The sequence below is a fragment of the Hymenobacter sp. B1770 genome (assembly GCF_049896385.1).
GTDB lineage: Bacteria > Bacteroidota > Bacteroidia > Cytophagales > Hymenobacteraceae > Hymenobacter.
Window position 1 is genome coordinate 227,154 of record NZ_JAFCUF010000007.1, and the last position, 57,522, is coordinate 284,675.

The 57,522-nt window shown below is 58.8% G+C and carries 50 protein-coding genes (2 of these 50 running past the window's edge); 32 read left to right on the forward strand and 18 right to left on the reverse strand.

Going from position 1 to position 57,522, the window contains the following annotated elements:
* On the forward strand, nt 1-168 hold the 3' end of the coding sequence (locus ACP7AJ_RS15560; protein ID WP_426061132.1) for a M15 family metallopeptidase. 501 nt of this gene lie to the left of the window's left edge; only the last 168 of its 669 coding nucleotides appear in the window; the start codon falls outside the window, past its left edge; the stop codon is at nt 166-168.
* A 187-nt stretch (nt 169-355) separates the two neighbouring features.
* Here ACP7AJ_RS15560 and ACP7AJ_RS15565 read toward each other — a convergent pair whose 3' ends face one another.
* From ACP7AJ_RS15565 to purH, 6 genes are all read right to left on the reverse strand, one after another.
* Nucleotides 356-1,072, reverse strand: a complete 717-nt coding sequence (locus tag ACP7AJ_RS15565) for a 3-ketoacyl-ACP reductase (protein WP_426061133.1) — start codon at nt 1,070-1,072, stop codon at nt 356-358.
* A gap of 113 nt (nt 1,073-1,185) precedes the next feature.
* On the reverse strand, nt 1,186-3,021 hold the full coding sequence (mrdA, locus tag ACP7AJ_RS15570) for a penicillin-binding protein 2 (RefSeq protein WP_426061134.1): 1,836 nt from the start codon (nt 3,019-3,021) through the stop codon (nt 1,186-1,188).
* Nucleotides 3,022-3,197: 176 nt separating this feature from the next.
* Nucleotides 3,198-3,725 carry a hypothetical protein gene (locus ACP7AJ_RS15575; RefSeq protein WP_426061135.1) on the reverse strand — a complete coding sequence of 176 codons (528 nt, stop codon included), beginning with the start codon at nt 3,723-3,725 and terminating at the stop codon, nt 3,198-3,200.
* A complete protein-coding gene (gene mreC, locus ACP7AJ_RS15580; protein ID WP_426061136.1) occupies nt 3,722-4,660 on the reverse strand; it encodes a rod shape-determining protein MreC in 939 nt (312 codons plus the stop codon). Before mreC ends, ACP7AJ_RS15575 begins: the two co-directional genes overlap by 4 nt.
* Nucleotides 4,661-4,827: 167 nt before the next feature.
* Entirely contained in the window at nt 4,828-5,853 is a 1,026-nt protein-coding gene (locus ACP7AJ_RS15585; protein WP_046244199.1) for a rod shape-determining protein, read from the reverse strand.
* A 283-nt stretch (nt 5,854-6,136) separates the two neighbouring features.
* Entirely contained in the window at nt 6,137-7,672 is a 1,536-nt protein-coding gene (purH, locus tag ACP7AJ_RS15590; protein WP_426061137.1) for a bifunctional phosphoribosylaminoimidazolecarboxamide formyltransferase/IMP cyclohydrolase, read from the reverse strand.
* A 242-nt stretch (nt 7,673-7,914) separates the two neighbouring features.
* On the opposite strand from purH, the gene ACP7AJ_RS15595 reads away from it, so the two are divergent.
* Nucleotides 7,915-10,368 (forward strand): prolyl oligopeptidase family serine peptidase, encoded by a 2,454-nt coding sequence (locus ACP7AJ_RS15595; protein WP_426061138.1) that lies wholly within the window; start codon nt 7,915-7,917, stop codon nt 10,366-10,368.
* Between the two features lie 197 nt (nt 10,369-10,565).
* Here the strand turns inward: ACP7AJ_RS15595 and ACP7AJ_RS15600 are convergent, their stop codons facing one another.
* The 3 genes from ACP7AJ_RS15600 to ACP7AJ_RS15610 form a co-directional block, all read right to left on the reverse strand.
* A complete protein-coding gene (locus tag ACP7AJ_RS15600; protein ID WP_426061139.1) occupies nt 10,566-11,804 on the reverse strand; it encodes a BamA/TamA family outer membrane protein in 1,239 nt (412 codons plus the stop codon).
* A gap of 116 nt (nt 11,805-11,920) precedes the next feature.
* Complete coding sequence (locus ACP7AJ_RS15605) at nt 11,921-12,298, reverse strand: (2Fe-2S) ferredoxin domain-containing protein (RefSeq protein ID WP_426061140.1); 378 nt, start codon at nt 12,296-12,298, stop codon at nt 11,921-11,923.
* A 33-nt stretch (nt 12,299-12,331) separates the two neighbouring features.
* Complete coding sequence (locus ACP7AJ_RS15610) at nt 12,332-12,721, reverse strand: ArsR/SmtB family transcription factor (protein WP_426061141.1); 390 nt, start codon at nt 12,719-12,721, stop codon at nt 12,332-12,334.
* Between the two features lie 103 nt (nt 12,722-12,824).
* On the opposite strand from ACP7AJ_RS15610, the gene ACP7AJ_RS15615 reads away from it, so the two are divergent.
* Both ACP7AJ_RS15615 and ACP7AJ_RS15620 read left to right on the forward strand, forming a co-directional pair.
* The gene (locus ACP7AJ_RS15615) at nt 12,825-13,511 is read left to right on the forward strand and encodes a carboxypeptidase-like regulatory domain-containing protein (RefSeq protein ID WP_426061142.1); all 687 of its coding nucleotides are present in this window, start codon (nt 12,825-12,827) and stop codon (nt 13,509-13,511) included.
* A gap of 107 nt (nt 13,512-13,618) precedes the next feature.
* A complete protein-coding gene (locus tag ACP7AJ_RS15620) occupies nt 13,619-14,992 on the forward strand; it encodes an NAD(P)/FAD-dependent oxidoreductase (protein WP_426061143.1) in 1,374 nt (457 codons plus the stop codon).
* Nucleotides 14,993-15,167: 175 nt separating this feature from the next.
* Here the strand turns inward: ACP7AJ_RS15620 and ACP7AJ_RS15625 are convergent, their stop codons facing one another.
* The 5 genes from ACP7AJ_RS15625 to ACP7AJ_RS15645 form a co-directional block, all read right to left on the reverse strand.
* Nucleotides 15,168-16,475 (reverse strand): M16 family metallopeptidase, encoded by a 1,308-nt coding sequence (locus ACP7AJ_RS15625; protein WP_426061144.1) that lies wholly within the window; start codon nt 16,473-16,475, stop codon nt 15,168-15,170.
* A gap of 155 nt (nt 16,476-16,630) precedes the next feature.
* Complete coding sequence (gene porV, locus ACP7AJ_RS15630) at nt 16,631-17,866, reverse strand: type IX secretion system outer membrane channel protein PorV (protein WP_426061145.1); 1,236 nt, start codon at nt 17,864-17,866, stop codon at nt 16,631-16,633.
* 49 nt (nt 17,867-17,915) lie between these two features.
* The gene (gene porU, locus ACP7AJ_RS15635) at nt 17,916-21,956 is read right to left on the reverse strand and encodes a type IX secretion system sortase PorU (RefSeq protein ID WP_426061146.1); all 4,041 of its coding nucleotides are present in this window, start codon (nt 21,954-21,956) and stop codon (nt 17,916-17,918) included.
* A 162-nt stretch (nt 21,957-22,118) separates the two neighbouring features.
* Nucleotides 22,119-22,820, reverse strand: a complete 702-nt coding sequence (locus tag ACP7AJ_RS15640; RefSeq protein ID WP_092675050.1) for a CDP-alcohol phosphatidyltransferase family protein — start codon at nt 22,818-22,820, stop codon at nt 22,119-22,121.
* A gap of 47 nt (nt 22,821-22,867) precedes the next feature.
* Nucleotides 22,868-23,509, reverse strand: coding sequence for an MBL fold metallo-hydrolase (locus tag ACP7AJ_RS15645; protein ID WP_426061147.1), 642 nt, complete (start codon nt 23,507-23,509; stop codon nt 22,868-22,870).
* 149 nt (nt 23,510-23,658) lie between these two features.
* On the opposite strand from ACP7AJ_RS15645, the gene ACP7AJ_RS15650 reads away from it, so the two are divergent.
* The 8 genes from ACP7AJ_RS15650 to ccsA all read left to right on the forward strand — a co-directional run bounded on the left by ACP7AJ_RS15650 (nt 23,659) and on the right by ccsA (nt 34,451).
* The gene (locus ACP7AJ_RS15650; protein WP_426061148.1) at nt 23,659-24,735 is read left to right on the forward strand and encodes an NAD(P)/FAD-dependent oxidoreductase; all 1,077 of its coding nucleotides are present in this window, start codon (nt 23,659-23,661) and stop codon (nt 24,733-24,735) included.
* 195 nt (nt 24,736-24,930) lie between these two features.
* Nucleotides 24,931-28,233, forward strand: a complete 3,303-nt coding sequence (locus ACP7AJ_RS15655; protein ID WP_426061149.1) for a hypothetical protein — start codon at nt 24,931-24,933, stop codon at nt 28,231-28,233.
* 221 nt (nt 28,234-28,454) lie between these two features.
* On the forward strand, nt 28,455-29,123 hold the full coding sequence (locus ACP7AJ_RS15660; RefSeq protein ID WP_426061196.1) for a heme exporter protein CcmB: 669 nt from the start codon (nt 28,455-28,457) through the stop codon (nt 29,121-29,123).
* 27 nt (nt 29,124-29,150) lie between these two features.
* Complete coding sequence (locus tag ACP7AJ_RS15665) at nt 29,151-29,906, forward strand: cytochrome c biogenesis protein (protein WP_426061150.1); 756 nt, start codon at nt 29,151-29,153, stop codon at nt 29,904-29,906.
* Nucleotides 29,896-30,138: a CcmD family protein gene (locus ACP7AJ_RS15670; protein ID WP_426061151.1), complete on the forward strand. Its 243-nt coding sequence runs from the start codon at nt 29,896-29,898 to the stop codon at nt 30,136-30,138. The genes ACP7AJ_RS15665 and ACP7AJ_RS15670 overlap by 11 nt, the downstream gene beginning before the upstream one ends.
* Before the next feature lie 91 nt (nt 30,139-30,229).
* Nucleotides 30,230-30,658 carry a cytochrome c maturation protein CcmE gene (locus ACP7AJ_RS15675; protein WP_426061152.1) on the forward strand — a complete coding sequence of 143 codons (429 nt, stop codon included), beginning with the start codon at nt 30,230-30,232 and terminating at the stop codon, nt 30,656-30,658.
* A gap of 18 nt (nt 30,659-30,676) precedes the next feature.
* On the forward strand, nt 30,677-31,828 hold the full coding sequence (locus tag ACP7AJ_RS15680) for a hypothetical protein (protein WP_426061153.1): 1,152 nt from the start codon (nt 30,677-30,679) through the stop codon (nt 31,826-31,828).
* Between the two features lie 22 nt (nt 31,829-31,850).
* Nucleotides 31,851-34,451 carry a cytochrome c biogenesis protein CcsA gene (ccsA, locus tag ACP7AJ_RS15685; protein ID WP_426061154.1) on the forward strand — a complete coding sequence of 867 codons (2,601 nt, stop codon included), beginning with the start codon at nt 31,851-31,853 and terminating at the stop codon, nt 34,449-34,451.
* Between the two features lie 162 nt (nt 34,452-34,613).
* On the opposite strand, the gene ACP7AJ_RS15690 is transcribed toward ccsA, so the two are convergent.
* Nucleotides 34,614-38,267 carry a T9SS type A sorting domain-containing protein gene (locus ACP7AJ_RS15690; RefSeq protein ID WP_426061155.1) on the reverse strand — a complete coding sequence of 1,218 codons (3,654 nt, stop codon included), beginning with the start codon at nt 38,265-38,267 and terminating at the stop codon, nt 34,614-34,616.
* A gap of 221 nt (nt 38,268-38,488) precedes the next feature.
* Between ACP7AJ_RS15690 and ACP7AJ_RS15695 the strand changes: the two genes are divergently transcribed.
* The 7 genes from ACP7AJ_RS15695 (at nt 38,489) to ACP7AJ_RS15725 (ending at nt 42,955) form a co-directional block, all read left to right on the forward strand.
* A complete protein-coding gene (locus ACP7AJ_RS15695) occupies nt 38,489-39,283 on the forward strand; it encodes a Rossmann-like and DUF2520 domain-containing protein (RefSeq protein WP_426061156.1) in 795 nt (264 codons plus the stop codon).
* Between the two features lie 71 nt (nt 39,284-39,354).
* Nucleotides 39,355-39,690: a 2Fe-2S iron-sulfur cluster-binding protein gene (locus ACP7AJ_RS15700; RefSeq protein WP_234795107.1), complete on the forward strand. Its 336-nt coding sequence runs from the start codon at nt 39,355-39,357 to the stop codon at nt 39,688-39,690.
* Nucleotides 39,691-39,792: 102 nt separating this feature from the next.
* Complete coding sequence (gene iscX / locus ACP7AJ_RS15705) at nt 39,793-40,029, forward strand: Fe-S cluster assembly protein IscX (RefSeq protein ID WP_426061157.1); 237 nt, start codon at nt 39,793-39,795, stop codon at nt 40,027-40,029.
* Nucleotides 40,030-40,171: 142 nt separating this feature from the next.
* Nucleotides 40,172-40,366, forward strand: coding sequence for a cold-shock protein (locus ACP7AJ_RS15710; protein WP_068188929.1), 195 nt, complete (start codon nt 40,172-40,174; stop codon nt 40,364-40,366).
* A gap of 135 nt (nt 40,367-40,501) precedes the next feature.
* Nucleotides 40,502-41,440 carry a geranylgeranylglycerol-phosphate geranylgeranyltransferase gene (locus ACP7AJ_RS15715; protein ID WP_426061158.1) on the forward strand — a complete coding sequence of 313 codons (939 nt, stop codon included), beginning with the start codon at nt 40,502-40,504 and terminating at the stop codon, nt 41,438-41,440.
* 143 nt (nt 41,441-41,583) lie between these two features.
* Nucleotides 41,584-42,276: a YjjG family noncanonical pyrimidine nucleotidase gene (locus ACP7AJ_RS15720; protein WP_426061159.1), complete on the forward strand. Its 693-nt coding sequence runs from the start codon at nt 41,584-41,586 to the stop codon at nt 42,274-42,276.
* A 130-nt stretch (nt 42,277-42,406) separates the two neighbouring features.
* Complete coding sequence (locus tag ACP7AJ_RS15725) at nt 42,407-42,955, forward strand: hypothetical protein (protein ID WP_426061160.1); 549 nt, start codon at nt 42,407-42,409, stop codon at nt 42,953-42,955.
* Nucleotides 42,956-43,026: 71 nt separating this feature from the next.
* On the opposite strand, the gene ACP7AJ_RS15730 is transcribed toward ACP7AJ_RS15725, so the two are convergent.
* A complete protein-coding gene (locus ACP7AJ_RS15730; protein WP_426061161.1) occupies nt 43,027-43,182 on the reverse strand; it encodes a hypothetical protein in 156 nt (51 codons plus the stop codon).
* A gap of 375 nt (nt 43,183-43,557) precedes the next feature.
* Between ACP7AJ_RS15730 and pruA the strand changes: the two genes are divergently transcribed.
* Nucleotides 43,558-45,225, forward strand: coding sequence for an L-glutamate gamma-semialdehyde dehydrogenase (gene pruA / locus ACP7AJ_RS15735; RefSeq protein ID WP_426061162.1), 1,668 nt, complete (start codon nt 43,558-43,560; stop codon nt 45,223-45,225).
* A gap of 74 nt (nt 45,226-45,299) precedes the next feature.
* Here the strand turns inward: pruA and ACP7AJ_RS15740 are convergent, their stop codons facing one another.
* The gene (locus tag ACP7AJ_RS15740; protein WP_426061163.1) at nt 45,300-46,067 is read right to left on the reverse strand and encodes an IS5 family transposase; all 768 of its coding nucleotides are present in this window, start codon (nt 46,065-46,067) and stop codon (nt 45,300-45,302) included.
* Nucleotides 46,068-46,378: 311 nt separating this feature from the next.
* Here ACP7AJ_RS15740 and ACP7AJ_RS15745 point away from each other — a divergent pair, with 311 nt between their 5' ends.
* The 11 genes from ACP7AJ_RS15745 to ACP7AJ_RS15795 all read left to right on the forward strand — a co-directional run bounded on the left by ACP7AJ_RS15745 (nt 46,379) and on the right by ACP7AJ_RS15795 (nt 55,495).
* Nucleotides 46,379-46,771 (forward strand): NADH-quinone oxidoreductase subunit A, encoded by a 393-nt coding sequence (locus tag ACP7AJ_RS15745; protein WP_426061164.1) that lies wholly within the window; start codon nt 46,379-46,381, stop codon nt 46,769-46,771.
* A gap of 75 nt (nt 46,772-46,846) precedes the next feature.
* Nucleotides 46,847-47,401, forward strand: a complete 555-nt coding sequence (locus tag ACP7AJ_RS15750; RefSeq protein ID WP_426061165.1) for an NADH-quinone oxidoreductase subunit B — start codon at nt 46,847-46,849, stop codon at nt 47,399-47,401.
* Nucleotides 47,402-47,515: 114 nt separating this feature from the next.
* A complete protein-coding gene (locus ACP7AJ_RS15755) occupies nt 47,516-48,076 on the forward strand; it encodes an NADH-quinone oxidoreductase subunit C (RefSeq protein ID WP_426061166.1) in 561 nt (186 codons plus the stop codon).
* 93 nt (nt 48,077-48,169) lie between these two features.
* Nucleotides 48,170-49,357 carry an NADH-quinone oxidoreductase subunit D gene (locus tag ACP7AJ_RS15760; protein WP_426061197.1) on the forward strand — a complete coding sequence of 396 codons (1,188 nt, stop codon included), beginning with the start codon at nt 48,170-48,172 and terminating at the stop codon, nt 49,355-49,357.
* Between the two features lie 21 nt (nt 49,358-49,378).
* Entirely contained in the window at nt 49,379-49,951 is a 573-nt protein-coding gene (gene nuoE / locus ACP7AJ_RS15765; protein WP_426061167.1) for an NADH-quinone oxidoreductase subunit NuoE, read from the forward strand.
* Between the two features lie 31 nt (nt 49,952-49,982).
* On the forward strand, nt 49,983-51,323 hold the full coding sequence (gene nuoF / locus ACP7AJ_RS15770; protein WP_426061168.1) for an NADH-quinone oxidoreductase subunit NuoF: 1,341 nt from the start codon (nt 49,983-49,985) through the stop codon (nt 51,321-51,323).
* A 27-nt stretch (nt 51,324-51,350) separates the two neighbouring features.
* Nucleotides 51,351-52,367, forward strand: a complete 1,017-nt coding sequence (locus tag ACP7AJ_RS15775) for a 2Fe-2S iron-sulfur cluster-binding protein (protein WP_426061169.1) — start codon at nt 51,351-51,353, stop codon at nt 52,365-52,367.
* Between the two features lie 125 nt (nt 52,368-52,492).
* Nucleotides 52,493-53,587, forward strand: a complete 1,095-nt coding sequence (gene nuoH / locus ACP7AJ_RS15780) for an NADH-quinone oxidoreductase subunit NuoH (RefSeq protein ID WP_426061170.1) — start codon at nt 52,493-52,495, stop codon at nt 53,585-53,587.
* 121 nt (nt 53,588-53,708) lie between these two features.
* A complete protein-coding gene (locus tag ACP7AJ_RS15785) occupies nt 53,709-54,293 on the forward strand; it encodes a NuoI/complex I 23 kDa subunit family protein (RefSeq protein WP_426061171.1) in 585 nt (194 codons plus the stop codon).
* A gap of 129 nt (nt 54,294-54,422) precedes the next feature.
* Nucleotides 54,423-54,932, forward strand: coding sequence for an NADH-quinone oxidoreductase subunit J family protein (locus ACP7AJ_RS15790; protein WP_426061172.1), 510 nt, complete (start codon nt 54,423-54,425; stop codon nt 54,930-54,932).
* A 188-nt stretch (nt 54,933-55,120) separates the two neighbouring features.
* A complete protein-coding gene (locus ACP7AJ_RS15795) occupies nt 55,121-55,495 on the forward strand; it encodes a DUF2314 domain-containing protein (protein WP_426061198.1) in 375 nt (124 codons plus the stop codon).
* A 52-nt stretch (nt 55,496-55,547) separates the two neighbouring features.
* On the opposite strand, the gene aspS is transcribed toward ACP7AJ_RS15795, so the two are convergent.
* Complete coding sequence (gene aspS / locus ACP7AJ_RS15800; RefSeq protein ID WP_426061173.1) at nt 55,548-57,311, reverse strand: aspartate--tRNA ligase; 1,764 nt, start codon at nt 57,309-57,311, stop codon at nt 55,548-55,550.
* A gap of 152 nt (nt 57,312-57,463) precedes the next feature.
* On the opposite strand from aspS, the gene ACP7AJ_RS15805 reads away from it, so the two are divergent.
* Nucleotides 57,464-57,522, forward strand: partial view of a T9SS type A sorting domain-containing protein gene (locus ACP7AJ_RS15805; RefSeq protein WP_426061174.1) — the 5' portion only. It continues 382 nt past the right edge of the window; 59 of the gene's 441 nt are visible here — the first part of the coding sequence; the start codon lies at nt 57,464-57,466; the stop codon falls past the right edge of the window.

The following is a 57,522-nucleotide window of genomic DNA, read 5'->3' on the forward strand; positions in this document are numbered from 1 at the left end:
TACGTGGCCTACACCGGCGGCACGCCTGAGCAGCGCGCAATGCGGGATTTGCTGCGCAGCAAGATGGAAAAGCACGGCTTCAAGGTGCTTGCGGCCGAATGGTGGCACTTCGATTTCAACGATTGGAAATCTTACCGCATTCAGGATGTTCCATTTGACAAGCTGTAGTGGCTTCAGTCCCCAAGTCACTTGTCAAAGGAACGCCATGCCGAGTGCAGCAAAGCATCTCGCTCGCTTCGCTGCGCTCTGCATGACCGTTAGATGCCCACATTCAGCAATAAACCTGAGAACAAAAAGTACCCCGGCCACTTACGTAGCCGGGGTACTTTCACAAAAAATTAGTCAACAAGCCACCTTATGGATTAGTCGACCACATGCCTGCTTCTTTGATAAAGATGCGGCGGTTTAGCTTCAGCTGCGCCACCATGAACTCAGCCAAGTCTTCCGGCTGCATCACCTTCTCAGGGTTGCCGTCGGTCAGCTTGTTATCCAACGCCAACGGCGTGGCCACGGTGCTGGGTGTGAGAGCCGAAACGCGAATATTGTGCTTGCGCACCTCCTGCATGAGGGATTCAGTGAGGCCGAGCACAGCAAATTTCGACGCGCTGTAGGCACTGGTGCCCGCTGCCGCCCGTTGCCCCGACGTGGAGGAGATGTTTATAATGTCCCCGGTCTGGCGGGATATCATGCCCGGCAGCACGGCACGGGTGACGTAGTACGTACCCAGCAAATTCACCTGAATTATGTATTCCCATTGCTCAGGTTCCATTTCCAGGAACTTAGCGAAAGTGCCAATGCCTGCGTTGTTGATGAGAATGTCAATGTCGCCTAGTTCTTGCTGAATTTGGGCAATGGCAGCGTCAACGGCGGTGCGGTCGGCGATATCGGCTACGGCCGAGGCGGTTTTTACGCCGTGCGTAGCGATTTCGGCAGCCAGGGATTCGAGGTCGCTGGCGGTACGGGCCAGCAGGCCCACGTGCACGCCTTCCTGCGCGAGGGCGAGGGCCACGGCGCGGCCAATGCCTTTGCCAGCCCCGGTTACGAGAGCTATTTTACCTTGAAGAGATTCCATACGAAGGGTCGGGAGATAATAAATGAGAAGGCATACAACATGCCCCAAGCCTAAAGGTTGGCTCTCTTACGTTGCCCGCTCGTCCACGTTTCTGATGGTGCGCCGCCTCCCGGTCAATGCAGCTTCTTGGTGAAATTGCCGTACATCACCCAGTCTTCCCAGGTTTTGCGGTGGGGCGCCACCTTGCCACGCAGGTACTTTTCAATCATGAGGCCGGCGGCCGGCGCGGCGCTGCTGCCACCAAAACCGCTGTTCTCAATGAAGACGGCGATGGCAATCTTGGGGTCGTTGGCAGGGGCAAAGGCCGCGAAAGTGGCGTGGTCGAATCCGTGAGGGTTTTGCACGGTGCCGGTTTTGCCCGCCACTGAAATGCCAAACTGCGCCAACGAAGCCAGATTGCCGGTACCGCCGTTGCCGTCTACCACCTGCATCATGCCGGGGATGATGTGCTTGAACAGGGCGGTATCGATGGCCGTGTAGTGGCGCTCGCGAAACTGCGGCAGCGGCCCGCTATTGCCGATGCTGCGCACAAAATGCGGCGTGTAGTACCAGCCGCGGTTGGCAATGGTGGCCAGCACATTGGCCATTTGCAGGCCCGTGATGCCAATTTCGCCCTGCCCGATGCTGAGCGAATACACCGTTCTGTAGTTCCAACGGTGGTGGCCCAGGCGCTTGTCGTAGTAGTCAGGCGAAGGAATAAGACCGCGCTTCTCCTGCGCCATGTCAACCCCCAGTTTCTCGCCTAGACCAAAGGACTTCACCATTTTTTGCCACTGCCCCAGGCCCAGACGGGCGTCTTCGAAGCGGTTGAGCGACTGCCCGCGCACCACGGCGGCCCGCATTACCTGGTAGAAGTAAGGGTTGCAGCTTTGCTTAATGGCCACGCTCACGTTGTTGGGCGGCTCGTGCCGGTGGGTGCAGCGCACCAGTTTCTGGTTGCATTCGAAGGCGGTGTACGGCTTCACCACGCCTAGCTGCAGGGCCACCAATTCATTCACGAGCTTAAATACCGAGCCCGGCGGGTACGTAGCCATCAGCGGACGGTTGAAGAGGGGGCGCTCCTGGTTGTTCAGCAGGGCCATGTAGCGGTTGCCCGAGCCCTTGCCAGTGAGCAACTGCGGGTCGTAGTTCGGCACCGACACGAAAGCCAGAATTTCACCAGTCTTGGGGTCGATGGCTACAATGGAGCCCCGCCGGCCCGCCAGCAGCTTCTCGCCATACGCCTGCAGTTCGGCATCGATGCTCAGGTGCAAGTCCTGCCCTGCCACCGACAGCGTATCAAACTCGCCATCCCGAAACTTGCCTTTCTCAATGCCGCGCACGTTCACCATCTTGTATTGCACCCCGCGCCGGCCCATCAGGGTCTCTTCGTAATATGCCTCCAGGCCCGAAATACCTACGTTTTCGCCGGGGCGGTACTTGGCGTATTTCGGCTTCTCCAAAAATGCCGGCGTAATGGCGCCCACGTAGCCCAAGGCGTGGGCCAAGTTGGGCGTGCGGTAGGCGCGCGCCATGCGAGCCTGCACGCGAAAGCCCGGAAAGTCGGCCAACTGGTCCGAGATAATCGCCAAGTCGGGCGTGGTCAGGTTCTGAACCAGCGGGGATGCCTTGTTGCGCGAGTATTTCTTGGCCGCCAGCAAGCCCGTGCGGAGCTCTTCGATGGGGATTTGCAGCAGCTCGCAAAACCGGGCCGAGTCGAGGCCTTTCACCTCGCGGGGCACCACCATTAGGTCATACACCGGGGTGTTCTGCACCAGGAGCTGGTCCTTGCGGTCGTAAATAAGCCCACGGTAGGGGGTCTGAACGATGCGCTGAAGCGTATTCCTATCAGCTGCCAGCTTGTAGGTACCATCCAGCACCTGCATGAAAAACAGACGGGTAAGGAAGATAAGGGCAACCACCAAAAAGATGCCTTGCACAACGTACTTACGGCCTTCCAGGTATTGCATTTCTACTTATAATCTGATTATGACAATTTTAGCACAACTGTAATTCGTCTGTCATCCTTTATCTGGCGTCCGCTTGCGAAGGACCTTATCACTGCTGAACAATTTGCAGTGATTCTAATCCGACCAGGCGTGAAGGCCCTGAGCAAGCGGACGCCAGATAAAAGATGACAAAAGAGCTATTGGCGCCCCCGGCGCACCGGGAAGAATAACAGCTGCACTATCAACAGCACAAGACTGGTAAAGAGTGCGCTCACCAGGATTTTCCCCATGGTAATGCCGATGTGCCGGAAGCTTCCCAGCTCCAATAGAAAGAATGCCGCGTGGTGCAGCGTAACCAACAGCGTGAGGTACACGCTAAACCACTGCCAGCCCATTTGGTGCACGTTCACCGCGTCGGCGCTGTCGTAGCCGTCGCGCGGGGTGAGCAGGCGCAGCACCCAGGGCCGCGCAAATCCCAGCAGCACAGCAGCTGCCGCATGCAGCCCGCCGGTATCGTAGAAGATGTCCATGGCCAGTCCGATGGCGAAAGAAACCAGCAGCTGCACCACAATGGGCGTGGCAATGGGCAGAAACAGCAAAAAGCCCAGGTAAAAGAAGCACCACCCCAAGTCGAAAAGCACCAGCCGGCTAATCAACAACACATGCAAGCCTCCATAAATGATAAAGCGCAGGGCCTGCACCAGAATAAAGCGTAAGCCACTCATGGGCGGGCCCCTCCTTCCGGCTTAATGCCCGTGCGCGCTTCTATTGTATCGCGCTCTATTTTGGGCCGGCTGGTGACTACGTAGACGTAGGTCAGGTTGGCGAAATTGACGGCCAGCCGCACCCGAATGGTCCAGAAGTTCTTGTCTGGCTCCTTCACAAATGAGTCGATGGTGCCAATGAAAATTCCCTCTGGGAATACCGCATTGTAGCCCGACGTAACAATGGTGTCTCCCTTTACCAATTCCGTTTCCCGAAGCACGTTGTCGAGCGCCACGTGGGTGGGGTCGTCGCCCAGCCAGCGAATGGTGCCGAACGTACCGTCGCGCTTGATTTTGGAAGCCACACTGGTTTTAGAATGAAGCAAGCTGGTAACCGTAGCGTAGTGCTCGCTCACCACTTTCACGCGCCCCACTACGCCGTTGGCTGCCACTACGCCCATGCCCGGGTTCACGCCTTGGGCGCTGCCTACATTCAACGTAAGGTAGTTATCCACATTTCGAAGCATATTGTTGATAACTCGGGCAGGAATAAGTGGATAACTCCGGTCTCGGGCAGGCAGGGGTTGCAAACCGAGCAATAAAGTATCCGGCTTATTAGCCGGGCGCTGGTAGCGAATTCGACGCAGCGAATCGGTGCGGGCCGGGGGCAGCGCTACTGAATCAGCCTCGCGACGGCTGCTGTCTTCCGGAAACAATTGCTGGCGTAAGGCTGCGTTTTCAACGGCCAGTTGCTGGTTCATTTCGGCCAATTGAAAATAGTCGGCTATCTGGGTGCGCCGGTCCAGCACTATGCCGGCGTATTTGTTAGCCGAATTGAAAAACGCCGCTCGCTGGTAAGAATTATTGGTAACAAATAAATACAGGCTGACCACCTCTAACAAGCCAAATACCAACGCCCCGCGAAAGCGAAATAGAAATTGAAATAAATTCCGCACGGAGGTTTTTAATTAATAGCAGAGCGGCCTGTAACTATAATTAGCACGTCATGCTAAGCTTGCCGAGGCGTCTCTGTCACAATACTATTCCCATTGATTGGGAGTAGTTGCGCAGTAGAGATACTTCGGCTAGCTCAGCATGACGTGCTAAGGCTCTTATTCTGGAATTAGGTCAGGAGCACGCCTTTGAAAGCCTGTATGTCCTTGATGGCCTTGCCCGTGCCGCGCACCACGGCGCGCAGCGGGTCTTCGGCGATGTGAATGGGCAGCTTGGTTTTAGCCGCTAGGCGTTTGTCCAACCCGCGCAGCAGCGCGCCACCGCCGGTGAGGTGAATGCCGTTTTCGTAAATATCAGCCGACAACTCGGGAGGCGAAATTTCGAGGGCTTTAAGGACAGCCTCTTCAATTTTGGCCACCGATTTATCGAGGGCAATGGCAATTTCCGAGAACGTGACTTTGATAACTTTCGGAATACCCGTCATCAAGTCGCGGCCGCGTACTTCGTGGTCGGGCGGCGGCACGTCAAGTTCAGTAAGCGCGGCGCCTACTTCAATTTTGATGCGCTCGGCCGAGCGCTCGCCGATGAGCAGGTTGTGCTGCCGGCGCATGTAGTCGAGTATGTCCTGGTTGAAGACGTCGCCGGCCGTTTTGATGGACTGGTCGCACACGATGCCCGAGAGGGCGATAACGGCAATTTCGGTGGTGCCGCCTCCGATGTCGATTATCATCGAGCCTACGGGCTGCTCCACGTCGATGCCGATGCCGATGGCCGCGGCCATCGGCTCCTGAATCATCCAGACTTCCTTGGCGCCGGCGTGCTCAGCGGAGTCCCGCACGGCGCGTTTCTCTACTTCGGTGATGCCCGAAGGAATGCAGATGACCATGCGGTGTGAGGGCTGAAACAGCCGCGTACGCGTGTCAATCATCTTGATCATGCCCTTAATCATTTCCTCGGCGGCGTGGAAATCGGCAATTACCCCATCCTTCAGTGGGCGGATGGTGCGGATGTTGTCGTGAGTTTTTTCGTGCATCTGCTGGGCTTGGCGGCCCACGGCGATGACTTTATTGGTGGTTCGGTCTTTGGCGATGATGCTCGGCTCGTCCACCACGATTTTGTCGTTGTGAATGATGAGCGTGTTAGCGGTACCCAAGTCAATGGCAATATCGCTGGTAAGGAAATTAAAGAAACCCATTGAGTTAGCGGCAATAAGGCGAAACCCAGACCAAGGCCCGGGCAAAATAATGGGCAAAGGTACGGAAGGTTTCGGCGGAGGTTAATTATAACTTCCGGGCTGGCTGGCAGAATCAGGCAAGCAACCTTCCCGGGCTCTGCAACCAAGGGGCCGGGGAACGGAACGCATCGATTTTTATTATAAAAAAAGCCCTGACTCAACGGGAGTCAGAGCTTTTTATGCTCGTAGCTTGGCGGTTAAGTTCGGAACTGATTACCTCGCTCCTTTCGCCGCCACGGCCTGCTTAGTGCTTGAAGTGCCGCACGCCGGTGAGCACCATGGCCATGCCCAGTTCGTCGCAGGCCCGGATGCTGTCGGCGTCTTTGATGGAGCCGCCGGGCTGCACCACAGCCCGGATGCCGGCAGCCCCGGCAATCTCCACGCAGTCAGGGAAGGGGAAGAAGGCGTCGGAGGCCATCACCGCGCCCTGCAGGTTGAAGCCAAAGTTGCGGGCCTTCTCAATAGCTTGGCGCAGGGCGTCGACGCGCGAGGTCTGGCCGACGCCCGAGGCCAGCAGCTGACCGGCGCGGGCCAGCACGATGGTGTTGCTCTTGGTGTGCTTGCAGATTTTGCCAGCAAACTCGAGGGCCGCGGTTTCCTCGTCGGTCGGGGCCGACTGGGTTACCGTTCGGAAGTCGGCGGCGGTTTCGGTCTGCAAGTCGGCGTCTTGCTCGATGATGCCGTTGAGCAAGGTCTTCACCTGCTTGGCGGGGAACTGCACGGGCTTTTGCAGCAGCAGAATGCGGTTTTTCTTGCTTTGCAGCACGGGCAAGGCATCGGCAGCGAAGCTGGGCGCAATTAGCACTTCAAAGAACAGTTGGTTCAGCTCGGCCGCGGTAGCGGCGTCAACTTCCTTATTGACAATGATAACGCCCCCAAAAGCGGAAGTCGGGTCACAGCTCAGTGCATTCACGTAAGCGTCGCGGAGGGTAGCGGCCTGGGCCACGCCGCAGGCATTGGTGTGCTTGAGGATGGCGCAGGCGGGCTGGCCTTCGGCAAACTCGGCCATGAGGGCCACGGCGGCGTCGACATCAACCAAGTTGTTATAGCTCAGCTGTTTGCCGTGAAGCTGGTCGAACAGAGCCGAGAGGTCACCATAGAAAGTGCCAGCTTGGTGGGGGTTTTCGCCGTAGCGCAGGGGCGTGGCCTGCTGGGCGCTCAGGCGCAGCGTGGTGCCGACCACGGCTGTGTCTTGGCTGAGGTAGCCAAAGATTTCGGTGTCGTAGTGCGAGGTAGTGGCGAAAGCCATGGCGGCGTAGTGGCGGCGGTCTTCGAGGTCGGTGGTGCCGTTCTTGGCAGCGAGCAGTTCGGTTACGGCCGCGTACTGGTCGCGGCTGCTGACCACCAGCACGTCACGGTAGTTTTTGGCGGCGGCACGCAGCAGGGAAATCCCGCCAATGTCGATTTTCTCGATGACGTCGGCTTCTTCGGCACCACTGGCCACGGTTTCTTCGAAAGGGTACAGGTCGACTACGACCAAGTCAATGGGCGGAATGCCGTGCTGCTCGGCCTGGGCTAAGTCGCCCTCGTCGTGGCGGCGGTGCAGTATGCCGCCGAATACCTTGGGGTGCAGCGTTTTTACGCGGCCCCCGAATACCTCCGGGAAACCGGTCAGGTCTTCTACAGCGATTACTTCGGCACCTTCATCTTCCAGGAATTTCTGGGTGCCTCCAGTGGAGTACAGCGTAACGCCGTGTTGCCGCAGTACCTGCACGAGGGGGCCTAAACGGTCTTTGTGGTACACGGAAAGCAGAGCGGCGCGAATGGGGCGGGACGACATAAAGATGGGCGAATAAGCAGGGCACAATTGCCGCCGCGAAGGTACGGCCCCGATGCGGCGGGGGCCTAGCACTCACATTACCGAATTGTTACCGCGCCCCGGGTATTTGCCCTCGCCAGATTAGTCCCAGGAAATGCCCGGCATTACGGTATCGGTTAACTTTGGTGGCCTTTAAGCTGTGGTTCGGCCTTTGCCACAACTGCCGCACTCCCTGGGGCTCTTTCTTCGCTGACTCTTTTTCTATGCGTTTTCTTCTTCTTGCTGCCTTGCCACTGGTGGTGCCGGTGGCCGTGCAGGCCCAGCCCACTGCTGGCTCCTCTTCCTCAGCTTCGCTCACCGTTGAAAAAATTATGCGCGACCCGGCGCAGTGGGTTGGGGCCTCGCCCTCCAATGTTTATTGGGGCGAAGATGGCAAACGCATCTATTTCAGCTGGAACCCGGAAAAGGCGCGGCGCGACTCCCTCTACTCGATAGCGCCGAGCGGGGGCCAGGCCCGCAAAGTGAGCCTTCGCGAGCAGCGCCTGCTCCCGGCCAGCCGCGGACAGTATGACCGGCGCTACACGCGCAAGGTTTATGAGAAGGATGGCGACATTTACTTGCTGGACTTAAAAACCCAGAAAGCCCGCCGCGTAACCAACACAGCCGAGCGCGAAACCGACCCCGATTTCGCCCTGCTGGACCGCGTGGTGAGCTATATGCGTAGCGGCAATCTCTTTACCTGGGACCCGGCCACCGGCGAAACCACCCAACGCACCGACTTCCGCCGAGGCCCCCGCCCAGCGGGCAACGACCTAAGCCCAGCCGAGAAATACCTGAAAGCCGAGCAAATGGCTTTGTTTGAAGTACTGCGCCAGCGGGACCAGGACGTGAAAGCCCGCGAGAAGCAGCAGAAAGCCCTGGCTCAGCTGCGCCCCAAAGCCATTTACCTGGGTGCTAAAACCGTAGAAAACCTACAGCTCAGCCCCGATGGCCGTTTTGTGACTTACTCACTGGTGACGCCGGCCGACAAGCAGAAGGTTGCCATCGTGCCCAGCTTTGTTACGGCATCAGGCTTCACGGAAGACATTTCGACCCGCACCAAAGTGGGAGCCACGCAAACGGCTTACGAAATGGGGCTGTACGACATCAGCCGCGACACCACGTTTGTGCTGGGCTATAAAGAGCTCAAGGGCCTGGACGAGCTGCCGGCCTACCGCAAAGAATACCAGCTGCAAGCCAAAGCCCCGCAGCCGGTAGATACCACCAAGGCCAAGCAAAGCAAAAAGCCCACGGAAACCCGGCGGGTGATTCCCTTCCGGCCCGTGTGGTCGGACAATGGCCAGCGCGCCTTTCTGGTAATGCGCGCCGCCGACAACAAAGACCGTTGGATAGTCTCGCTGGACCCCGCCACCCAAAAAATCAGCCTGCTCGACCGGCAGCGCGATGAGGCCTGGATTAGCGGCCCCGGCATTGGCAACGGCGCCGGCAACGTGGGCTGGCTGGCCGACAACCGCCGGGTGTGGTTTCAGAGCGAAGAATCGGGCTACTCGCACCTGTATACTGTGGACGTGACCACAGGCCAGAAAAAGGCTCTCACCAGCGGCAAGTTTGAGGTGCAGCAGGCCCAGCTCAGCCAGGATAAGAAAACGTGGTACCTCATCACCAATAAGACCAACCCCGGCGAGCAGCAGTTCTTCCGGATGCCCGTAGAGGGCGGCGCCCTCACCCAAATCACCACCAAGCCCGGCGCCAGCGAGGTCACGCTTTCGCCCGACGAGAAAACCCTGGCGGTGCGGTACAGCTACGCCAACAAGCCCTGGGAGCTGTATGTGATGCCCAACAAGCCCGGCGCGGCCATGCGCCAGCTCACGCACTCTATTACCGCGGAGTTTGAGGCTTACCCCTGGCGCGACCCAGAGGTGATAACCATCAAAGCTCAGGACGGTGCCGACGTATATGCCCGGCTATACCGCCCGGCCACCCCGCAGGCGCAAGGGCCAGCCGTAATTTTCGTACACGGCGCGGGCTACCTGCAAAATGCCCACAAGTGGTGGAGCCAGTATTCTCGCGAGTACATGTTCCATAACCTGCTCGTCGACCGCGGCTACACGGTGCTTGACATCGACTACCGGGGCTCTTCGGGCTACGGGCGCGACGTGCGCACGGGCATCTACCGTTTCATGGGTGGCAAAGACCTTTCTGACCACGTAGACGGTGCCAAACTGCTCACCGAGAAATATGGGGTCAGCCCCCAGCGCATTGGCATCTATGGCGGCAGCTACGGTGGCTTTATCACCCTCATGGCCATGTTTACTCAGCCGGAAGTATTTAAAGCCGGGGCCGCACTCCGCTCGGTAACCGACTGGGCCCACTACAACCACGGCTACACCGATAATATCCTCAACGAGCCCTACCAGGACAGCATTGCCTATGCCCGCTCCTCCCCCATCAACTATGCTGCCGGACTTAAGGGCGCCCTGCTCATGTGCCACGGCATGGTTGATACCAACGTGCACTTTCAGGACATTGTGCGCCTAACGCAGCGCCTTATTGAACTTAAAAAGGAGAATTGGGAGCTGGCCGTGTACCCCGTCGAAGACCACGGCTTTGTGGAGCCTAGCTCCTGGACTGATGAGTACAAGCGCATTCTGAAGCTGTTTGAAACCAACCTGAACCCGGGGGCGTCGCCACCCGCAGGCTTGAAAAGCGAGAAATAAACAGTGTTGGCTCCCTTGCTTCAGCAGGCAGCGAGCGCAGCCATGTAGGCAGTGGCTATAGCCACGTACAACCAAAATGGGAAAACGCGTAGCTGCAGCGGCGTACGTACAGTTCTTAGCCGCTGCCCATTACACAAAAAATCCCCTCCTATAGACCAGGAGGGGATTTTTTGTGTAATGGGCAGCGGCCGGAGCAGCTAGAACGCCTCACCAATGGCAAACAGGAGGCCTGGGGCACTGCCCGTGCCCCAGGCGTAGTCGAAGCGCAGATTTACCCGGTCGCGCTGGAGGAAGTGAAATCGAATGCCCGCCCCCCCGGCATATTTGGTATCGCGCAGTTCAAACTTATCGATGTAGTTGTTCACGTTGCCAACACCGCCGAAAACCGCCCCGTCGAAGCGCCAGAACAGCTTCTGGCGAATTTCGGCCTGAAACATCACCATTTGCCGGTCGCGGAAGCGCTGCTCGTAGATGCCGCGCAGCAGGTTGGCGTTGTTGTAGAGCGTGCCGCCAAGGTTGGCTCCTATGCCGGCCAACTCACGAAACGGCACGTCGCCGGTGTGGAACTGGCCCAGAAACTGTGTCGCCAAAATGGTGCGGGTTGAGCCCAATGGCTGAAAATGACGGGCATCGAACTGGTAGCGCACAAAGCGGTAGTCAGACCCTAGCCCGGAGCCATTGAACGTAACGCCAAAGTCCAGCAGGTCGCCCCGGAACGCGGCCAAAGGCACATCGCGCGTGTCGTAGGTAATAACAGGGCCCAGGCCCGATACGCGAGTGTTCTGCCGCTCGCGGGCCGTGATGCGCGGGTCGCGCAGAAACACGTTAGGAGCACGCTCGTCGGTGGTAAGGGTGGGAAAGCTGATGTCCGTGACGTTGGTGAGGCGGTACTGGGCACCGAAAAACACCTTGGGCACAATCTGCTTCTGTAGCCGCTGGTTAATGATTAAGAGCTTGTACTCCGTCTGCGATTCGTTGGCACTCGTGGCTTGGGGACCGGTGCCATAGTAGTTCAGCAAAATATCGTAGGCACTGAGTTCGCCGTTGAGGTAAAATTTCTCGCCGGGCGTGTACACGGTGTGCACTAATTGTAACAGCGACTGGCCTTTCTGAGTGGTCCAATACTGTATTCGGGCGTTGGAAGGGCGGGTGAGGGTGTCTGCGGAAAAACGCCCGCTGAGCAATCCACCTAAGCCGTAGCCCAACCCGGTTTCGGCCTGATAAAACAACACCGGAATGGGTAGCAGCGTCAGGCGGCCGTCTTTGCCAATTTGTCCGAACGATTTTGGTGCGCGGACCGGGGCAGCCAGCGGCGCCAAACCAGCAGGGGGAGCCGGAGCAGTCACCACATAAACAGAATCGGACGGCCCGGCCGGCTGGGCAGCAGCAGTGAAAATCAGCCCGGAAAAAACCAGAGCTGCGAGTATAAAGCGCATGTGTAGAAGAGTAAAAATCTTTGGGTTGAGCTAACAACGGATTCTTCCCGCCCACGGTTGGAATACGCTCTGCAACTCACTCGCTAATGCAGTTTTTTTGGGTTAGCACCGACTGGCTAGTCAATGCGCAGGCGTTTCACCACGTGCCCGCGGCCCAGGTGCTCGGCCACAAGTTCGGCCGCGTCGGCGGGGCGCACGTTGCCGTACACGGTGCCTTCAGGGTAAACAATGAGGGCAGCGCCGGGACCCTTTTTGCACTGCTTGCAGATATCGAGGCAGTTGCACGTTTGCACCCGCACCCGCTGGCGTTCGCCGCCGGTCAGCAGCTTTTTTAGGCCCTGTACTTTTAGCTCCTTCTTCAGGGATTTGGCCACTGCCTCCCCTACTCCGGACTTTTGATTGATGCACACAAAAAGACGACGGTTGTGGTCCATAGGCGTAATATTGATGGTGAACGGCAGGCGCTGGGTTGCTGATGGGCTGTGACCAGCCAAGGTCCCCAGCTAGTAGAACCCAGCCGCTCGCCCTTATTTCATGCCGTACCAGTGCCGGTTTTGCAGCTTATACGCGGCCAACTCGCGGTTCGACCACAGGGTTTGGTACACTTGCTGGTCGTGAAGCAGCTGCGGGTCTTTTTCCATGAGCCCAAGCAACTCGTGCAGCAATTCGGCCGCCTCTTCTTTCAGGAAATAATACATCCAGTTGTCGAGGCGGCGCACGTTTACGAGGCCCGCATTTTTTAAGTACGATAATTGCCGACTGGTTTTGGTCTGCGTAAAATCAAGCACCTGTTCCAGGTCGGCCACCACCATTTCGCGGTTGCGCCATAGCAGATGCAGGATGCGCACCCGGCTTTCGTCGCCCAACGATTTAAAAAGTTGCTGCCCAAAAGCAACCGTGAAATGTTTCAAGCGCATCTGCTGTATAAGAAGGGAGCAAAGCCCTTCGGTTTTCCTTTCCGCCAAAGTTACAATCGGCCCCGAACCCGGCGTCGTATATTTGTACTACCACCTGTTGAACATGCCTGACCTCTTGCGCCTTCGTCGCTTCTCTTTGTTTTTTGCCGTGGCCCTGCTGGGCGTGCTGCTGCTGGCAGCCCCGTCGGCGTATGCCCAGGGCAAGCGCAAGGTGATACAGTTCACCGGCATTGTGGCCAGCGGCGACAGCCTGCTGGGCGTGCCCGGCGCTACCGTTTACGTGCCCAAGGCCGGCCGCGGCACGTCGTCCAACGCCTACGGCTACTTTTCGATGGCTGTGCTGGCCGGCGACAGCATCGTGATTCGCTCGCTGGGCTACGCCAATCAAACCATTGTTATTCCGCCCGATTTTCAGCGCCAGAGCTACTCCGTTATCATTCAGCTGCAGGAGGACGCCACCGTGCTGGGGGAGGTGCGGGTATTTCCGTACACCACCGAGCGCGACTTCAAGAAGGCTTTTCTGGCCCTGCACCTGCCCACCGAGCGTGGCACATCTGCAGCGGCCAACCTGAACGAGCAGCTCATGCGCCGCATCTTCAATACCCAGCCCATGGGCGCGACGGCAAATTTCCGGCAAACCATGCAGCAGCAGCAGCTTGAATACGACCGCCGGCAGGGCATGGGCCCCAGCCAATACTCCAACAACCCCTTGCTCAACCCCTTCAGTTGGCTACAGTTGATTCAGCAAGTGAAAAAAGGCGAGCTGAAGAAGAACAACGACGACTACTAGGCCCCAGCCCGCCGCCGATAGCACCGGCAGGCGAGAGCCAACGCGGGCTAGCGGCAACATATTGAAGGCTTTCCGGGTAAAGTGAGGGTTAACTCAAGCTTTATTCTATGGATACCAACCTCCCCGTTTCGGCTAACCCGCGCGTGGTCATAATTGGCTGCGGTTTTGGCGGCCTGCGCCTGGCCCAGTCCCTGCGCAATGCTCCCGTGCAGGTGGTCGTGGTCGACCGTAATAACTACCACAACTTCCAGCCCCTGCTCTACCAAGTGGCCACCGGTGCCCTCGAGGCCGGCAGCATCGCCTACCCCATTCGCAAAATTTTTGCGGGCCGCAAGAATTTTTATTACCGCATGGCTGACGTGCAGCGGGTGGACCCGGCCAGCAACACGGTGGTAACCAGCGTCGGCAACATCCGCTACGATTACCTGGTGCTGGCCACGGGCTCGCTCACCAATTTCTTCGGCCTGGAAAGCATCGAGCGCAACGCCATGCAGATTAAGAGCATCCCAAATGCCCTGAACCTGCGGAGCTTTATTTTCCAGAACTTCGAAAAGGCTCTCCTCATGGAGAACCCCAACGACCGGCAGGCCCTCATGAACATCGTGGTGGTGGGCGGCGGCCCCACGGGCGTCGAAATCAGCGGCTCACTGGCCGAGATGCGCAAGCACGTGCTGCCCAAAGACTACCCCGAGCTGGACCTGCGGTCCATGCAGATTTTTCTGGTTGAAGCCGGCCCGGCTCTGCTTGGACCCATGTCAGAAGCCTCGCAGTCCGACGCCAAGCGCTACCTCGACGAGCTGGGCGTGAAGGTGATGCTCAACACTTCCATTAAAAACTTCGAAAACTGCCGGGCCTATTACTCCGATACGGAATACATCCCCACCGAAAACCTGGTGTGGGCCGCCGGCGTGAACGGCGCCGAAGTGCCCGGCCTGCCCGCCGAAGTGGTGACCCGCAACAAGCGTGTGACGGTGAACCGCTGGAACCAGGTAGAAGGCCACGCCAACATCTTCGCCATCGGTGACTTGGCTAACATGGTGACTGAAGACATGCCCCGCGGCATGCCTATGCTGGCGCCCGTAGCCCAGCAGCAAGCCGACCAATTGGGCGACAACCTGCAGCGCCTGCTGCGTGGCGAAACCCCCAAAGACTTCGTGTACAAAAACAAAGGCTCGATGGCCATTGTGAGCCGCAACAAAGCCGTAGTCGACCTGCCCGGCAACGTGCATTTCAATGGCATTCTGGGCTGGGCAACCTGGCTATTCGTTCACTTGATGACGCTGGTAGGCTTCCGCAACAAAGTGGTGGCCTTCGTGGATTGGGCCTTTAGCTACTTCAGCTCCGACCAAGCACTGCGGCTCATCATCCGCCCCTTCAGCCGCCGTGACCTCAAGGACGACAAAGGCAAGAAAAGCGCAGAACATCGTACGTCTACGCCGGAGTATAACCCAACGCCACCAGCTATTCAGGCCGAGGCGTAAGATAGAAGCTTCGCCCCGTGCCTAGGCCTTCTCCCATGTAGAGAAGGAGTCTGATGAATTTGTTTAAACAGAAAGCCCCGTTGCTGCTTGGCAACGGGGCTTTCTGTTGATTGATTATGTGCTATAGTAATCTAGGCTGCAACAACGATGTGAGCGAGATGCTTGGCCAGCCACCTTAATCCATTGGCCCATCTACTGGCCCCGCAATTACCACTTTCATGGCATCAGGCGCCAGGTACTCCCGCGCCAGCTCCCGTAGCGTCTCGGCATCGGCAGCTTCGGTTTGTTGCACGAAGTCAGTGTAATAGTTATTTGGCAGGTTCATAAAAACCAGCGTCTTGTATTTATCACACTGTTCAAACACCGTTGAAAGCTCATTGGCGAATTTTCCCAATAGGTAATTTTTCACCGTTTCCAGTTCCTCAGCAGGAATCAACTCTTCCTGCAGGCGGCGCATCTCCATTTCTATTTCGCTCACGGTGAAGTCGGCGCTTTCGCCCTTCACGTCGGTGCCAATAATAAGATTAGCCCCCAACTCGCGAGGTGCCACGCTGGCGTAAATTCCGTAGGTCAGCCCTTTGTCTTCGCGAATGTTGCGCATCAGGCGAGAGCCAAAATACCCGCCGAATACGTTCACCAACAGCTTGAGGCGGTGGGTTTCGGGGTGGGTGGGCGCGGGCCAGCTGCGGCCCATTCGCACGGAGGCCTGCAGGCTGCTGGCCACCACTACACGGCTGGGAGGCAGCACAAAATCGTCGGCTGAAATATTGGCGACGCTGGAAGCCGGCGAAGCAATGGCATGCCGGGCGCCGGGGGGCACCACGCTAAAAGCGGCAGCGACCAATTCTCGTTCGGCTGCGACATCGCCACACAGAAACACTTCGGCGTTGCCGAAGGCATACGCGGCCTGGTGAAAAAGCTTCGCCTCTTCGGCCGTTAGGGCCTGGTAAGCGTCGCTGTCGAAGGGCCGGCCGTACGGGGTTTCGGAACCGAACAGCAATTCGTTGAACCGCTCAGAGGCCAAGAAGCTGGTTTTCTGCCGCTCCACGCGCACGTTCTGAATGGTGCGGGTTTTCAGCTGCTCCATCTCGGACTTGGGAAAGGCCGGGTGGGTGAGCACGTCAATCACCAGGGGCAGCAGGGCAGGGAGGTGGCGGGTAAGGCAATAGAGGGTGAGCGTAGAGCGGTCGTAGCCGGCATCGCACTCCAGCGAGGCACCGTAGAAGGCCACCTCATCGGCGATTTGACGGGCGCTACGGGTGGTGGTGCCCTCCAGCAGCATTCGAGCTGTGAGGGAAGCCAGCCCGGGCTGGTGTTCGGCGGTTTTGCCAGCCCGGAACACGACTTGCAGGCGCACCACAGGCTGGGCAGCATTGGCAAGTACGTGCAGGCGGGCACCGCTGAGCAGGGCAGACACGTCGGCCACGGGCAGCGTTACGCGGGCCAGCGGCTGAACGGGAGGAGCGACAGTACGGTCGAGCATATAGTTGATTGGGTGATTATCCAGGCCGTTGGTTAATTACGGACTGAAGCGGGTACTATAAAGAAATCATGCTGAACGCCTCGAAGCATGGTTGCCGCTTCGTGGCGTTCAGCATGACGTTGGCTGGGCAGCAGCAGAGCTAAGCCCTTGGCAGATTAATTAGTAGGCAGGTCGCCGCTGGTGCCACCGGCCCCGCCCTCATCGAAGGCTTCAGCAAGCTTGTTCACGTTGAAGTGCAGCGATATCCGAATGGTTTGGGCCAGGGGGTTATTCTGCGAGTTGTTGCCAGTAGGCACCAGGTAAGTGCCATCGATGCCGAATACCTGGTAGCGGACGCCCAAGCCCAGGCTCACGTACTGGCGGTCGCCTTTGCTGGGTGCTTCGTAGAAATAGCCGCCGCGTGCATACAGCAGGTCGTTGTAGTTGTACTCGAGGCCCGTGGAGAGATTGATTTCACGCAGTTCCTCTTTGAATCCACCGGGAGCATCGCCAAACGAACCGAGGATGCCGCTCACGATGGATTTGTTGGCAATTTCCCGATTTCTACGCACTACTTCCGGGTCGTTGCGCCGCAACACGCCGGTGACATCGTAATACGGCGTGGGCACCAGCAGCTTGGTGGCGTCGAATACCAGCGTGATTTTGTTATACTGGTCAATCTCGCGGGTCAGGGCCGTGCCTAGTTTCAGCGACGTTGGCAGGAAGCTGGGATTCTCGGCGTCGTTGTAGGTAATCTTGTTGCCAATGTTGGTGATGGAGGCGCCAAAAGCCAGGTTGTACAAGCCCGAACCAATGGTGGCATCCTTAGAGTAGTAGGCTCCCAAGTCGACGGCAGCCGCGTTGCCGGGGCGGGCGTCGTTGCCGTTCACCGTGCCCACAAGGTTGGAGCGGATGTACCGGGCCGAGATGCCGACGCCGAAGTTGTCGGTAAGCTGCTGGCCATAAGAAACCGTGAGCGCATATTCCTTCGGACTGAAGGAACCGGCGGGCAGGTTGCCACCGGTGCGGTAGTCAATAGTGCCCAAGTCAAAGTACATCAACGAAGCACCTAGGGCCGAGCGCTGACCAATTTTGCCGTAGCCCGAGAGATACGACAAACTCATGTCGTCGGTGATGTTGCGCAACCAAGGAGAGTACGAAGCCGAAGCCCCATATTTATAAGGCACAAACCCCAGCTTGCCCGCGTTGAAGAAGGCCGCATTGGCATCGGGCGAAGTAGCGACGCCCGCCTCGCCCAGGGCCGAAGCACGCGCATCGGGGCTGAGAGTGAGAATGGGAACAGCCGTGGTGATAACACCTTGGTTTTGTTCGGATTGGGCATGCGAGGTGACCGCAGCGGCCAACAGGCCACCCAACAACAACAGCCGCGAACTAGAAAAGAGTGAGTGCATAAAAGAGGGAAAGAAGACCCTACCGGGCCCGGGCACAAATAAAAGCGGATTAATTGAGGATGACGAGCTTTTCGTATTTCGAAGCGGTACTGCCGTTTTGCTGCGAGCGCACGCTCAATCGGTACACGTAAACGCCGCGAGCCAGTTGGTCATTGTATTCGTCGCGGCCATTCCATGAAATACTTCGCTGGTGTGACTCGGTGCTAGGCACGGTGGCCGTGAGCGTGCGCACCAAATGGCCGGCCACGGTAAAAATCTGCACTTGCACGTCCAGGTTGCCGGGTTCGCCGCCCGCCTGGTTGTGGTCAAAGAAGAACGTAGTAGAGGTGGCAAACGGATTGGGGTAGTTCAGCACGTGGGTGAGGGCCAGCTTTTCGTTGGTGGCCACAATAAATTCGATGTCCCGCTCCGCCGAGTTGTTGTGCGTGTCCCAGGCTTTCAGACGCAGCGTGTGCGGGCCGGTGGCCAAGTCCTTAAACAAGTTATCGACCTTGCCTACCCGAAAGTCCCCTACGTTGGTAACGTACTTATCGTTGAGCACGACCAGCTTGGTGGGGTCGTTGTCGAGCACGGCCGTGATGTCGTGGCCGATGCCCGCCCCCGTTGTGTTGATGCCGCTGTCGTCGCTGAGTTGGGCCAGCAGCGTGGTGGTTTGGCCCGTGAGGCCCCCGAACGCGAACGATTCGTGGTCCATAAACAGCTTAATGACCGGCGGAATCGTGTCCTTCTCCGCATTACGCGCCACCCCGCCCACTTGCTTGCGCTGGTAGCCGTTGGCATCAACGCGGTTGGTGCCGTCGAAGGCATAAAGGCTGATTTTGCCAAAGCCCGCGTTGTAGTTAATGTCCTTGGGCACCACGAAGGTCAGGTTGAACTCGCCATTCCTGACCTCGGCCTGCCCGCTATAAAGCACGTTTTCCTGAATCACCACGGGCCGGGGTGCATCTCTCGGACGACGGACGGGGTCAAACTCATTGCCCAGGGTCATCACGGTGGTAGGCTTATCGTAAATTGTGACCTGGGCACGCCCAGTAAAAGCTGTGTTCGTGGTGCTGTTGTTCAGCACGCGGCCCTTCATGCGCACCCGGGCCAGAGCCTGCAGGGTATCGGCTCGCACCCAGGCGCCGGCCACGCGGGTCTGAACACTGTCCAGGGTCACGGTTTGCTTGGGGTAGGCCAGCATCATGCTGGGGTCGCCCAGCAGCACGTAGTTGCGGTTGTTGATGATACCCGGCTGGCCCGCGCCGGGGTAGTCGTTTTTGCTCAGCATGATGGCCGTGCCAATGGTTGGCATGCGGCCATTGTAGGGCCGCAGCACGCGGTTGAAGTACGCCTGGTTCAGGCCCGCGTTGGCGCCAGCGTCGACCACTCGGGTCGTGGTAAAGAGGCCCACGGCGCCACCGGTTGGGTTATCGGTTAGGGCCTCTTCACCTGCGGAGTTGAAGTCGGGGTTGTCGTAGGTGCTGAAGTCGCAGGTACCCGTTGTGAAGAAGGTGAGGTTGTTGGGATTGCGCAAGGCTTTCACCGAAGCGTTTGTCACGATTTGCTCGTCGGACAAACCCTGTGGCCCACCGTGGCCCAGGTAGTTAACAATCAGGGAGCCCTGCTCTACCGACTCCTCAACGGCCCGCTTGGCGGCTGGTGAGCGCTGCCCCGCTGCCACCACCACCTGCGGATACAAGTCCATGTACACCTTGTGCACATTGTAAGCCGGGTGGTTGTTCTCGATGATGCTGGCAATGGGCTCCGAGCCTTCGCCCACAAACAAGTCATTGTCGCCATCGTCGGACACCAGCGTAATGCGGTTGCGCCACTTTCCAAAGGCCGTAGTTGCGTCATAGCTGATAACTTTGTCAACCATCTGCTTGGCCTGCTGTGTGTTGCTGCGCGCGGCCTTGCCTTTGGGGGTGCGCACCGGCAAGCGGCCCACCCCTATGTCGAGCAGCTCGGTCCCGGTCTGCAGTTCGTTCCACTCGCCTTCGTCGTCGTCGAGCAGGCCGTAGTAGTCGTCGGAAGAATAGCTGGCCCGGCCAAAAGCCCCATCGGGATAAAAAGGCGCCAGCGACTCCCGCGACTCGTAGGTGGGCACGTAGTTTTGGTTGAAGGCGTCGAAGTCGGGGTCGGATTTGAAAGGCGTCCTTTCCTTCCACCAAGCCGGCTGGAAGGCCTTATTGTTGAAAGGGTCAGACTTGTAGTCGAATGACGCATCGCCGAACAGCAACAGTTGCATCGGCCGGCCGGCCGGAGCCCGGTCGTAGAGCTGCTTCATCAGGTCGCGAATGGCCGTCACGTCCTGCCCGCCCGAGCTGTACTCGTTGTACACCTCGGAGGTCGTGACCACGGCCACGCGCATGTTGTCGTTTTGGGCGCGGTGGTTGGCCAGCCGTTGCGCTTCGGCCCTGAAGGTCGGATAGGTTACAATGACTAGGTCGACCAGCGCGTTGGGGTTGCTGTTCAACGCGTGCAGGTTCTGGTTGGCCACTTTACCAAAGGCACGGGGGCGGTTACTGAGCGGCCCCGTAGGCAGAAAGGCCACGTACTCGCGCAGGGTATCGGCCGGCGCTACAAAGCTTGCCGTGCTGCCCGCCATCAGCAGGGGCCGGGCCAGGGGCCGGCGGGGGTTGGTAACGTCCCACACCACCGCGCCGCTGGCATTGGTTAGCTCAAAACGGTGCTGGGCCTGGGGGCTAGGGCTGGCCAGGGAGCGAAACTCGAGCTGCGCACCGCTAAGCCGCAGCTGCCGCTGAGCATTAATTTCCAAGTAATCGAGGTAGCCACTACCTGTCGGGTCGCCGCTGCTAAACGTCATGCCTACCTTCAGCTCATTCCCAGGATTGGCCAGCGCTAATTGCCGGGTGCTGGTGTTAACCGTGGCAATGGCGCCGTATTCGTAAGTGGGCCGGGCATTGAGCGACTGAGCGCCCATTGATGTACCGTTCAGTGTGAACTGAAACGTACTGGCTGTTGTGGCCCGAGCCACCAGCGAGGCAGTAACCCGAATCGGGGCATTGGGGACCAGGTCGGGGACGTCGCCAAATATAAATTCCTTGGGCGCGCCACCGATGGCGAAGCTTTCGCCTACCCAGTTGCGGCCCGAGTGCAGCAGGTTGGCCAAGTCGTGCTCGTAAAAAGCCCGGTAGTTAAAGGTGGTGATGGTGGGCGTGCTGTTGCCCGCAGCCAGCGCGGCGGCAGTGGGCACCCGGCGGCCGGGCGTCTTTTTCACCGTCACGAAATAATAAGTAGTGTCGGTGTAAACGTTGTTGCGGTGCCGGAACAAGCCGCCCTGTGCTTCCCAAGTGTGTGCCCCGGGCGAGTAAAAAAGGAAATATTCGTTGTCTTCGAACACGTTATTGGCATTGCCCACAAACAGCACGTTGTTTTCGGCGAGGTCGTCGGGGCGAGGGGCTGCGTTGGCCTGGGGCAAAATGCCCATGGCGTTGCCGTACACGTGCAGGTTATTGGGGTTGATGCCGTCCAGGCTTTTCACGCCCATAATGTTCAGCAGCGCTGTTTTGTCGAGCTTATAGATGCCGCTTTCCGCTACCCCCATCTTGTACCAGTCGCCCGCGGCCAGCACCGAAGTGCTGGCATGCGCGCGGGCCGCGGCCGTGCGACGAGCCGCCACCGCGCCCGAGGCGGGGGCATAGCGGTAATCAAACGAAACCAAGCGTTCGGGTTGGCCGGTCTGGGGGTTGCGACGCACGGGGCGCAGGCTCAGGTGAGTTATCACCTGCTTCATTTCGGTGCCTGACTTCAGAACTGGCTCGGGGCCGGCAGGCAGTTTGCTGGCATCAAAAAGCTTTGCATCGGCCGCCGAAAAGGGCTCGTACACGAGATTAGCCAGCTCGCCTTGGGTAGCCGGGCTACTAAGGCGCAGGCTAAACCAGCCCACTTGGTCGTCCATCGCCTGGATGGCTTCATTGAAAGTGGGCACTCGCTGCTTGCGCGAGGCTGTGGTGGGCACTTCGGCGTAGCCGCCCCACTTAATAGTGCCGTGGGCTACGGTGGCCCCTCCAGTTTGTGCCTGCGCCGGTGTGGTCCTTCCTGTTATCAGTCCCGCAATGAAAACGAAGAGGAAAAAAGGACGCATACACACCATGTTTTATTACACCAGCCTCTTGATACCTGACTCTTGCGCTACCGCCCAGCACTGCATTGGCCCCGCAACAGCACAGCCCAACAGCAGGTTCATCTGGCAGTGGCTTCTTAACAGCCAAACAATTTATTTATTGTAATTTTCAAGCTCACTTCATCAGCGGGCGGCCGTTTTGGGCACCGACAGCAACACGTAGAGCAGCACCACCAGCGGCACCGCTGCGGCTTGTAATGCCAGCAATAATCCTGCCGCCAGCAGCAAGAACATAAACCGGCGCCGGTTATCGGCCCAGCGTAAGTTTTTAAATTTCAGGGCAAACAGCGGAAGCTCGGCTACCAGCAGCCCCGAGAGCAGCACCGTGAGGCCCAGCAGCACTAAGGGGTTGAGAATAAACCCGCCCAGGCTGAACTGGTCGTTGGCCAGAATGAGGGGCAACGAAGCCACCACCAACGTGCAGGCCGGCGTGGGCAGCCCAATAAATGAGGTGGTCTGGCGGGTATCGTTGTTGAATTTGGCCAAGCGCAAGGCCGAGAATATGCTGACCGTGAATCCGGCGTAGGGCAGCCACTGCAGGGTGCTATCGGCCAGCCCCCCCTGGTCGGCGGTGAGCAGCTTGAACATAATGGCCCCCGGCACCACCCCGAACGACACCATATCGGCCAGAGAGTCAAGGTCCTTGCCAATGGCCGACGACACGCGCAGGGCGCGGGCCACTAGTCCGTCGGCAAAATCGGCCACGGCGGCCGCGGCCACAAACCAGGCACCCAGCTCCAGCCGTCCGTCAAAAATAAAGTTCAGCGCCAGGCAGCCGCACAGCAGGTTTAGGCAGGTGATGGCGTTGGGCAGGTGTCTTTTCAAGGAGTATCAGACTGATGCGGTGGGGAGGAGATAATGCTCTGAATGTGCTAGTTAAGAAACGGATTACTGCGACGCTCCTCCCCTACCGTAGTGGCGGGGCCGTGGCCGGGGTATACCACGGTGGCATCGGGCAGGGTCATCAGCTCAGTTTCGATGCTGTGCAGCAGCGTGGCATGGTCGCCCCCAGGCAAATCGGTGCGGCCAATGCTGCCCTGAAACAGCACGTCGCCGCCAATGACCACGGCCGTGGGCTCGTGGTAAAACACCACGTGGCCCGGGGCATGGCCTGGCGCAAAGCGCACTTCCAGCTCAGTTTCGCCGAAGCGGACGGGCTGGCCGGCCACCAGTTCCCCGGTGGGCTCGGCGGGCTGGTACTGCGGAAAGCCATAGTTGGCGGCGTAAGTGGGCACGGCGCGCAGGGTGGGCAGGTCGAACCGGTGCAGCAGAAACGGAATGCCCGGCCAGGTCGTGAGCACAAACTGATTGCCGAGCACGTGGTCGATATGGGCGTGGGTATTCAAGAGTAGCACTACCTGCAAGCCGTTGGTTGCCACATATTGACGCAGGGCCTGCTGCTCGGCCATTTCGTAGCAGCCGGGGTCCACGATGGCGCACTGGCGGGTGGGCTCGTCGATGAGCAGGTAGGTATTCTCGGAAAAAGCGTTGAAGGTGAAACCGGCGACAGTCATGCGAAATAGAGTCTCTGAGCAATGCGGAAAGGTACGACGCGCCGATTAATGAAGAATTAAGAAGGAAGCATGAGGCATTTTTGAATGCCACTTGTCCCTTCTTCAATCCCTGTCTCTTATTAAGCGTAGCATTCCTTACCTTGCCAGCCATGACAGACTGTGATTTTCTGGTAGTGGGCCACGGCATTGCGGGCGCTACCCTGGCCTACGTGCTGCGGCAGCGGGGCCACCAGGTGCTGGTGTACGACCCCGGCCAGGCCAGCTCGGCTTCGAACGTGGCCGCCGGGCTCATGAACCCCGTGGCCGGCAAGCGCTTTGCCCTCACGTGGCGCGGTGCCGAGTTGCTGCCGTTTGCTGCCGCGTTCTACCGCGAGCTGGGGCAGCGCTACGGCCAGGAGTTCTTTGTCGAGACGCCCATTTTAAAGTTATTCAACTCAGTAGAAGAGCAGAATGCGGTGCTGGCCCGCAGCGCCGACAACCCCTGGGAACACTTTGTAGCAGGCTTCGAAACCGCTGACCCCGCCCTGCCGGGCGTGCACGGACCTTTTGGCGGTGCCTGGCTGCAGCACGGCGGGCACGTGGCCGTGCGCGAGCTGCTGGCCGCGCTGGCCGCCGAAGGCACCCGCGATGGCTGGCTACGCTCCGAAGCTTTCGATTGGAGCCGCCTCGCCCTCGACCCCGACGGGGCAACTTACGCAGGCCAGGTGCGGGCGCGCCACGTCATCTGCTGCGAAGGCGCGGCGGCTGTACGCAACCCGTACTTCAGCTGGCTGCCCCTTACCCCCAACCAGGGCGAAGTACTGGACGTGGAATGCGACGGGCTGAGCACGACGCAGGTACTCAACCGAGGAGCTTATGTAGTCCCGATGGGCGGCGCCCGATTTCGGGTGGGAGCCACGTACCGGTGGCCGCCCTTTGCCGACGGCATCACCGCCGTGGGGCGCGAGGAACTGGCGGCCCGGCTGTCGGTTATCACCGACCTGCCGTTTGCCGTGGTGGGCCAGCGGGCCGGCGTGCGGCCCGCAGTGCGCGACCGCCGGCCCCTGCTAGGGCCGCACCCCACCGTGCCATCACTCAGCTTTTGCGGCGGCTACGGTTCAAAGGGCGTGATGCTGGCCCCGCGGCTGGCCGTGCTGCTAGCCGACTGGCTGGATGGCCGGGCTGAAATCTGGCCCGATACCAGCCTGCAGCGCTACAACGCCTTGCAACCCATTGGCGTAAGTTGAGTCCAATTGATTCCGCTCGGGCAGGGTGGCCGCCAGTTTACGAACTATCTGATGCGCTCAGGAACAAATTTGCTTTAATTGCCTTTACTTCAGCATGCCCGGACGATTCAGCAAGCGCGTGAGGCTCCGGTAGGAAACCCGAAAAAAACTAGCGCTTCAGCAGACTAACTCTCGTCTTTGCTCATTGCCTCTCCTATGACCATTCTACTATTCGCGAAGCGCACGCTGGGGGCTCTGGCGCTGCTGTGCCCGTTGCTTTTCACGCTGGGGGCGCACGCCCAGACAGCGCAGGAGCCGTTTGGTCGGGTACGCATTCAGCACAAGGAATTTCGGTGGCAGCAGCTGAGCACGCAGAACTTTAACATTATGTACTACGACGGCGGCGAGCCTAGCGCCCGCCGGGCGGCCGAGTATGCTGAGAAGGAGCTGCAGCGCATCACGGCGCTGATTGGGTACTACCCCTATTCCAAAACTACCCTGCTGTTCTACAACTCGGTGGGCGACCTGCGCCAGAGCAACATTGGCCTCTCGTCCACCCACCAGCAGATAAACGGTGGCGAAACCCCGCTAGCCCGCATGAGCAAGGTGCAAATCGCTTTCACGGGCCAGGAAACCGAGTTTAAGCGCGAGCTCAGCACCCAAATTACCGAGGTGCTCCTGAACGACATGATGTACGGCGGCTCGCTGAAAGAAGTGCTGCAAAGCAGCTACCTCCTGCAGCTGCCCAACTGGTTTATTGGCGGAGCAGCGGCCTACGCGGCCGAGGGCTGGAGCGTGGACATGGACGGTTTCATGCGTGACATGAGCAAGCAGCATCCCACTGGCAACCGCACTGCGCCCTTCTTTCTGCGCAGCTCGACGCTGGCTGGCCAGAGCATCTGGAACTATGTGGCCGAGCGCTACGGCTATACCACCATTCAGAACATTCTCAACCTGACGCGCATCACGCGCGACGTGGAAGTAGGCATCAGCTCTTCGCTTAATGTGCCGTACAAAGTATTTTTGAAGGATTGGCTTACTTACTACCGCGAGCTGAACGGCCAGCCCGTGGCTACGCTGGTAGAGCCGGACAGAAAATTCCGGCAGAGTGGCCGCAACCGCCACGCCGATGTGTTTTCGCAGCCCATCCTCAGCCCCAACGGGCAGCAGGTAGCTTACGCCCAAAACGAACAGGGCCGCTACCGCGTGATGGTGATGAACCGCGACGGCTCGCGCCGCCACATCGTCAGCCGCGGCGGGCACAAAACCCCCGACCAGCAGATTGAAACCCGCCTGCCCGTGTTGGCCTGGCGCGGCAACGGCCAGGTGGCCATGGCCGAAATGCGGCGCGGCGAAATGGCATTGCGCTTACGTGACGCCGATGGACACGGCATGCTGACCCGGGTGCGCGAGGCCATTCGCTTTTCGCGGCCGGCGTCCCTATTTGGCACTTACGACCAGGTGCTAAGCATGAGCTACTCGCCAGATGGCAAAGCCTTAGTGTATAGCGCTGTGCGTAATGGCCAGAACGATATCTACCTTCTCCGTGCCGGCAGCCGCAAGCCCGAGCAGCTCACCAACGACTTGTTCGACGATGTGCAACCCGTATTTCTGCCCGGCGGCCGCGGGCTCGTGTTTAGCTCCAACCGCTACCTCGACTCGGCGGGCCAGGCCCGGCCCGCTACGTTTCAGAACGTAGTAAACAACTACGACCTGTTTGTATACCACCTCGACGGCCGAGCCACGCCCGTGGAAACCCTGGTGAGCACCATCTCGAACGAAACCCGGCCCCGGGCTATTTCCGACGACGAGATTTTGTACCTGGGCGAAGAGAGCGGCGTGCGGGCCGTGTACCGCTATTCGCTGACGACCAAAGAGCGCACGCTGCTCACCAACTGGCTGCCCAACACGCAGGACTTCGACTACAATGCTCAAACGTCGGCGCTGGTGTTTGTGGCGCCGGCCCAGGCCCGCGACATTCTGTACGTATACCCTACTTACCCACTGCCCACGACGCTGCCCCTCACCAAAACAGCCCGCCAGCGAACCCTGGAAGACCGGTCGGCACCGCCTCGCGCTGCCGCGCCTAAGCCTGCTCCCAGACCGGCGCCCGCATCAACTTCCCCACTGGTGTCGAATGCCGCCGTGCCCACCGACTCCACCGCTGCGCCTACCACACCCGCCACGGCTGTTGCGCCCGTTGTTACGCCCAGCGAGCGCAGCAAGGCCAGCGAAACGGTGAATACCAGCGACTATCAGTTTGAGGAAGACGAACCCGCGCAGCCTTCCCAAACGAAGCGTCGACGCCTCACGCCCACTGCTGCCTCAGAAGCCGCCCAAGCCAAAGCCGACGGTCCCTCACTCACGGGTCCTTTCCGCTACGACACCCGCTTCATGGCCGACAACGTGTCCACGGCACTATTCGTTGACCCGCTCCTGGGCCTTGGCCTGCAGTTTCGGGCGGCCCTTACCGATGTATTGGAGAACCAACGCATTGACGCGAGCCTGTTTGGCTTGTTTGATTTGCGCACCAGCAACATTAGGGCCTCCTACACCAACCTGACCAAACGCTACGATTGGGGCGTGTCTTATCAGAAGCAGGCCTACTTTTTCGACTTGGAGAAGGACCGTTTCCGCTACGGCCGCCACGAAGTAGCGCCCACCATTGCCTACCCCCTCACGCACAACCTGAGCGTGCGCGGCGGCCCCCGCTACGTCAACATTTCCCGCACGCTGCTCGGCGATGTATCGACCGAAAGCGACCAGAACTTTAACTACCTCGGCTACCACGGCGAAGTCGTTTTTGATAACAGCCTTGCCACTGGCGTAAATATGGTGACCGGCTCGCGCATGAAAGCCAGCGTTCAGCAGCAGAAAAGCCTCGACGATGGCGGCTTGAACTTCGGCAAGTTTGTTGTCGACCTGCGGCACTACCAGAAAGTCAGCCGCTCCATTATATGGGCTAGCCGGGCCAGTTATGGGCAGTTTTTCGGCCCTAGGCCCCAGCTGTTCCGCCTGGGCGGCATGGACAACTGGCTGAATGCCGGCTACGAAGGCAGCCGCTTTCCAGAAAACTACTCGGCTCCCGACCAGATTTTCAACCAAGAGTTCGTTACCAACCTGCGGGGCTTCGACTACGGTGCCCGCAGCGGCCCGCGCTACCTGCTGTTCAATACCGAGCTGCGCATACCCATTGTGCAGTACTTTGCCCGCAGGCCCATCTACTCCGGCTTTTTCCGCAACCTGCAGCTCACCGGCTTTGCCGATGCGGGTACGGCGTACTCGGGCGCCAGTCCTTTTGGCGTCGACAACTCTGCCAATACAGAGCAGGTAATCCTCGGCGGCAACTTCTTCTCTGCTACCGTCATTAACTTCCGCAATCCCTTCTTGATTGGCTACGGGGTGGGAGCCCGCACCACGCTCCTAGGCTTCTACGGCAAGGCGGACGTAGCCTGGGGCCAGGAAGACTATGTAACCCGCGGCCCCAAGTTCTACTTCACGCTGGGCTACGACTTTTAAGTCCAGCTTTGGCCCTTACAAGCGCGCAAATGCTTTTAGCGCCACCGGATACTTCCGGTGGCGCTTTTTTTGGCTGCTGCCGAATCAATCTACGGTTCAGCTCGGCATTAGCCCTGATGACTTGGCTGGGCCTGGCATCCCACGCATCACTTATTCACTAACCGTTTCAGGCGGGTTCGGTCGTATCTTTGCGGCCCGAAACCACCCCCTTGCCTGTGCCCCTGCTTCGCGAAATCACCACCTTGTTAGCCAAAGACTTCCGCCTGGAATGGCGGCAGAAGTCGGCGCTGGGTGGGCTGCTTCTGTACGTGGGCAGCACGGTGTTTGTGTGCTTTCTGAGCTTTAGCCTGCGGGGCGGCCAGCCCCCGGCCCCGGCCTGGAATGCGCTGTTCTGGGTGATTCTGCTGTTCGCAGCCATCAATGCGGTGGCGAAGGGCTTCATGCAGGAAAGCCCCGGCCAGCGCCTCTACTACTATACGCTGGTGCGGCCCCAGGCCGTTATCCTGGCCAAGATGCTCTACAATGCCCTGCTGCTGGTGGCGGTGGCGCTCCTGGGCTTGTTTCTATACACGGTTTTTCTCGGCAATCTCATACAGGATGCGCCGCTGTTTTTGGCCAATCTGCTGCTGGGCGCCGTGGGGTTTGCCACTACCCTCACGCTGGTATCTGGTATTGCGGCCAAGGCCGGCGGCAACGGCGCCACCCTCATGGCCATTCTCGGCTTCCCGGTGATGGTGCCCATGCTGCTACTGCTTATTAAAGTGAGCAAAAATGCCCTCGACGGGCTCGACCGCAGCGTGAGCGACCAATCACTGCTTACGCTGCTGGCCCTGAACATGCTGGTTGGCGCGCTGTCCTATGTGTTGTTTCCTTATCTGTGGCGCGGCTAGCGCTGCACCCTGCGCATTGATTTCCTTATGAATAGTGCAAAAATTATTGGCAGTGTACTGGGAGTGCTCTTCACCGTGCTGGGCGTGTGGGGCGGCCAGCGCCTGATTGAGCAGCGCAGCTCGGGCTGGTTGTGGAAAACGGTGACGGCTGCTTTGCTCATCGGGGCTTCCGTGGCGGGCGTGCTGGTGAGCGTGCCACCTCTGCCGATTGTGAACGAAAGCATTCGCAATCTATTTTTCCACGTGCCCATGTGGTTTTCCATGCTCATGGTGCTCATGGTGTCGGTGTGGTACTCCATCCGGTACCTGCGCAATCCCTCGGAGCGGCTCGATGTGCTGGCCCATGAGTCGGCGAAGACGGGCATCGTGCTGGGCATGTTAGGGCTGGCCACGGGCAGCCTGTGGGCCCGGTTTACCTGGGGGGCCTGGTGGACGCCCGACCCGCGCCTGAATGGCGCGGCCGTGGCCATGCTCATCTACGGCGCCTACCTGGTATTGCGCGGTTCTTTCCGCGACGAACAGCAGCGGGCCCGGGTATCGGCCATCTACAACATCTTTGCTTTTGCGGCCGTGGTGCCGCTGCTCTTCATTCTGCCCCGCCTCAGTGGGCCGTCGTTGCACCCGGGCCAAACCGGCAACCCCGGTTTCAATCAATACGACCTCGACGACACCATGCGCAAGGTGTTTTACCCCGCCGTTATCGGCTGGATTTTGTTTGCCTTCTGGCTCACCCAGGTTAGCAGCCGCTTTGCTTTCCTGCAATTGAAACACGATGAAAATTAGTTCTTTCCAGCGCTTGGCTGGCTTCTTTCTGCTGCTCCTGCCCCTGTTGCTTTCCACCACGGGCGCCTTCGCCCAATCGGCCGCCGACCCCGAGATGGCCGACGCCCTCCGGGCCAATGGCAAAATCTACGTGGTGGTAGCGGTGGTCGGGCTGATTGTGGCCGGCCTGATACTCTACCTCATCACGCTCGACCGCAAAGTGAGCAAGCTGGAGCAACAAATAAAAAAATAACCGGGCACCCAACCCCTCAGCCTGCTGTTCTAATTCAGGAGCAAGCGCGATTCCGTCGCATCACCTCCTTCTCCCGACTACATTTTCCTTTATGAAGAAGTCGCACCTTTTTGTCATAGCCATCATTGCGGTGGCTGCCGCCATTATCCTCAGCACCACCGCCGACGCCAGCGTATACGTAGGCTTCGGTGAAGCCCGGCAGCGGGCCGCCGAGGGCAACTCCACCAAAGTGCACGTGGTGGGCAAGCTACTGCGCGACAGCCAGCAGCGCCCCATCGACCTGCAGTATGACCCCGTGGCTGACCCCAACTACTTTGCCTTCACCCTGGTCGACACCCTGCAGGTGGCCCAGCGCGTGGTATACAACAGCCCCAAACCCCAGGATTTTGACGCCTCCGAGCAAGTTGTGATTACCGGCAACATACGCGGTCAAGTATTTATGGCCGACAAAATCCTGCTGAAGTGCCCCAGCAAGTACGTGAAGAAGGACCTGGACGGAGCCACTGCTTCTGTTCAATAATCGTTGATAACCGCGCATTTGATAGGGCCCGAAGCTGCAGAAACGACATTTCGCTTCTGGCACTGCGCGCTGTTTCAACTGCTTTTGCTGCTGGCCTTCGCGCCCATGGCCGCGGCCCAGGTGGTTAACGATGACATTGAAAACCGTCGGGTACTGCGTCTCGAGGAGGTTGTTACCTCCAGCACCATGGGCTGCACCGTGCAGCGGGGCTGCGTTGATGAGCGCCTGACGGACAAATGCATCCAATATCACAACGACCAGTGGTTTGAGTTCACGCCGGCGGCTGCGGGCCGTTATTTCATCAACATCGGGGGCCAGAAATGCCGCGATGTGCGCGGGGTGCAGTTGGTTGTTCTCACCGGCCAGCCTTGCCAGCCGGCCACGTACCAGGTACTCAGCTGCACCTCGCTCGGCACACAGGACGATGTGTTTGTGACGCTGGATTCGCTACGTGCTGGCCGGCCTTATCTCCTCAATGTGGACGGCTACCTGAAAGACTTCTGCGAGTTTACCCTGCACGTGAGCGGGCGGGCCGTGGGCATGCCGGTCAGCTATTTCCCGCCCAGCCCCACCCGGGTGCTGCCCACCGCCAGCCGGGTTATTGAGCTGCGCTGGACGCTGCCCGATTCGTTGACTTCTACCCCTTCTTGCCGGATTATGCGGCGCGAAGTGCACGAGTACCGCAGCACTGAGGTGAGCCTCGTGCCCGTGCAACGCGACACCTACGGCCAAGCCGCAACCGAGTACGCGGCAACGGACACACTGCCTGGGCCGGGCGTGTATAACTACCAAGTGGTGACCGCCAAAGCCGATGCTGGCCCAGCGCCAGCCCGCCTCCGCCAGTGGTGGTATGCCTACGGCCCCAACGCCTCTATGCCCAGCGCTTCTTCGCCCCCCAACGCCGAAGTGATGGAGCTGCCCCTGGCCAAGTACCCGCGCAATTCCCGCTTGTCCGTCGTCATCACCAACCCTGTCAGCGGGCAGGTGTTGTTATCCCGGCAGCTGGTTAAGCAACCCACCAACCGCCGGCAGGGTCAGGTGCCGGTGCGCAAGTGGCAGCAGGCTGGCATAAAAAATATTGCCGTTGCAATCACTTGTCACCCGTTGCGTGGTCACTTTTTCACCGACCAGTTGTTATTAAGTCTGCCAGCTCCGGCTGCGGCGCGGTAAATTTGCCCGATATTCTGTACATATGAACTTATTAGTAGGAAACATTGGCCACCTAAGCGTCATCGTGGCGTTTGCGGCGGCGCTGGTGGCGGCTTACAGCTACTTCCAGGCCACGCGGGGCCGGGAGCTTGGCAACCATGACACCAACTGGCTGCGCATAGCCCGCGGCGCGTTTTTTGTGCACGGCGCGGCCGTGCTGACGGTGGTAGGCTGCTTGTTCAACATCATTCAGGCGCACCGCTACGAGTATTACTACGCCTGGAGCCACAGCTCCAACCACCTGCCGGTGGAATATATGATTTCCTGCTTCTGGGAAGGCCAGGAAGGCAGCTTCCTGCTCTGGATTTTCTGGCACGTGGTGTTGGGCTTCTTCATTATGCGCTTCAACCGCAAGTGGGAAGCCCCGGTCATGGCCATTTTCAGCGGCGTGCAGCTGTTCCTGGTGAGCATGATTCTCGGCGTAGTGTTGGGTGACGTGAAGATTGGCTCGTCGCCGTTCATCCTGCTTCGCGATTTCATGTCCGACCTGCCGGTGTTCAAGATGAACCCTGACTTTGTGCCCAAAGACGGCACCGGCCTCAACGCCTTGCTGCAGAACTACTGGATGGTGATTCACCCCCCCACGCTGTTCCTGGGCTTCGCCCTCACCCTGGTACCGTTTGCCTTCGCCATTGCCGGCCTCTGGAAAAAAGAGCTTACAGCCTGGGTTAAACCCGCTTTGCCCTGGACGCTAATTGGCGGCGGCGTGCTGGGCGTGGGCGTGGTAATGGGCGCCTACTGGGCCTACGAAACCCTGAACTTCGGCGGCTACTGGAACTGGGACCCAGTGGAAAACGCAGTGTACATCCCGTGGCTGGTGCTGGTGGCTTCGCTGCACGGCATGGTGCTGTGGCAGAAGCGCCGCACTGGCCTGCGCACCTCGTTTGCGCTGGTGGTAGCCACTTTTATTCTCATTCTCTACGCCACCTTCCTCACCCGGAGCGGCGTGCTGGGCAATGCCTCGGTGCACTCGTTCACCGACTTGGGCCTATCGGGGCAGCTGTTTATCTACTTGGCTTTCTTCGCCGTGCTGGCCATTGCTCTGCTGGTGTACCGCTGGAAAGAGATTCCAATTTCGGAGAAAGAGCTGACCCTCTACAACCCGGAGCTGTGGGTGTTTGTGGGTGCTACGGTGCTGTGTTTGGGCGCTTTCCAAGTGCTTTTCACCACCAGCATTCCTGTTTATAACTCCTTCATGGGCCTGATTGGTGTTAAAACCAACGTGGCCCTACCTGCCGACCAGATTGCCCACTACTCTAAAGCCCAACTCTGGATGGGCGTGTTTGTGGCCCTGCTTTCAGGTCTGGCCCAAATCATGTGGTGGCAGCGCAACGATAAAACCACGCTCGTGAACTCGCTCACGGCTCCCGTATTGCTCACCTTGCTGGGCACGGCCCTGGTAGTGCTGCTGGTGCGCTATAATGGCTTGAGCATTTCGCCGGCTTACGTGGTGCTCACCCTAGCTGGCTTGTTTGGCGTGCTGGCCAACTTTGGCACCATCTTCAACCTGTTGCGGCGCGGCATTAGCCTCTCGGGCGGGGCCGTGGCTCACCTGGGCATCGCGCTGATGCTGTTGGGTGTGCTGGCTTCGGCGGGCTACTCCAATATCATTTCCCGCAACGTGTCGGGCCTGCTCTACTCACGCGAGTTTGACGAAGAGCTGAACCGCGACAACGTGCTGCTGTGGCGCAACGAAACCACGACCATGCAGAAGTATGAGCTGACGTACACCGGCCAGTACTTCGACGTGCCCGGCGTGCCCGGCTACGTGGACAAGCAGTTCCTCTTCCGCACCGACGACGACTATAAGGCTCTAGCCCGCGCGCCCATCGTGGCCGATGGCAAAACCTACTACAAGACTGGCGACACCGTTGCCATCATGCCCGAAAACACGTACTACCGCATCACCTACAAGGATAAAGAGTCGGGCGAGCAGTTTGTGCTTTACCCCCGGGCCCAGGTAAACGATGAGATGGGCGGTGGTGGCCTGCTGGCATCGCCTGCCATCAAGAAGTTCTGGGGCCACGACATTTACTCGCACGTGAGCTCGGTGCTCGACCCCCGCAAGGAAAAGCAATGGAGCGAGGCGAAGGAGCACGTGCTGGCCGTGGGCGACACCATTTTCCTAAACGACTACTTTGCGGTATTCCGGGCCATTGAGCCGGCCCACGAAACCGCGGGCCTCAACCTGCAGAAGGGCGACCTTGCCCTGCAGGCCGACATGATTGTGCACGGCGAAAAGCGCCAGTACCACGTGCACCCGGTGTTTGTGGTGCGCAACCGCCTCGTGGGCCGCGTGCCCGACGAAGTGGATGACCTCGGCGTACGCTTGACTCTTAACAACATTGACCCCGTGGCTGGCAAGTTCACCTTTGGCGTGAGCACCACCCAAAAGGACTACGTCATCCTCAAGGCTATGGAAAAGCCCTTTATCAACCTGCTTTGGAGCGGCACGCTGCTCATGGCCTTGGGCTTCGGCCTGAGCGTGCGGCAGCGCGGCCGCAAGGGAGTCATTACTGAAGCGCCTGATGCCACCAGCACGGCAGCATCGGCCCGCAATGTGCGCCCGCAACCGGTGAGCTAACGCTTACCGCCCTGCTTTTAATAGCTAAAAAAGCCGCTTCAGTAATTACTGAAGCGGCTTTTTTATGTTGCGCGAAGGCAGCTGATGTGCCGAAGTGAGCGCAAAAAACAAACCGGGCCGCCCCATGGGCGGCCCGGTTGACTACAAACCAAAGCATCATGCTTACCTCACAATTGAAATCTGCTGCATGGTATACTCCTGGCCGTTGCGCACTTTCAGGTTGTAAATGCCGCTGGCCAGCGTCGACAAGTCCAGCTGATTGCGGAAGTTGTCTTTCGCTGCGCCCGTGTACACGCGCTGGCCTAGCATGTTGGTTACCTCCACATTCAAGGCCTGCCGGGCATTGGCCCCATGGACTTCCAAGTTGAACACGCCGGAAGCAGAGGGGTTGGGAAACACACTAACAGCGCGCCGTAGGGCCTCGGAAGTGGCCAGGGGGCTGGCCGAAATGGTGATGTCATCAACTGCCAGGAAGCCCTGGTCGCCGACGCTCATGGCGTGAAAGCCCACGTAGTAGGTACCCGCGGCGGGAGTGATATCAAGCACCACTGGCGTGCTCGCGTTGCTCGCGAGCACATAAGCCGCACTGTTGATGGCGCTGTTGGTAAACAGCGTAGTGGTCTGGCCCGCGGGTGTGGCCGAAGCTCCGTATTTCACTTCCAGGGCATTGGTGTAGGTATTGCCTGCCGAGGTAGCGGGGCCCCGGTAATAGAACGAGAGCCGGTAGCGCTGCGAGTTGGTGAGAACCAGGGCCGGGGTGTAGAACCAATCATTGGCCCCTACGGTGGGGTCGGCGCTGTTGAACACGTACACCATGGCGTTGGGAGCCGAACGGGCAATGCTGGCAGAGTTAGGCACGTTGCTCACCGCGCCCCGGGCCTGCCAAGTGAAGCCGTCGTTGTTGGCGTCGGTAACCGAAATACCGCAAGGCAGCGTCTGGCCCGAAGCTACCATATCAAAATTCTCGGAGTAGGGGAAAGCAGTGATGGTGGGCGTCGTACAAGCTGTGGTACCGCGTATGGGCCCGGCTAGCGCACTCTGGTCGGTAGCGCTGCAAATGGCCCGAATGTAGAAGTCGTACGTGGTACTGGCCGTGAGGCCGGTCAGGGTATACGTGGTGCCTGTGAAGGTTGGCGTAGTAGTGCTGGCTGCCCCGGGCGTGAACCCCTGCGGGCCGTACACAATCTGGTAGCCAGTGGCCCCCGCCACACCCGTGAAGGAAAACGATGCCGACGTAACGCCCGCATTCGTCAGGGCGAAGGCCGTGGGCACGAGGCAGGTAGCCGGCGCCGCAGTCACGGCTTCCAGCATGTAGCGGGCATTGTTAACGCCAGCATCAACTGGCGCACTTGGCGCCGTGATATTTACCGTGTAAAACAGGCCCGGACGAGCAGGCGTTTCGGCTTGGTAGGCCATCGGGAACACGGCATCGGCCTGCCCACCCACGGGCAGCACCTGCGCCAGCCCCACCAGGAAATCGCCCGCCGGCACGCTGGCCGATAGGTTAAATGTACGAAGCTGGCCCAGGTCGGCCGCCGTTAGCACGTAGTCGGGCGAGCGGGCCAATACGGCCCCGGTAGTGGCGTTCACGACCACCCCATACACGGTGGTGCTGCGCTGGCCGTTGCCGGCGTTGTGCACCAGGTTGTCGTCATCGCCAATCACAGCGCGCACCGCCGTCACGTCGCGCGGAGCGTTGACTGTGAACTTACCGCAGAAAGCCAGGGTGCGCGCCGTTGCGTTGGGAGTAAAGCCAAAGCTGCTGGTGGGCGGCACGCCGGGGACAATGAACGAGAACGTAGTGGCGCTGGTAGCCATGGCCTGGCTGGCCGAGTTGTTGCTGGCATTGTCGTCGGCAGGCACTGTCACGGTTATCGTGTTCGCGCCTACGTTTGGCAGGCTGATATTGGTGAAGCTCACAGCGGCGGTGGCCCCCACGGCCAGCGAGGGCACTGTTTGGGTTTGCGTTACGGTGTTGGCGCCCGTAATGCTCAGTGTCACCACCACGGGCGTGCTCACGGCAGCAGCCCCCGCGTTGCGCACCACCGCCCGCAGCGAAATGGGGTTGCCCACCGGCACCGCCACTGAACCATAAGCCTGAATCTCGTTGACGGCCACATCATTTGTGGCGGGCGCGGCCGTCACGGCTTCGAGCATGTAGCGGCTGGTGCCGCCAGCTGCATCAGAAGGCGGCCCGCCCGTGGGCGAAAACAAGTAGAAAGTGCCGGGCCGGGTGGGGTTTTCGTTTTGCACCCCCATGGGGTAAAACCGCTCGGTGGTGCCAGCCGGCGCTACTTGCACCATGCCCACTGCAAAATCGCCGGCCGGCACCGTCACCGGCGCCGACAGCGTGAAGGTATGAAGCGTATTTACCGCCGCTGCAGTAACCACAAAGTTGGGCGAGCGCCCCAGAATATTGCCGGTAGTAGGGTTCAGCACCACGGCGTACAGCGTTTCTCCAACCGTGCTTTTCTGGCTACCCGGTATGGCCACGGCATCGGAAATGAAAGCCCGCACGGCAGTCACCGAACGCGCCGTGCTGAGCGAAAACCTCGCAGCAAAGCCAAATTCTGAGCCTGGAGCAAACCCTACCCCACCAGTAGCGCCTATGTTGGGCGAGATGTAAGAGAAGGTGGTGGAGTTGACAACCTGGGCTTCCGACTGTGAGTTATTGGAGTTGTTGTTGTCGTTGCCCACAGACACCGTTACCGTGTTGGAACCCTGGTTAGTAGGGGTGTAAGAAGCAAACGTAACAGTGGCCGAGGCCCCAGCGGCCAGCGAGGCCACTGTTTGAGTGTTGGTGAAAGTGTTGGCGCCCGTCACGGTCAGCGTTGCGGCCACGTTGGTCAGGGCCGCCGTGCCGTTGTTGCTTATCACGGCCCGCACGGCGTGCGGGGCAGCGCCCGGCACCGCGAGCTGGTTGATGGTGTACAGCGCGGTCACCCCGGCATCGTTGGGCAGCGCGGGCACGAAGCGGTAGGTCCGCCCATTGTCAGGCGGCACGCTTTGGCGGAAGTTAAACGCCCCCGTGGCCCCGGCCGTAACCGGCCCGGCAGCAAATGCTATGGCCGCATCGCCCCAGGGGCTGGCCGAGCCTTTGGTGACCCGCAAAATCTGGTTGGCTCCGTTGCCGGAGCCTTTGATGCCCACCTGGGCATATTTAAAGTTGTTGTTGGCCGCTGGTGCAGGCGTAGCGGGGCCGTACACAAACTCCACCGTGCTGTTGGACTCGTAGAGGCGCACCTGAAACGAGAAGTTGGCATACTGGGTGGCCACGCTTGCGCCACTGGCCTCGGCAGGCTGGGCTTTATCAGCTACGTTTTTCCACTGAATGGTGCAAATGCGGTTGGGCGACGCCCCAGTAGTGGCCATGCGGTACTCGGCGGGGCTGCTGCCATTCAGCAGGTCGTAGTTGAAGGGAGCCAGCAGGTTCACGTCGGCAGCTGCCGTGCCCAGCAAGGCGCCGCCGCTGTTAAATTGTGCAAATGCCGTGTACAAGGCCGTGGTAGGGGCCGTCATGCCCGCCGCGGCCCCAAGTTTCAGAAACCCGTTTGTGTTGAGAATAAATCGGTCCATTGTCGCCCCGTTATAGGCGAAGTTGAAGCCAATGAGCTGTTCAGCTGAGTTGGCATCATCATTATTAGCAGTGGCAATGACGTTTCCTGTAGTCCCTAAGTCGGTGTAAGTACCAGTAACGTTTTGCGTATTTGCCAGGGGGTAGTTCAGCGCTTGTGCGTGGGCCCCGGTGGCAGCTCCTGTCAGGAGAGCTGCCAACGCCAAGTAGCGCCATACCGAGCCTTTGTACTTGTATCTCATAAGAAAAACCTGAAAAAGGGTGTGTACAAATTGAGGAAAGCGGCAACAAGAAAAGCCAAGCCTGAGCCGGGCTCTACCCATTAATTTTGAAGCTTCAAGTTGCTAATTTTTTGGCACAAAGAGCATGCCTTCGCCCATCTTACAGCAAGTTTCTTGCTATTCGGCCATGACCAGATTCTCACCCTATTCCCAGCCTGCACTTGGCACCTTTCTTATTGGGCATGAATGACCCTACCCCCGCGTCCTTGCGCATCGGCTTGCTGGGCGCTGGCCGCGTGGCCAGCCAGCTGGGGCCCGCGCTGGCGGCCGCTGGCCACCAGGTAGCGTTTGTGTGGAACCGCACCGCTCCGGCCGCCAAAACCCTGGCCGCCCAATTGCGCGGCACGCAGGCCCTGGCAACACTAGCTCCTCCCCTCCCGCCGGCCGATGTGTACCTGCTGGCCGTGCCCGATTCGGCCGTGGCCCCGCTGCTCGCCAGCATTACCTGGCCCGCAGGTGCACTGGTAGCGCATTTGGCTGGGGCCTTGCCGCTGGCCGTTTTCGCTTCCCACCCTGCCGTGCACGGCGGGGTATTTTATCCGCTTCAAACTTTCAGCCCGGGCCGGGCCATCGACTGGCCCGCGGTGCCCCTCTGCATCGAAGCCGCTGACTCTGCGGCCGAAATCACCCTCCTTGCCCTTGCCCGCAGCCTCAGCCAGCACGTGCGCCTACTCAACTCGGCCCAACGCCTCAAACTGCACGTAGCAGCCGTGTTTGCCAACAATTTTACCAACCACCTGTTAGGCATTGCTGATGCCCTGCTGACCGAGGCCAACCTTCCGGCGGCGCTGCTGGCCCCCTTGGTGCGCGAAACGGTAGACAAAGCCCTGGCTAATCCGCCGTTTGCCGTACAAACCGGGCCAGCCGTCCGCCGGGATGCTCCGACCTTAGCCGCTCATCAGGCTGCGCTGGCGGCTCATCCGGCCTGGAAGGCGCTTTATGAGCAACTCACGGCCAGCATTCAGACCCAGCTTTGATGCCCGGGGTGGGCAGAGTACCTTTGCGGCGGCAAACGCCGTGTTTTATTTCGCACTATTCGCTTCTTGTTTTGTCTGTTCCCGCCACTACTATCACCTTTCAGCTCAGCGACGGCCAGCCGGCCCAAACCCACGTGGCGGCCCCCGGCGAGTCGGTGCTCGACGTGGCCCTCAATAACGGCATCCAGCTCCAGCACAATTGCGGCGGCGTTTGCGGTTGCAGCACCTGCCACATCTACATCAATTCGGGCGGCGACGACCTGCCCGAAATCAGCGACAAGGAAGAGGACTTCATTGACCGCGCCGAAAACCCGCGCATCAACTCCCGCCTCGCCTGCCAGTGTGTAGTTGAAGCCAACATGCAGTTGGTAGTCACCATTCCGCCCCAGCACTTCCTGGGCCACTAGAAGGGAGTTATGAGTTTTGAATGATGAATTTTGAGCTGTTCAGGCAGCTCGCTTATCACTTTCAGCTCATCACTCATTATCCAAAACTCATAACTCCAAAAGATGAACCACTTTGAGCCGCCCATGCACTGGGCCGACCACGAGGATATTGCCATGGCACTCTACGAGAAATTCGGCGACGATTTCACGGAAGCCAAAATCTACCGCATCCGCTTCACCGATTTAATTGAGTGGGTCTTGAGCCTCAACAACTTCAACGGCACCCGTGAGCAAGCCACCGAAGGCCACCTCGAGCAGATTCAGGCCAAGTGGGTGTACGAGTGGCGCGACAACCAATAACGGATGGGGTTACGATGCCGGCCAGCCAACCCGGCGTTGATTTCCCGCGTAAGCTGCTCTGAAATGCAGTAAACTTGCATTTCAGGCATACCCGCAGCCTTTACCCGGGCAGTTTCCCATCTTTCCATTTTTGTTTTTTTGCATGAAAACCGGCATCATTAAATTTTTCAACGAAGCCAAAGGCTACGGTTTCGTTACCGACGATCAAACGAAGGAAGATTTCTTCGTGCACGTAACCGGCCTGAACGGGGCCACCGTGCAACAAAACGACCGGGTTGAGTTCGAAACGCAGGAAGGCCGCAAGGGTATCAATGCCGTGAACGTGCGCAAAGTCTAACGACCGCCAACGACCTTGGGGAAACCCACAGAAAGCTTCTCCCTCTCGGAGAAGCTTTTTTGTTGCCCCGCCGCGCCCAATTTGCAGTTGCCGGCCCTCACTTTAGCCGACCTTTGCATTCTCCCCGATTCCCCAATGAACCCGCGCCCGCCCAAGCCGCCTGCCCCCGCAGTGCCCCCGCCCCCGGCGGAGCGGCTGCGCACGGCCCTGCCCACGCTGGTGCGCTGGCCCAACCTGCTCATTATGCTGCTGTGCCTGGCGCTGGTGCGGGCCGGCCTGCTGCTGCCCGAGCTGCCGCCGGCCACGGCGCTGCTCAATCCGCGCTTCGGGGCGCTGGTGCTGGCGGCGCTGCTGGTGGCGGCCGGCGGCTACATCATCAACGACTATTATGACATCAAAATCGACGCCATTAACCGGCCCGACCGGCTGGTGATTGGCCGCGTAGTGCACCGCCGTAAAGCCATGCTGGCTCACTTGCTGCTGAGCGGCGTGGGTGTGCTACTGGCCGGCTGGCTGCATCCGGTGCTGGGCGCCGTCACGCTGGGCACGGCGTTGCTGCTGTGGGGCTACTCGGCCCGGTTCAAGCGGGTAGCTTTGGTCGGCAACGTGAGCATTGCCACCCTAACGGCGGCGCTGGTGTTGCTGCCCGAGCTGCAATTGCAGTTGGAGCGCAACGACAGCAACAGCGTAGTATGGCCCTATGCCTTGGCTGCCTTTCTGCTCACCGTAGTGCGCGAAGTGTTGAAAGACGTGGAAGACATGCGCGGCGATGCCCAGCACGGATGCCGTACCCTGCCCCTGGTAGTGGGTGTGGCCCAAACAAAATGGGTAGCGGGCATCTTCCTTGGCTGCTTGGCGTTGCTAACCCTCGGCGCTACCGGCAACATGTTTGTCAGCGGGCACTGGCCGCTGGGCACTTGGCTCACGGTGCTGGTGCTGCTTCCCATGGCTCAGCTCACGCGCCTGCTCATCCGGGCCGACCGCCGCCGTCACTTTAAGCACCTCAGTGCCTGGTGCAAGGGCATCATGCTGGCTGGTGTGCTAAGCATGACGCTGGCCGGGGGCGTGGGGTAAAACTAAGACGATAAGTTAAAGGAACGTCATGCTGAGCTTGCCGAAGCATCTCTACCTCAAAACTAACTTTAATTAGTTACGCAGTAGAGACGCTTCGGCAAGCTCAGCATGACGTTCTAGAATAAACCCTGATAACTGTTGAAATGAAATACCGCCACCTCTTCTTCGACCTCGACCACACGCTGTGGGACTTCGAGAAAAACGCCAACGAGACCTTACACACGTTGTTTGAGCGGCATGACTTTGCTCGTTACCGCACTTTCAAAGTCGAGGAATTCGTTCGAGTTTACAGCGACATCAACCACGCGCTGTGGCGCCTCTACCAAAGCAATAAGATTTCGCAGAAGCAATTGCGTGAGGTGCGTTTCTTACGGACACTCATCAAACTGGGCGTGCCCGAAGCGGAGATTCCGACCACCATTTCGGATGAGTTTACTGACATTCTTCCCCAGAAATCGGCGGTATTCCCCTTCACACACGAGGTGCTAGACTACCTCAAGCCTAACTACCGCCTGCACCTGATAACCAACGGCTTCAACGACATCCAAGCCGTCAAGCTAGCGTCTTCCAACCTCACGCACTATTTCGAGGAAGTCATCACCTCTGAGCACAGCGGGCACCTCAAGCCCGACCCGCGCATGTTTGCCCATGCCCTGGAGCGCACCGGCGCCACCAAAGCCGAAAGCCTCATGATAGGCGACAACCTGGAGTGCGACGTGCTCGGCGCCTGCAACGCCGGCATCGACCAAGTATATTTCAATCCGGACAAAAGGCGCCACTTTAATCAGGTCACGCACGAAATCAGCTGCCTGAGCGAACTGAAGGAGATTTTATAAAAGCCGTTGGTAAACAAAGAACATCATGCTGAACGCAGTGAAGCATCTCTACCGCTTCGGTGAAGGAACATTAATTACTCCCGAGGTAAAGATGCTTCGACTACGCTCAGCATGACCAAACGATAATCATATGATACACCTCATAGGCATGTCGGGCCGCCGGGGCAGCGGCAAAGACACTGTGGCCCGCCTGCTGCTGCAGTTGCAACCCGAGCGCATCTGGCAAATCAGCTCGTTTGGTGATTCCATCAAGTCCGTGTGTGCGGCCCTTACGGGTGAAGACGTGGCACCCTACTACAGCCAACAAGGCAAGGCGCAACTCGTGCCAGCTTTCAAGCGAACCCGCGGCGAAATGTTGCAGCAAGTAGGCCAGGCCCTGCGCGTGTGGGAGCCTATGGTGTGGGTCGATGCCTTCTTTGCCCGTCTCCCGCCCGATGCCTTCATGCTGGTGCCCGACGTGCGCTTTCCCAACGAAGCCGACCCCATCCGGGCCCGCGGCGGCCTCATGCTGCGCATAGAAGGCGACCCGCTGAAACAGCGCGGCGACGGCACCCGCGACGACAACCACCCCAGCGAAGTGGCGATGGATGACTATCAGCACTTCGACTTCACCATTCACAACACCGGTTCTTTTAAGGACCTGGAGCAGCAGGTAAGGCAGTTAGTGAAGCAGCTATGATTACGTTTCGACAGCGGTTAAAGCCTTTTGGGCGCTGGCTTCGGGCTTGGGTACTGTTCCCTGCCATCGTTTTAGTGTTCCTGGGTATGCTCATGCAAACCGTTATGCGTTGGCAGACGCTGCATGGCACCCCAGCCCTCGCCGTGGTTAAGCAGAAAAACGGGCCGGTAGGTTCTGGCCGTAGCGGCCTGTTCGATGTGCATGCCCGCTTCGTAGAGCCACAGCAAGGCATTGAGGTTACTACGCTGCGTTTAGGAAAAACGGCATACCAGCAGTTGATTCTGGGCACCACCATTCCGATAAGGTACCAGCCAGGCAGGCCCAATTGGGCCTTACCTGACTCCGAAACAACCATTGATTCAATACATGGCTTGTACTTGGCAGTAGGCTTGATGATAATTTGCGCCGGATATAATTGGTGGAAGACTTGGCGACAGCGACGGCCAGACGGGTATCTGCCTAATTGATAAACTAGCCGCCTTTACTTGGAATTAGTCGTACCCAAAACTGACTAAGAAAGCTTAAACGACCAATAGCATTCCGCTTACCTTTGCTCTCTCCCACCCCGGTTTTCACAATCAGAAACCCAATACTCTAACCTTATGGCCAACGGCTTTTTCAACGTCCCGACCCCAGTTAACGAACCGGTAAAAGGCTACGCGCCCGGCTCGCCCGAGCGCGCTGAGCTGCACCGTGAACTCAAACGCCTCAAGCAGCTGGAGCTGGACATTCCCATGCACATCGGCGGCGAGGAGGTGCGGACCGGCAACACCCAGCGCATCAGCCCGCCTCATGACCACCAGCACACCCTCGGCCACTTCCACCTGGGCGAGGCCAGCCACGTGCAGCAGGCGGTAGATGCCGCCCTGGCGGCCCGTCCGGCTTGGTCGGAAATGCCCTGGGAACACCGCGCGGCCATTTTCCTGAAAGCTGCCGAGCTGCTGGCCGGCCCCTATCGGGCCCGCATCAACGCGGCTACCATGTTGGGCCAGAGCAAGAATGCCTTCCAGGCTGAAATCGACGCGGCCTGCGAATTGATTGACTTCTTCCGCTACAACGTGCACTTCATGCGGGAGATTTACGAGCAGCAGCCGCAGTCGTCGGCTGGCATGTGGAACCGCCTGGAGCACCGCCCGCTCGAAGGCTTCGTGTTTGCGCTCACGCCCTTCAACTTCACTTCCATTGCCGGCAACCTCCCCTCCTGCGTGGCCATGATGGGCAACGTGGTGGTGTGGAAGCCCGCCAACACCCAGATTTACTCGGCCCAGGTGCTGATGGAGCTGTTCAAAGAAGCTGGTGTTCCCGATGGCGTTATCAACCTCGTGTATGTCGATGGCCCCACAGCAGGCGAAGTGCTGTTCAACCACCGCGACTTTGCCGGCATTCACTTCACCGGTTCCACGGGCGTGTTTCAGAACATCTGGAAGACCATTGGCCAGAACATTCACAAGTACAAGTCTTACCCGCGCATCGTGGGCGAAACCGGCGGCAAGGACTTCATCCTGGCCCATCCTTCGGCGCACGCCAAGGTCGTAGCCACTGCCATCACGCGTGGTGCATTTGAGTACCAGGGCCAGAAATGCTCGGCGGCTTCGCGGGTGTACCTGCCCAACAACCTCTACGAAGAAGTGAAAGGCTACCTGGTGGAAGACCTCAAGTCCCTCAAAATGGGCGACGTGGAGGACTTCAGCAACTTCATCAACGCCGTTATCACCGAGGCTTCGTTCGATAAGCTAGCCAAGTACATCGACGGTGCCAAAGCCGACCCGGAGGCCGAAATCATTGCCGGCGGCAACTACGACAAGTCGAAAGGCTACTTTGTAGAGCCGACCGTCATCGTGGCCAAAGACCCCAAGTATGTGACCATGTGCGAGGAGTTGTTCGGCCCCGTGCTGACCGTGCATGTGTACGACGCCGACAAGTTCGAGGAAACCCTCGACCTCGTGGACAGCACTTCGCCCTACGCCCTCACCGGCGCCGTGTTCTCGCAGGACCGCTACGCCATTGACCTCGCCTCGAAGCGCCTGCAGAACGCGGCGGGCAACTTCTACATCAACGACAAGCCCACCGGTGCCGTGGTGGGTCAGCAGCCCTTTGGTGGGGCCCGCGCCTCCGGCACTAACGACAAGGCCGGCTCCATCCTCAACCTGCTGCGTTGGGTGTCGCCCCGCGCCATCAAGGAAACCTTCGTGCCGCCGGTAGATTACCGCTACCCCTTCCTCGGCACCGATACCGGCGAGAAGCTGGACGTAGCTGCCGGTGGCTTCTAATCATTAGAAGGATTACAGCAAAAGGGCTATCCCAATTATGGGGTGGCCCTTTTTGCTTAGAGGGTGTTTGGGATTTAAGCTGGGCATAATCGGTTGAGGCACATGGTTGAGTTGGCAATCAGCAACCACGCTTGGTGGCTGGCCGGGGTAAACTCGTAGTCGACGGCCAGGCGCCGAAAACAGGCCAGCCACGCAAACGTGCGCTCGACGACCCAGCGCTTGGCCACGGGCACGAAGCCGCGCGCACTCGGCGGCCGGCTGGCCAGTTCGTGGCGCAGGCCCAGGGCCTGCAGGTGGGCGGCAAAGCCGCCCCGGCAGCCGTTGTCGGTGAGTACCGTCACCAGGCGCTGGCCCCAGTCGGGGCGTCGCGGCAGCAGGCCCTGCGTGGCCGCTGTGCCGTCGTGGCCGTTGGCCGCGTGCACGTAGCAGGCAAATATGCGGCCTTCCGCGTCGGTGACAATCTGCCGTTTGCGGCCGTTGACGTGCTTGCCGCCGTCCGTGCCCCGGTGCTCGAAAATGCGCGGGGCCAGCTTCACGCTTTGGCTGTCGACGCACACGAGCGAGGGCGTCGCGGCCCGGTCGGCCGCCAGGCGGCCGGCCCGGTTCAGCGCCTCGTTGAGGTGCGCCCACACGGCGGGCTGCCAGCGCCGGAAATAGTAGTACACGGCCGTCCAGGCCGGGAAAGTGGCCGGCAGGGCGCGCCATTGGCAGCCGGTGCGGCAGACGTAGCGCACGGCGTCAAGCACGCGCCGCAGGCACAGGCGCCGGTTGCCGTGCACGGGCAAGAGCGGCTGCATAACTTGCCACTGCGGGTCAGTAAGGGGTTGATAGCCGTCAACCATAAAGCGTCCGGGAGCCTAGGAACTCCCGCCGCAACTTACTGGCTCGTTTTTATTTACCCCGGCTTAGTATCCCAAACAGGCTCTTAACATTAATGAACCGAGCTTGCCTAAGCCGAATTATATTATCAAGTAGAGCATCAGAGCAAATTGATAAGACGAGTGCAATTTTCCATACTCTACTTAAGTATAGTAAATCCAAGCCCCTTAAAGCTTAATCGAGCTTAAATGGCGCAACATTGCGCCCCAACCCCGTAAGCCCTACCTTTGCCCCTCAGCGCCCTTGGCTGCTGCTATCCTCTAATCTCACAGCTATGTTATTAGTCCAGTCTGCTGCTAATTATCAGCCCTCCGATTACCTCCCCATTCTCATTCAATTTGGTCTGGCTTTGGCGTTTGTGGCCTTTGCCATGATTGTGTCGCACCTGGTGGGCCCCAAGCGGACCAGCAAAGTGAAGAACGAAGCCTTCGAGTGTGGCATCGAATCGGTGGGCAATGCCCGCACCCCGATTTCGGTGAAATACTTCCTCACGGCCATCGTTTTTGTGCTGTTCGACGTGGAAGTCATCTTTATGTATCCTTGGGCGGTGAACTTCAGAGCCTTAGGCAACGACGGTTTCATTGCCATGATTCTGTTCATGTTCTTCTTGCTCGCGGGCTTCCTCTACATCATCAAAAAGGGCATCCTGCGCTGGAACGAAGCCTAATTCAGGCAAACTATTGTCACTTGGCTGGTGTTCATAACTAGGCCATTTGGCCCTCCAACCTGACCCATCTCAACTATGGATACCCGAGTTCCGGAAATCAAAACTGTCGAGGCCCCTGAGGGCGTTGAAGGCGCTGGCTTCTTTGCCACTTCGCTGGAGAAAGTAGTGGGCATTGCCCGCGCCAACTCACTCTGGCCCTTGCCCTTTGCTACCTCTTGCTGCGGCATCGAGTTCATGGCTACCATGGGCTCGCACTATGACATCTCGCGCTTCGGCTCCGAGCGGCCCAGCTTCTCGCCACGCCAAGCCGACTTGCTCATGGTGATGGGCACTATTGCCAAGAAAATGGCTCCCATCGTAAAGCAAGTGTATGAGCAGATGGCCGAGCCCCGCTGGGTGCTAGCCATGGGTGCCTGCGCCTGCTCGGGAGGCATCTTCGACTCCTACTCCGTGCTGCAAGGCATCGACCGCATTATTCCGGTCGACGTGTACGTGCCCGGCTGCCCGCCCCGCCCCGAGCAAGTTCTCGACGGCCTGATGCGCGTGCAGGACCTGGCCAAAAACGAATCCATGCGTCGCCGCAATGCGCCTGAGTATCAGGCCCTGCTGGCGTCGTACAACATTAAGTAACCAAGCTGTTAGCCCTTAGCTGTTAGCTGTTAGCCTTTGAAAGCCAGACAGTTTACCGGCCAAACAAAAGCCAACAGCTAATAGCTTTCAGCTAACAGCTAAAACAGCTAATAAATGAATCCTCAGGAATCTGCCGCCGCTCCCGAAGCTCCAGTTGCCGAAGACCCCACTAAGGTCCAGAACGCGCGGGTACTGGATTTGCTCACCCGCTTATTTGGCGAGGGCACTTTCACCGATGTGGAGGAACCCTACGGCCTGCTAACGGTGACCGCCACGCGGGAGCGCATCCACGACATCATCGCCGGCTTGCAGCAGGACCAGGAAATCAAATTCCATTTCCTGACCACCATGTGCGGCATAAACTACCCGGAGAACGAGGGCAAGGAGCTGGGCATGATTTACCACCTGCACAGCCTGACGCAGAACATCCGCCTGCGGATTAAAATCTTCTTCCCCATCGCCGACCCGGTGGTGCCGACCCTGACGGACCTTTACTCCACCGCCAACTGGATGGAGCGCGAGTGCTACGACTTCTTCGGCATCATCTTCACCGGCCACCCCAATCTCATTCGCATCCTCAATGTTGAGGACATGGACTACTTCCCGATGCGGCGCGAATATCCGCTTGAGGACGGTACTCGCGAAGATAAAACCGACCTGTTTTTCGGCCGCTAGGCCCCTGATTACTATATCATGGCAGTAAACGACACGCTGGAAGGCACCCATAAAATACACGAGGAGGCCGCCGCGCAGCGCCAAGGCCAACTCATGCCTCTGCTCAACGACTTCAGCCAGGAGCTGACGACGCTGAACCTGGGCCCTACGCACCCGGCTACGCACGGCATTTTCCAAAACATCCTGAAAATGGATGGCGAGCGGATTGTGTCTGGTGTGCCCACCATCGGCTACATCCACCGCGCATTTGAGAAAATCGCGGAGCGCCGCCCGTTCTACCAAATCACGCCCCTCACCGACCGGATGAACTACTGTTCGTCGCCCATCAACAACATGGGTTGGCACATGACGGTAGAGAAGCTGCTCGGCGTGACGGTGCCCAAGCGGGCGCAGTACATGCGCGTGATTATGATGGAGTTGGCTCGGATTGCCGACCACCTGATTTGCAACTCAATTCTCGGTGTTGATACGGGAGCCTTCACCGGCTTCCTGTACGTGTTCCAAGAGCGCGAGAAAATTTACGAAATCTACGAGGAGGTGTGCGGCTCGCGCCTGACCACCAACATGGGCCGTGTGGGCGGAATGGAGCGGGATTTCTCGCCCGTAGCGCTGCAAAAGCTGCGCGACTGGCTCAAGACCTTCCCGGCCGTGATGAAGGAGTTCGAGTCAATGTTCAACCGCAACCGCATTTTCATGGACCGCGTGGTGAACGTGGGCCCGATTTCGGCGGAAAAGGCCTTGAATTACGGCTTCACCGGTCCCAACTTGCGGGCCGCGGGCGTGGACTACGACGTGCGCGCCATGAACCCTTATTCTTCTTACGAAGATTTCGAGTTCGACATCCCTGTTGGCACCAACGGCGATACCTACGACCGTTTCATCGTCCGCAACGAGGAAATTTGGCAGAGCCTGCGCATCATCAAGCAAGCGCTGGAAAACCTGCCCGAAGGCCCCTACCACGCCGATGCCCCGCACTACTACCTGCCCGCCAAGCAGGAAGTGTACAAGAACATGGAGGCCCTGATTTATCACTTCAAAATCATCATGGGCGAGATTGACGCCCCGGTTGGTGAGGTATATCACTCGGTGGAAGGCGGCAACGGCGAGCTGGGTTTCTACCTGATTTCGGACGGGGGCCGCACGCCCTACCGCCTGCACTTCCGCCGGCCGTGCTTTATTTATTATCAAGCTTACCCGGAGATGGCCGTGGGCACGACGCTGTCGGACGCCATTGTCATTCTCTCGTCCATGAACGTCATCGCTGGCGAGCTAGACGCCTAGTTTTCTGTGAATCTGATTAATATGGAGCCGACCACCGCGCCGACCAAACCGCAATTTTCCCCCGCCGCCCAAGCAGAAATCAAGCGCCTGCTAACGCACTATCCGGAAGACAAGAGCAAGTCGGCCCTGCTGCCGATACTGCACATTGCGCAAGCCGAGTTCGGTGGCTGGGTGAGCCCCGAAGTACAGGACTTGGTGGCCGAAACGCTGAAAATCAAGCCGATTGAAGTGTACGAGGTATCGTCTTTTTACACGCAGTACAACCTCAAGCCGGTAGGAAAGCACGTGCTGGAAATCTGTCGTACGGGTCCCTGCATGCTGCGCGGCTCCGATGAGTTGACTGAGCACTTGGAACGCATTACCGGTGCCAAAGTGGGCGGCACCTCGCCCGACGGTACCTTCACCCTGAAAGAAGTGGAGTGCCTGGCCGCCTGCGGCTTTGCCCCCATCGTGCAAGTGCGCGAGAAATACTACGAGCAGCTGGACACGCCCGAAGCGGTGGACGCCATGCTGAACGAATTGAAGAGTCTGGTGCACCGCCCCATCTTACCATGGGAAGAAACGGGTTTGCCCAACTCCTTAAAGAACTACTAATCGGCTGGCCATCAGCACAACGCTTACCACTATGGGCCGCAAGCTATTAACTGAACATATAAACGTAGAAGGCATCGAAACCTTTGACGTGTACCGCAAACACGGGGGCTATCGCTCCGTGGAGAAGGCGCTCAAAACCATGACGCCTGAGGAAGTGGTGGAAGAAGTGAAGAAGTCGGGCCTTCGCGGCCGCGGCGGCGCAGGCTTCCCCACGGGCATGAAATGGAGCTTCCTGGCCAAGCCCGAAGGCGTACCACGCTACCTCGTCTGCAACGCCGACGAATCAGAGCCTGGCACCTTCAAAGACCGTCAGCTGATGTCGAAACTGCCCCACTTGCTCATCGAGGGCATGATTACGGGCAGCTACGCTTTGGGCGCGCGCACCAGCTATATCTACATCCGCGGCGAGTTGTTGTACGTGCTGCGTATTTTGGAGAAGGCTATTGCTGAGGCCTATGCAGCCGGTTTCCTGGGCGAGAACATTCTCGGATCGGGCTACTCGCTCGATTTGCACGTGCATCCCGGTGCCGGCGCCTACATCTGCGGAGAGGAAACCGCGCTGCTGGAGTCGCTGGAAGGCAAGCGGGGCAACCCGCGCAACAAGCCGCCGTTTCCTGCTGTGCAGGGCCTTTACGCTCGCCCTACGGTGGTAAACAACGTGGAAACCATTGCGGCTGTCGTTCCGATTGTGAACGATGGTGGGGACGAATACGCCAAGCTGGGTGTTGGCAAAAGCACGGGCACCAAGCTGATTTCAGCTTGCGGCCACTTGAATAAGCCCGGCATTTACGAAATAGAGCTGGGTGTGCCGGTGGAAGAGTTCATCTACTCCGATGAGTACTGCGGCGGCATCTGGAAAGGACGCGACCTGAAGGCCGTAGTGGCCGGTGGTTCGTCCGTGCCGATTCTGCCCAAGGAGCTTATCCTGAAAACCGCTGCCGGCGAAAACCGCCTCATGACCTACGAGTCGCTGTCCGACGGCGGCTTTATCACGGGCACTATGTTGGGTTCCGGCGGCTTCATTGCGATGGACGAAACCACGTGTATCGTGAAGAACACCTGGAACTTCAGCCGCTTCTATCACCACGAGTCGTGCGGGCAGTGCTCGCCCTGCCGTGAGGGAACGGGCTGGCTGGAAAAAGTACTGCACCGCCTCGAACACGGCCACGGCTCGATGCACGACATCGACCTGATTGTGAGCGTGGCCAAGCAGATTGAAGGCAACACCATCTGCCCGCTCGGCGAAGCCGCGGCGTGGCCGGTAGCTGCGGCCGTGCGTCACTTCCGCCACGAGTTTGAGTGGCACGTGACCAATCCTAAAGAGGCCACCATGCCCGGCGCGGCGTACCGCGGCGCCCCAGTGCTGGCCTAATATCCCTGACGATTATCTTCCTATACAATGGCTAAAATAACCTTCGACGGCATTGAGGTAGAGGTTCCGGACGGAACCACTATCCTTAACGCGGCCCGCCAGATTGGCGGGGGCGTGGTGCCGCCCGCCATGTGCTACTACACCCCGCTTAAGGGCACCGGCGGCAAATGCCGCGCCTGCCTGGTACGCGTAGCGGCCGGCTCGGCCAAAGACCCACGTCCCATGCCCAAGCTGGTGGCCTCGTGCATCACGACGGTGCAAGACGGCATGGTGGTTGAAAACACGACCTCGCAGCAGGTGATGGACGTGCGCAAAGGCATCGTGGAAATGCTGCTCATCAACCACCCGCTCGACTGCCCGGTATGCGACCAAGCTGGCGAGTGCGACCTGCAAGACTTTGCTTTCGAGCACGGCGTGAGCACCACCCGCTACGAAGAAGAGCGCCGCACGTTCGAGAAAATCGACATCGGCCCGCTCATCCAGCTACACATGACGCGCTGCATTCTGTGCTACCGCTGCGTGTACACCGCCGACCAGCTTACCCCCGAGCGCGTGCACGGCGTGCTGGGCCGGGGCGATGCTTCGGAAATCGGCACTTACATCGAAAACATCATCGACAACGAGTTCAGCGGCAACGTCATCGACGTATGCCCGGTGGGCGCGCTGACCGACAAAACCTTCCGCTTCAAACAGCGCGTGTGGTTCACGAAGCCCGTGAACGCCCACCGCGACTGCGAAACCGAGAAGTGCTGCGGCAAAGTAACCCTCTGGTACAAAGGCAAGGACGTACTCCGCGTAACGGCTCGCAAAGACCAGTATGGCGAAGTGAAAGAGTGGATTTGCAACACCTGCCGCTTCGACAAAAAGGAAACTGCTGACTGGGTGCTCGAAGGACCAGCGCACATCAACCGCGCTTCGGTTATCTCGGCCAACCACTACGAACTGCCTGTGGTGAACCCGCAGGTGATTCTGGATTTGCCCGAAAGCACTACACGCGAACTGGAACGCAACCCGCCGCTCCGCTTGGGCGGCATCAATGGCTAATTAAATCGACTGTCATGCTGACGAAGGAAGCATCTTATCACGGCTGCCTTCGCCAGAAACCATACCTACCCCGAGCGGCGCGAACGTGATAAGATGCTTCGCAAGCTCAGCATGACAATTCCTCTATGGATTTTCCACCCCTGGCCTGGCAAGGCCTCGTCGTTCTGGTAGTTTTCGGCGTTTCGCTGCTGATTGCCACGTATTCTACTTATGCCGAGCGCGTCATCGCCGCGTTCCTGCAGGACCGGGTTGGTCCGGACCGCGCGGGGCCGTTTGGTTTGGCGCAACCGCTGGCCGATGCCGTGAAGCTTTTCACCAAAGAGGAGTTCTTCCCGGCCGGTGCCAACCGGGCGCTGTTCGTTTTCGGGCCTTGCCTGGCAATGATTACGGCGCTCATGTCGTCGGCGGTTATTCCGTTCGGCAACGTGCTGCAGTTTGGCGACAACATCATTCACCTGCAGGGCATTGAAATCAATGTCGGCATGCTTTACGTGTTCGGCATGGTGTCGCTGGGCGTCTACGGCATCATGATTGGCGGCTGGGCTTCGAACAACAAGTTCTCGCTGCTCGGGGCCATCCGCGCTGCCTCGCAAAACATCAGCTACGAAATCGCTATGGGCCTCGCCCTGATTGCCGTGCTGATGATTTCCAATACTCTGTCGCTACGCGAAATCACTTTTCAGCAGGCTTCGGATGCGCCGTTTGTATGGAACGATATCTTCAATTGGAACGTGATGAAGCAGCCATTGGGCTTTATCATCTTTATCGTGTGCGCCTTCGCCGAAACCAACCGGACGCCCTTCGACTTGCCAGAGTGCGAAACCGAATTGATTGGCGGTTACCACACCGAGTACAGCTCCATGAAAATGGGCCTGTACCTGTTTGCGGAGTACATCAACGTATTCGTGGCTTCGGCCGTGATGAGCGTGCTGTATTTCGGCGGCTTTAATTTTCCTTTCCAATACGAGCTGCGCAACTGGCTGGTATCGTCGCAGGGCTTGGAGCTGGTGACGGCCCAAAACATCATCACCATCCTTGGCGTGGTGGGCTTGTTCGCCAAAATCTTCAGTTTCATCTTCTTCTTTATGTGGGTGCGTTGGACCTTGCCGCGCTTCCGCTACGACCAACTGATGCGCTTGGGCTGGACGATTCTCATCCCCCTGGCCATCTTCAACATCCTGCTGACGGGCGGCCTGATTACGTTCGGCGTAATCAAATAACTTGCTTGTCATGCTGACGCGGGAAAGCCTCTTATCTCCGCTTCCTTCGTCAGAATAAGTTACCTCAGCGGCTTTGCGAACGTGATAAGATGCTTCGCAAGCTCAGCATGACAGAAATTCTATGGAATCCTTAAGCAAACGCGCCAAAGTTCTCGAAAAGAAGCCCATGACCTTGGCCGAGCGGGCCTACCTGCCGGCTATTTTCCAGGGCCTCACCATTACGATGCGGCACTTTTTCCGGGCCGCTACCAAGAAGCAAGTCACCATTCGCTACCCCGACGAGACCCGTCCCTTCTCCCCCGTTTTCCGGGGCCTGCACGTGCTCAAGCGCGATGAAGCCGGCCGCGAGCGTTGCACCGCCTGCGGCCTGTGCGCCGTGGCCTGCCCTGCCGAAGCCATCACCATGGTTGCCGGCGAGCGCAAGAAGGGCGAGGAAAACCTCTACCGTGAGGAGAAGTACGCCATCAGCTACGAAGTCAACATGCTGCGCTGCATCTTCTGCGGCTTGTGTGAAGAAGCTTGCCCCAAAGCCGCCGTGTATCTGCAAGCCGACAAAATGGCCCCGCCGCGCTTCGAGCGCGACGAGTTCATCTATGGCAAAGACCGGCTGGTAGAGCCCGTGACGCCGGATAACCGCTCAAAGCGCGGCATCCAGCTCACTCCGGAGCAAGCCGACAAGCTACGGGCTCAGATGCAGACTGCCTAGCTACCTGTCATGCAGAGCGTAGCGAAGCATCTCGCTCGCTTTGTTGAACGATTGAGTTACCATTGCACGCGAGATGCTTCGCTGCGCTCTGCATGACGGTCTTTAAGCGTGGTGCTCTAACCTGATTTTATGTCCCCTCTCTTTCTTTTTCTCTCGTTTGTAGCCCTGCTGAGTGCGCTGGGCGTGGTACTGGCCAAAAACCCAGTGCACAGCGTGCTTTTCCTCATCCTCACGTTCTTTACGCTCTCGGGTCACTACCTGCTGCTGAACGCGCAGTTCCTAGCTGCCGTGAACATCATCGTGTACGCTGGTGCTATCATGGTGCTGTTCCTATTCGTGATTATGTTCCTGAACCTGAACGAGGAAACCGAGCCGCACAAGCCTGCCTTGGCCAAGTTCGCTGCCGCCATCGCCGGCGGTTCGCTGCTGCTGATTCTGGTAGCTGCCATGCGCGACATCAACCCAGCCGGCTACGACCCGGCCAGCTTTGACTCGCAAATTGGCATGGTAGACCGCCTGGGAATGGTGCTGTTCCAACAGTATGCGCTCCCGTTTGAATTAGCTTCAATTCTGCTACTGGCCGCTATGGTAGGCTCAGTGATGCTGGGCAAGCGCGAAACGGGCGAGCGGAATTTTTAAATTTTCTAGAATACTTCCAATAAAAAAAGAGCCGGCCCTACAAAGTGCCGGCTCTTTTTTCAATTCACGACTTAATGCGCCTAATAACTGCTTTAATCCTTTCATCAAGCTTGTTCATTAGTTCCTGTAACACTGATGACACGGCCGCTTCAAGCAGAGTATACGATGTCGAAGCTGATGACCCCGAAATGCTCGCAACCATGAGGACAGCTCGTGCTACGCTACCGCAGTTTTTAGACGCTGTGCAACATCACGATAGTTCTTCTTACAACTTTGCTGTTAAGTTGCCTTTTACCGACGGCGAACAAAAAGAATACATCTGGCTAGGAGAACCCACACTCGAGAGTGGGAAATGGTATGGCATTGTGGACAATATGCCTGAATACACCAAAGAGGTGAAGCAAGGCGACAAAGTAGCTTTTGATACTGCTAGCGTTGCTGACTGGAATTACACTAGAAATGGCGAACTAATAGGTGGCTATAGTGTGCGACTATTTCGGAATCGAATGACGCCGGAAGAACGACAGGAATTCGATAAAAGCACAGGATGGGTTATTAAATAAAAGTGGCGACTGATTCCTCAGTCGCCACTTTTATTTAATAACTATCACAGCATTATTTTGCCACCGCCGCCGTGGCGATACTAAGTTCCTTCAGCTGCGCACTGGAAATTGGCGAAGGCGAGTCAATCATCACGTCACGGCCCGAGTTGTTCTTGGGGAAGGCGATGAAGTCGCGAATAGAATCGGCGCCGCCAAAGAGGCTGCAGAGGCGGTCGAAGCCGAAGGCGATGCCGCCGTGGGGCGGGGCACCGTACTCGAAGGCGTCGAGCAGGAAGCCAAACTGGGCTTTAGCTTCTTCTTCGCTAAAGCCAAGCAGGCCAAACATGCGGGCCTGCACGGCGCGGTCGTGGATACGGATGGAGCCGCCACCTACTTCCACACCATTTATCACGAGGTCGTAGGCATTGGCGCGGACCTGGCCGATGGTTTCGGGCGAGTCGAGCAGGGCCAAGTCCTCAGGCTTGGGCGAGGTGAAAGGGTGGTGCATGGCGAAATAGCGGTTTTCCTCCTCGCTGTATTCAAGCAAGGGGAAGTCGACTACCCAGAGTGGTGAGAAGTCTTCTTTGTTGCGAAGACCGAGGCGCTGACCCATTTCCAGGCGCAGCTCGCTCATGGCTTTGCGGGCCTTGTTGGGCTCGCCTGCAATGATGAGCAACAAATCACCTTCACTGGCATGGAAAGCAGTTTTCCAGCGCTGTAGCTCTTCCTGCGAATAGAACTTATCAACCGAAGACTTCACCATCCCGCCGGCTTCGACGCGGGCGTAGATGAGGCCTGTGGCGCCGATTTGCGGGCGCTTCACGAAGTCAGTTAGCTCGTCGAGCTGTTTGCGGGTGAAGTGAGCGCAGGTAGCAGCGTTAATGCCTACCACTAAGCCCGCGTTGTCGAAGACGGGAAACCCCTGGCCCTGCACGATGTCGGTGAGTTCCACAAACTCCATGGCGAAACGCGTGTCGGGCTTGTCGTTGCCGAAGCGGCGCATGGCGTCGGCGTAGGTCATGCGGGGCACGGTTGGAAAGTCGAGGCCCTTGATTTCTTTGAACAGGTAGCGCGTGAGGCCTTCGAAGGTATTCAGAATGTCTTCCTGGGTCACGAACGCCATTTCGCAGTCAATCTGCGTGAATTCGGGCTGGCGGTCGGCGCGCAGGTCTTCGTCGCGGAAGCACTTCACGATTTGAAAGTAGCGGTCGAAGCCCGACACCATGAGCAGCTGCTTAAACGTCTGGGGCGACTGCGGCAGGGCATAAAACTCGCCGGGGTTCATGCGGGAGGGCACCACGAAGTCGCGTGCTCCTTCGGGCGTCGACTTGATGAGCACCGGCGTTTCCACTTCGATGAACTCCTGGCCGTCAAGGTAGCGGCGCACGGCCTGCGCCATTTTGTGACGCAGCATGAGGTTGTTGCGGACGGGCGTGCGGCGCAGGTCGAGGTAGCGGTACTTCATCCGCAGGTCGTCGCCGCCGTCGGTTTCGTCTTCGATGAGGAAGGGCGGCAGCTTGGCGGGGTTGAGGACGGTCAGCTCCGTGGGACGAATTTCGATGCCGCCGGTGGGCATCTTGTCGTTCTTGGAATGGCGTTCCACCACTTTTCCGGTCACGCTCAGCACAAACTCGCGGCCCAGGTGGCGGGCGGTTTCGCGCACGTTTTCGGCTTCTACGCCTTCTTCCAGAGCAATTTGGGTGAGGCCGTACCGGTCGCGCAGGTCAATCCAGAGAATGGCGCCTTTGTCGCGGGTGCGCTGCACCCAGCCGCAAAGCGTAACGGTTTGACCAATGTGTTCGGGGCGGAGTTCGCCGCAGGTGTGGGTACGGAGCATGGCAAGAGGGTTTTGGGCAAAGTTAGCCCCTCAGCCTAAGTAGGCAACCCAACAATAGCAACCACGGCGGAACGAACCGCCATTTTTGGTACGGGATATGCAAAGGCCGACAGCAAGTGCGTTCCTTTGTCTTCTCATTCCTTCAATTGTTCATGAAACTCCTCCCCTCATTCGCACTCGCAGCGGTGCTGCTGTTTGCTGGTTCCGCCCA

Excerpts from the sequence above, each read along its gene's own strand:
- ACP7AJ_RS15565 (WP_426061133.1), bottom strand. The coding sequence starts at position 1,072 with ATGGAATCTCTTCAAGGTAAAATAGCTCTCGTAACCGGGGCTGGCAAA.
- mrdA (WP_426061134.1), bottom strand. The coding sequence starts at position 3,021 with ATGCAATACCTGGAAGGCCGTAAGTACGTTGTGCAAGGCATCTTTTTG.
- ACP7AJ_RS15575 (WP_426061135.1), bottom strand. The coding sequence starts at position 3,725 with ATGAGTGGCTTACGCTTTATTCTGGTGCAGGCCCTGCGCTTTATCATT.
- ACP7AJ_RS15585 (WP_046244199.1), bottom strand. The coding sequence starts at position 5,853 with ATGGGTTTCTTTAATTTCCTTACCAGCGATATTGCCATTGACTTGGGT.
- purH (WP_426061137.1), bottom strand. The coding sequence starts at position 7,672 with ATGTCGTCCCGCCCCATTCGCGCCGCTCTGCTTTCCGTGTACCACAAA.
- ACP7AJ_RS15595 (WP_426061138.1), top strand. The coding sequence starts at position 7,915 with ATGCGTTTTCTTCTTCTTGCTGCCTTGCCACTGGTGGTGCCGGTGGCC.
- ACP7AJ_RS15600 (WP_426061139.1), bottom strand. The coding sequence starts at position 11,804 with ATGCGCTTTATACTCGCAGCTCTGGTTTTTTCCGGGCTGATTTTCACT.
- ACP7AJ_RS15610 (WP_426061141.1), bottom strand. The coding sequence starts at position 12,721 with ATGCGCTTGAAACATTTCACGGTTGCTTTTGGGCAGCAACTTTTTAAA.
- ACP7AJ_RS15615 (WP_426061142.1), top strand. The coding sequence starts at position 12,825 with ATGCCTGACCTCTTGCGCCTTCGTCGCTTCTCTTTGTTTTTTGCCGTG.
- ACP7AJ_RS15620 (WP_426061143.1), top strand. The coding sequence starts at position 13,619 with ATGGATACCAACCTCCCCGTTTCGGCTAACCCGCGCGTGGTCATAATT.
- ACP7AJ_RS15625 (WP_426061144.1), bottom strand. The coding sequence starts at position 16,475 with ATGCTCGACCGTACTGTCGCTCCTCCCGTTCAGCCGCTGGCCCGCGTA.
- porV (WP_426061145.1), bottom strand. The coding sequence starts at position 17,866 with ATGCACTCACTCTTTTCTAGTTCGCGGCTGTTGTTGTTGGGTGGCCTG.
- porU (WP_426061146.1), bottom strand. The coding sequence starts at position 21,956 with ATGCGTCCTTTTTTCCTCTTCGTTTTCATTGCGGGACTGATAACAGGA.
- ACP7AJ_RS15645 (WP_426061147.1), bottom strand. The coding sequence starts at position 23,509 with ATGACTGTCGCCGGTTTCACCTTCAACGCTTTTTCCGAGAATACCTAC.
- ACP7AJ_RS15650 (WP_426061148.1), top strand. The coding sequence starts at position 23,659 with ATGACAGACTGTGATTTTCTGGTAGTGGGCCACGGCATTGCGGGCGCT.
- ACP7AJ_RS15655 (WP_426061149.1), top strand. The coding sequence starts at position 24,931 with ATGACCATTCTACTATTCGCGAAGCGCACGCTGGGGGCTCTGGCGCTG.
- ACP7AJ_RS15665 (WP_426061150.1), top strand. The coding sequence starts at position 29,151 with ATGAATAGTGCAAAAATTATTGGCAGTGTACTGGGAGTGCTCTTCACC.
- ACP7AJ_RS15670 (WP_426061151.1), top strand. The coding sequence starts at position 29,896 with ATGAAAATTAGTTCTTTCCAGCGCTTGGCTGGCTTCTTTCTGCTGCTC.
- ACP7AJ_RS15675 (WP_426061152.1), top strand. The coding sequence starts at position 30,230 with ATGAAGAAGTCGCACCTTTTTGTCATAGCCATCATTGCGGTGGCTGCC.
- ccsA (WP_426061154.1), top strand. The coding sequence starts at position 31,851 with ATGAACTTATTAGTAGGAAACATTGGCCACCTAAGCGTCATCGTGGCG.
- ACP7AJ_RS15690 (WP_426061155.1), bottom strand. The coding sequence starts at position 38,267 with ATGAGATACAAGTACAAAGGCTCGGTATGGCGCTACTTGGCGTTGGCA.
- ACP7AJ_RS15695 (WP_426061156.1), top strand. The coding sequence starts at position 38,489 with ATGAATGACCCTACCCCCGCGTCCTTGCGCATCGGCTTGCTGGGCGCT.
- iscX (WP_426061157.1), top strand. The coding sequence starts at position 39,793 with ATGAACCACTTTGAGCCGCCCATGCACTGGGCCGACCACGAGGATATT.
- ACP7AJ_RS15710 (WP_068188929.1), top strand. The coding sequence starts at position 40,172 with ATGAAAACCGGCATCATTAAATTTTTCAACGAAGCCAAAGGCTACGGT.
- ACP7AJ_RS15715 (WP_426061158.1), top strand. The coding sequence starts at position 40,502 with ATGAACCCGCGCCCGCCCAAGCCGCCTGCCCCCGCAGTGCCCCCGCCC.
- ACP7AJ_RS15720 (WP_426061159.1), top strand. The coding sequence starts at position 41,584 with ATGAAATACCGCCACCTCTTCTTCGACCTCGACCACACGCTGTGGGAC.
- ACP7AJ_RS15725 (WP_426061160.1), top strand. The coding sequence starts at position 42,407 with ATGATACACCTCATAGGCATGTCGGGCCGCCGGGGCAGCGGCAAAGAC.
- pruA (WP_426061162.1), top strand. The coding sequence starts at position 43,558 with ATGGCCAACGGCTTTTTCAACGTCCCGACCCCAGTTAACGAACCGGTA.
- ACP7AJ_RS15740 (WP_426061163.1), bottom strand. The coding sequence starts at position 46,067 with ATGGTTGACGGCTATCAACCCCTTACTGACCCGCAGTGGCAAGTTATG.
- ACP7AJ_RS15745 (WP_426061164.1), top strand. The coding sequence starts at position 46,379 with ATGTTATTAGTCCAGTCTGCTGCTAATTATCAGCCCTCCGATTACCTC.
- ACP7AJ_RS15750 (WP_426061165.1), top strand. The coding sequence starts at position 46,847 with ATGGATACCCGAGTTCCGGAAATCAAAACTGTCGAGGCCCCTGAGGGC.
- ACP7AJ_RS15755 (WP_426061166.1), top strand. The coding sequence starts at position 47,516 with ATGAATCCTCAGGAATCTGCCGCCGCTCCCGAAGCTCCAGTTGCCGAA.
- ACP7AJ_RS15760 (WP_426061197.1), top strand. The coding sequence starts at position 48,170 with ATGCCTCTGCTCAACGACTTCAGCCAGGAGCTGACGACGCTGAACCTG.
- nuoE (WP_426061167.1), top strand. The coding sequence starts at position 49,379 with ATGGAGCCGACCACCGCGCCGACCAAACCGCAATTTTCCCCCGCCGCC.
- nuoF (WP_426061168.1), top strand. The coding sequence starts at position 49,983 with ATGGGCCGCAAGCTATTAACTGAACATATAAACGTAGAAGGCATCGAA.
- ACP7AJ_RS15775 (WP_426061169.1), top strand. The coding sequence starts at position 51,351 with ATGGCTAAAATAACCTTCGACGGCATTGAGGTAGAGGTTCCGGACGGA.
- nuoH (WP_426061170.1), top strand. The coding sequence starts at position 52,493 with ATGGATTTTCCACCCCTGGCCTGGCAAGGCCTCGTCGTTCTGGTAGTT.
- ACP7AJ_RS15785 (WP_426061171.1), top strand. The coding sequence starts at position 53,709 with ATGGAATCCTTAAGCAAACGCGCCAAAGTTCTCGAAAAGAAGCCCATG.
- ACP7AJ_RS15790 (WP_426061172.1), top strand. The coding sequence starts at position 54,423 with ATGTCCCCTCTCTTTCTTTTTCTCTCGTTTGTAGCCCTGCTGAGTGCG.
- ACP7AJ_RS15795 (WP_426061198.1), top strand. The coding sequence starts at position 55,121 with ATGCTCGCAACCATGAGGACAGCTCGTGCTACGCTACCGCAGTTTTTA.
- aspS (WP_426061173.1), bottom strand. The coding sequence starts at position 57,311 with ATGCTCCGTACCCACACCTGCGGCGAACTCCGCCCCGAACACATTGGT.